This window comes from Acinetobacter sp. Leaf130 (assembly GCF_001423205.1).
GTDB lineage: Bacteria > Pseudomonadota > Gammaproteobacteria > Pseudomonadales > Moraxellaceae > Acinetobacter > Acinetobacter calcoaceticus.
In genome coordinates, this window is sequence record NZ_LMOE01000005.1 from 346030 (window position 1) to 403700 (window position 57671).

Below are 57671 nucleotides of genomic sequence, written 5' to 3' on the forward strand. Positions count from 1 at the left end.
TTAACAAAAGTTCTTTGCTCATTTGAATGAACCATCTCTACCCCAGCATTATTTTTACGACATTGATAGATCAGGTCTGATACCTGTTCATCATTCATTGCCATATCTATAGCGAGGTAGGCGGTAAAACGTACATCATCTACATCATCTGCTTTCCATTGAAGAGGCATAATATTTTCAGGATGTAGATGTTGTTCATGTAGCAAGTTATGGCAGCGTATGCGATGCACAATTAACCCACGACGTGTTAAGTGCCCCTGAATTGGGTCACCTAAAACTGGATTGCAGCAATGCGCATATTTAACGTCGATACCTTCGGTACTCTGAATAAGTCGATCTGAGTTTTCTACTTGAGGGTGTTTGTCATGAGCAAATAGGTGATTAGCCACAAGTTGAGGGAGTAAGTCACCAACCGCAATTTGTTCAAACAATGTATTCTTGTTATCGATGTGACGCCACTGCAGTAAATCTAACCAGTCAGCATCAGAGAGATCACTGATCGAACGATTGAAAAGTTTTAATGCGCGGGAAAGTGCTTGCTCACCGACAAGACGCTGTTCTTCTATTTCTTGATCTTTAAGAACATGTTGTAAAGCACGACGGGCTTTTTGCGTATTAATAAAGCTTAACCAGTCTGGATTTGGTGTTGCTAAAACATCCGTAATAACTTCGATGACCTGACCGCTAATTAACGGCGTGGATAATGGTTTAATCTCACCATCCACTTTTGCACCAACTGCATGGTTACCTAAAAATAAACTTGCTGAATAAGCAAAATCAACTACGGTAGCACCTTGTGGTAACTCGTGGAGTTGACCATGTGGTGTGTAAACCCAAATTTTTTCTTGATGTAAGTAATCTAATAAATCATTGAAGGTTGTTTTTGCACATTCTCCATCGATAAGCGTATTCAGGTTTTGCATAGATGCCTGAATGGCTGAGCGACAAGTTTGTGGTGCATTTTCACCGAGCACTACCCCAAAACGGGCAGCTTTACGCATAAGCTCGGTTTGGATGGTAAGAGATAGTGTGGTTTTTTCGCCTTTAAGTTTAATCAGTAAAGATTGATTGCCACCTGGTAACGGACGACGGATATGGTCCTGATATTGAATGACCTGAAAATTTTCTCTTAAGGCATCAACTAAGCGGTCACAGTCGGCAATTGTTTGTAAAACAATTTCAAAAGCATGGCTATGGGTAAGCTCTTGTAGATCCATCTCATTTTTAACGAAATGGCGTAATAATTCGATATTGTTATTTTTCTTTTTAATGCGGCCTTGGATATGATAGTTGTGGAGAAGTTCAGCGAGGTTTTGTTCCCAGATACTTTGATATTTACATCGCTCTGGTTTGGTTTGACGTAGTGCATTTTGCACGTTATCAAACATATCAAGATCAAGATTCTGATAACAAAGATTTTCTAGATTATCGCCCATTTCATTCATGCCGACTAATCTCGCCATTGGCACAAAGATATCAAGAGTTTCTTGAGCAATACGGGCGCGTTTATCTGGACGTAAAGCACCTAGAGTTGTCATATTATGATAGCGATCGGCTAATTTAATAATAATGACACGTGGGTCCTGTAGCGTCGCTTGCAAGATTTTTCGGAATGAGGCGGCCTTGTTATATTCTTTATCACTTGATTGGCTAAGTTTGGTTACACCGTCAACCAGTTCGGCGACTGTTAGACCGAACTTTTCAGTAATATCTTCTTTTGTATATTGAGTGTCTTCAATAACATCATGCAAAAGTGCTGCCATTAAAGTTTCAGCATCTAAACGCATGTTCGCAAGAATACAGCTGACAGCAATTGGATGCAGGATGTAGGGTTCACCACTTTTACGTGTAATGCCAGTATGCGCTAGATCGGCAAAATCACAGGCAGCAAGCACTTTCTCGACCTCACTTACCGATAAGTAAGGGTCGATAATCAATTTAAGCTGTTGCTTGGCTTGGCTGACCTCTTCGCCTGGCATAAATCACCCTTTTTTCCTAATGCTGAGAAACTAAATCTATCTACTTCTTAATGAAAAGCATATTGCGGAACTTGTCAATTTTTTCATTTGAAAAAGTGTATTTTTTTTTCAATGAAAATAATTGCTTTTTTCAATATCTTTAAATTCAAGACAAAGCCAAATAAAAAACCACCGCAGAAAAACGATGGTTTTTTTATGAAACAGAATTAATTAGAAAGAAAAACCTTCTAAATTCAAGCTGTTTGTAGAAAGAGCAAGATCAAGACTAGAAGTTTGATAATCTTGTTCACGTTGTTTAAGAATTTCTTTCGTAACGTGTCCTGCCGCGATTTCGCGCAAAGAAACTACAGTCGGTTTGTCGTTATCCCATTCTACAGTTGGCTCCATGCCTTGACGTGCCAATTGACGAGCACGTTTACTTGCAACGAGCACAAGCTCAAAACGGTTGTCTACATGATCTAAACAATCTTCAACGGTGACGCGTGCCATAAAAGTTCTCGTTTTGGAATGGTGAATTTGAACAGACTAAACAGTATAAAAGGCTTTCGATCCAGACTCAAGTTATTCCTGTTTTGGTTGAGGAGTAATCAAGTCTTGAATTAATGTTTGATGACGTTTTGCTTGCTGAGATAACACTAAACGGTTTGCTGTAATCACAGCTTCAAGCTCATGTAAGGCTTTATTAAAATCATCATTAATAATGATGTAATCAAAGTTCGTATAATGCTGCATATCTTCAACTGCACAGCTTAAACGATGTTCAATGACGTCAACTGAGTCAGTACCGCGATTAGATAAACGCTGACGTAAGTCAAACTGTGTTGGCGGTAAAATAAATATTTGCTTGGATTCAGGAAAAAGTTTGCGTACTTGCTCTGCACCTTGCCAATCAATTTCAAGTAGAACATCGTGCCCTTGAGCTAACTGTTGTTTTACAGTAGCTTGAGAAGTGCCATAGTAATTACCAAATACTTCAGCGTATTCGATAAAGCCTTCATGGTTTACTTGGTCTAGAAAGTCATCTTTTGTAGTGAAGTGATAGTGAACACCATCTAACTCACCAGGACGTTGACCTCGGGTAGTATGCGAGACTGAAACATGTAAATTGCTTACACGGTCAAGCAGGGCTTTCACCAAAGATGTTTTGCCTGTTCCTGATGCAGCAGAAACGACAAACAATAGACCCGACATGATATTTTTCCTGATATGATAAAATATCTTCGCTATTGTAGTGTACCGTGCGTTTAAACTGAATAGTTTTAATTGCAAATATTCAAGAGAAATTCCCCTGTTTTATTAATTTTGAGGCTGTTATGGAAATTGTGTTAGCTAATCCGCGTGGTTTTTGTGCCGGTGTTGATCGAGCCATAGCAATCGTCAATCGGGCTTTAGAATGTTTTAATCCTCCTATTTATGTACGTCATGAAGTTGTACACAATAAATTTGTGGTAGATGACTTACGTCAAAGAGGGGCAGTTTTTGTTGATGAACTAGATCAGGTTCCGGATGACTCAATTGTAATTTTTAGTGCGCACGGTGTTTCAAAAGCTGTTCAGCAAGAAGCGGAGCGCCGAGGCTTAAAAGTATTTGATGCGACTTGCCCTTTGGTTACCAAAGTTCATATTGAAGTGACTAAATATGCGCGTGAAGGTACTGAAGCAATTTTAATTGGTCATGAAGGACACCCTGAAGTTGAAGGAACAATGGGCCAATATGACAAATTGAAAGGTGGTGACATTTATCTGGTTGAAGATGAAGCTGATGTTGCAGCGCTTGCAGTAAGACATCCTGAAAAACTTGCATTTGTAACTCAAACAACTTTATCTATTGATGATACAGCTAAAGTTATTGATGCTTTACGTGCAAAATTTCCTCATATTCAAGGGCCACGTAAAGACGATATTTGCTACGCAACTCAAAACAGACAAGATGCTGTACGTGACTTGGCCGAACAGTGTGATGTGGTATTGGTCGTGGGTTCACCTAACTCATCAAATTCAAATCGTTTACGCGAGCTTGCAGAGCGTATGGGCAAAGCAGCTTACCTTGTAGATAATGCTGATCAGTTAGAACAGTCATGGTTCAATGATACTTGCAAAATTGGTGTGACAGCGGGTGCGTCAGCGCCGGAAATTCTAATTAAGCAAGTGATTCAACGTTTACAAGACTGGGGCGCGCAAGCACCTAAAGAATTAGATGGACGTGAAGAGAACATAACCTTTAGTCTTCCTAAAGAATTACGCATTCACGTGACTCAAGCATAAAGTGTGACTTATTTAACATACTGATTTTAAAATAGTAAAACAGATAATTGTTGATGTGACGATTATCTGTTTTTTTATACCCTTTATCTGCTTTGTATTTGTTTTGTAAATATAAAAAGTAAAATTTAAATAATAAATAAAAATTTTTAAGTTTATTTGGGGTTTCTGGGGATGAGGGGAATTATTCCGCAAGAAGGGTTCACCTTGGTTGAGCTTATGGTGACGATTACAGTAATGACCATCATTGCGATGATGGCTGCGCCGTCTATGTCAAATTTATTAGAAAGTATAAAGTTTGATACTAATCAAAGAAACTTAATCAACACGTTATCTGATGCGAAAAGTCAGGCTGTAATAAGTCATGCAAATGTTTCTGTAAATTTAAACTCCAATGCTGCTAATACTTTAACAACTTTTAACTGGATTGCAGACGAAGATAATAGTTTTGAGCTAAAACTTTTAGCAGCAGATGGAACTGCAACATCACTATCTACATCAAACATCATATTTATAGCAAATGGAACGGTTTCTAATATTTCACAAGATTTGCTTATTTCTATGTGCAATTCTCAATTACACGTTAAGAAAAGTTTTGTTTTATCAAAATTGGGTTCCATCTTTATGAATCCAAAGGAAACTTGCTAATGCTAAATTATAAAAATCAAAAAGGTATGGGGTTGCTGGAGATATTAGTTGCCTTACTTTTACTCGCTATAGGTGTTTTGGGGTATGTGGCCTTGCAATATCGGGCAATAGAAGCTACTTCGGAGGCTACATATCGTGCACAGGGGATTAATATTGCACGTGATTTAGCGGAAAGAATAAGGGTAAACCGTTCAGCCTTAAATAAATATAAAACAGAAATTAGCACAGCTGAAAATCAAAAAATATCTCAAAAAAATTGTTCAACAAGTAATTGTACTTCAACTGAGTTAGCAGATTTTGATGTTTCTCAGGTTGCAAAAAATGCAGATGCCTTAGGTATGACTATAAATATGATGACGTGCAAAGGTAATAATAATGGGCGTAATTGTATTTATGTTGCCTGGGCGGATACCAGTGCGACAGATGGTGATGGTGTAACAGATTGTACTAATGGCACAAGTTATAACACGGCATCAACTTGTTTAATCATGGAGGTTTATTAATGAAAAACCAATATGGTTTTACTTTAATTGAGTTAATGCTGTCCTTAACCTTAGGCTTGATTATTACTGCCGCAGCAATTTTATTATTTTTTACTGGACAAAAAAGTTTAACGTTACAGCACGGTGCGACGGATTTACAGGATAATGCTAATTTTGGTTTGAACTACATAGTTAAAGATATCAGACTAGCTAATCTAGATGCTGGTCGGGCATTTATGAATGATCAAACAACATATGGTGGAGTTGTACTTACTTCTACAGCGAATGCCTTTGTTGATACATTAAATGCCAATACTAAAATTGCTAATTTACCCAATTCTATTTTAGAAGCAAAAGTTCCTTTAACCTTACTAACTCAAAGCGATGGAGATAGTGTAGGCACTGCCCCTGCATGGGCGGGCGCATCAAATGTTAATGATTTTACCAGTGATCAGTTAGTTATTCAGTATGCTCCTACTGAAATAGGTGGTTTTGATTGTGAAGGGCAGTCAATTAATACAACAAATAATTATATTGTAGAGCGATATTTTTTAAGAGTTGATACAAGAGCATTAACAAGTGAACCTAATAAGGCATTGTCGTTAGCTTGTGACTCTGGTCATTATCCAAAATCAGGTTCGCCTACAGAAATTACGGGTTTTGGAGATGCTGGGCAGATCATTATGAAACGCGTTGATTATTTTAGGGTTCTATTAGGTATTGATGTTGGGAATGGACAGTATCGTTATATTAGTTCTCATGATTATTTAACGAATTATGCCTCACCGAGACCTCGTATTTTATCAGTTCAATTGGGAATACTGACGCGTTCTGTGCAGTCTGTGGGACCAGATGCCGCTATTAAGGATAACCAAACATTTAATGTGCTTGATCGTACAGTAACGGTTAAGACTCCACAGTCCAATAGCCCGAAATATATTAGGCAAGTTATTTCCCAGACAATTGCCTTGAGAAATGGTTTTGGAAGCCGATAAAAATGAAAAAAAATCAAATAGGTGCAACTTTAATCGTTGTGTTGGTTTTATTGCTTGTAATTACGATAATTGGCACATTAGCTATCCGTCAAAGTTTGATGTCATTAAATATTGTCACAAATAGTCAAGCACAGCAGTTGCTTGTTCAAAACTCGGATGCTGCCCTATTTAATGTGGAAGATGGTAGTAATTTACTGCGTAATTTAGCCCGTGATGGAATGTTTGGTTATATCCGTGGTGATGCCAATAAAGATAAAGAATTAGTGTTTTGCTACAGAGGTGATCAAAGCCAGTTTTTTAGTCTAGCAAATGCCAGCATTATGCAATGGATAGCTGGAGCATCTGCTCCAACGGGAAGTGCTTTAGGAACCGATGGCTACTGTAAATCTAATTCTAGTGATAGTACAAAAAATTATTTTACGAGTGGTCGTAGTGTCGTAATGACACAGGTAGCAGTAAAGTTTGCATCTACTGTAAGTGATCCATTTCAGCATAGTTTACGTGGCACAGATACTAAAAATGTCAAAATGGAGGATACGGAAAAAGTTGTTGTTTTTGCTACATCTTTTATTCCATCTTTGTCGACTGCATCCAAGGCAGATATAGATCAATGCCTTTCGAGCAAAATGAATCAAGTTATACAGCCATCTGATGTATTAACACCTGCTACAGGAGCGACGGAAAGTGTTTCAGCTTGTTTACACAGACTAAATGTTCCATATACAACGCAAGTAGCTGAATACACGATTGCACAAGGTTTTACTTAATTGGGGAAAGCATGAAAAATTATAAAAAAGACAGAGATTCTATCTTTCAGAATGGTAGTAAATTGGGAGTAATGACGGGAACATCCCTTTTAACAACACTCATCTGTTCTAGTGTAGTACATGCTAGTGATATTGATATTTATCAACAAGCTAGATCTGGGAAAATTACCTTAATGCTAATGCTGGATATTTCGGGGAGTATGAAAGGTCAAACAGCATGTGATCTACCAAGTGGGGCAAGTTATATTACTTCAGGCACTGAAGCAATAACATCAACAGTACCTTATACACGGGCGTATTGTGAAGCAACTGGAAGTAATAAGGTTTATTTATATAGAAGTTATAGTAAAGGTACAGGTAGGAATAAAGTTTATTATTATGAGGAATGCACTAATAAACCAACTAAATATCAAGATTGTTCCGGAGCTTATTTAGGAAAAACCATGACAGGCCTACCTCCTGCTACCACAGGAACTGAGGGGCCTTATAGTGGATATACGTATAGTTACAGTTCAGATGTCGTGAGATATTATGATCGTATTACCCGTGTGAAAGATGGGGTATTTGATTTATTAAAAGGCAATACCACTAAAGGTATCGATGCTTTATCAGATGATAAAGTAATTGGGTTATCGACTTTAGGGGTTGTATATAATAATGAGTCTTATAATATGGGGCGAGTTCTTGTACCAGCAAGACCATTAGGGGATTTAGTAGGAGGCTCTACTCAACGGGCATTACTACTTTCAGCAGTTTCAGGGCTGCCAGCACAAACTTATACACCTACAGCACGTTCTTATGCAGAGGCTGCTTCTTACTTAATGGGAACATCAACGTATAGTGCAAACTTGCAGGTATATTTCCAGAATAACTATGGCTCTTATGCTGTATGTGATAATTGGGATGCAAATGGTGCATGTATCGGGACTTGGAGTAACTGGAATAGTGGGTCACTGCCATCTGGTTATACAAAGGGAAGCAGTGGGACTTTAGGGGGGTATAGTGGATATTATTATTATGGTCCGCATCCCTATAGTGGTTTTCCATTGTCTGTTGGGGAAAGTAAAAAACCAGATCTTTTATTTTATAAAACACCAGATTCTTTAATTCAAAGCGATAGTATTAAGCAGTGTAGTGGACAGGGTATTTATGTCCTAACAGATGGTGTACCAAACAAGAATTTGGGTTCTCAAAATTTGATGCAAACTGCTTTGTCAGATAAAGGAAGTAGTTTTAGCTGTACAAATACTGATGATGGTTGGGATTGCATTCATAAGTTCGCTTTAAAGTTACTTGATGCAACTGCAAACCCTTTAGGTTTAAAAATAAGAACTGCTGTTGTTGGGTTTGGTTCGGAATTTAATGATGCTCCTTCTTATAATAAAACGCTTACGCAAGCACAGAATATTGCTAATCTCGGTACTATTGATACCAATGTAAAAAAAGCTGCTTACTGGGGAATTGTTGGAGAGGGAGGGTGGTATTCAGGATCAAGTTCTCAGGATATTGTAAATAGCGTAAATGATTTTATTGATAATTTGAGTACAGACATTCCTGCGGTGACTACTGGGACACCTACTATACCCCAAGATGAGTTGAATCCAACTGCTATTCAAAATTATGCCTATTATCCTCAATTTCAACCCACTCCTGATAAGAATTATCAACTGTGGGCTGGAAACCTTAAAAAATATAATGTAAATAATAGTGGCCGTCTGACAGATAAAAATAATACTTTAATCGTTGATAGTCAGGGTAAATTGCTGGCAAATAATGATTTGTGGGCACCTGATGTACAAAATGATGTGAAAGATGCAGATGAGACAACTTATGGAAGCCAGAAGTTTGCATGGATGGGGGGAGTTAAATCACAGTTAGTATTACGTACATCTGCAACAAATACAGATACAGCCAATCGTAAGTTATTAACTAACAGAAGTATAAGTGGAACAGGGACTACATTAATAATAAATGAAAGTTCAGCAACTGCATTAAAGCAAATAAATTTAAGTTACTTAACTGAGGATAGTTACAAGGAAGATCCTCAGCGTGGTTATTTAATGAATTTACTTGGCTATGCAGTTGATGCAACTAAGCCAGAAACTATTAATGCAACATTACTGTCTACAGCATCCGAACTTCGTCAAGTTGGAGCTGTAATGCATTCATCACCTATATTAATTACAAACAAAGGTGAAATTACATATAGCAATAATACCTTAGGTTCAAAAAATAGAGAGGATTATATTGTCTTTGGTACAACACAAGGTTTATTACATGTAGTTGATGCTTCAACTGGTAAAGAAAAGTTTGCTTTTGTTCCAAATGAAATGGTTGATAATCAATATAAAGCTTTTGCAAAATTTGATTCAACGAATGGGGGAATGCAGAATCTGTTCTATGGCGTAGATGGTCCTTGGAGTGCTTATACAGAGTACGTAGCGGATAGCAGTGGTAACTTAACAGTGGGAACTGGTAAAAATAACCTAAACGGAAAACAATACGTATATGGTGGTTTACGTATGGGAGGAAATAGTTATTACGCGCTTGATTTAGCAGATATCAATAATCCAAAACTGAAATTTCATATTGACCCTCTTAATCAAAAAATATATGCCAATGGTAGTTCAAAGACAGTTTCGGCTCTACAGTACATGGGACAAAGTTGGTCTAAGCCAACAATTGCTTGGGTAAAATGGGGTGGAGTACGTAAGCTGGTTATGTTTGTCGGTGGAGGATATGACGTTGGTTATGAAAGTGACAGCTATAGTCAGACAAACAAAACGGGCGCGGGTGTATATATGTTTGATGCTGAAAATGGCGATTTGCTTTGGTGGGCGAGTGATAATGCCACTGCATCAAGTGCAACTACAACAACTTCAGGTTTGGTTGCGACAAAGAATAGTAATCTTCAATATAGCGTTGTTAGTGAAATTAAAGCAATCGATCGTGATGCTGATGGCTTAGTGGATAATCTTTATTTTGGGGACCTAGGTGGGCAAGCTTTTCGCATAGATTTAAATAATAATTCTACTACTATAGGTGGTTTTGCGACACGTGTAGTTCGACTGTTAAATTTACATAATGGACAATATAGTCCCCGCTTTTATGAAGAACCAGCTTTTTCAATTTATGACTATGAGCGTACTCCATTTGCAGTAATTACCTTGGGTAGCGGTAATAGAAGTAAACCTTTGGCAGAGTATACGGTTGGTTCCTTATATGATTACGATGCAATTTATAATATTTATGATAAAGACGTTGCTCGTCGTGATTTATATACAAGTATTACATTAAATACAGAGGCTAAAAATACAACAGCTGCAAATCCCTTAGCCGAAATCACCGATACAAACCGTTTTTCGAATAAGATTTTAGTGGCACCTTATAGTAGCAATGGATGGTTTTATCGGTTTAAGTCAAATAAACAGCAAAGCGAAAAGATAATGAGCGTGCCATTGGTTATTAATAACGATCTGTTCATCAGTACTTTTGATGCAAGTAAGTCGGGATTGGCTGGTGATTGTGGTGCGGGAGTAAAGGGGGAAAGCTTTGTAAATTTATTCTGTATGCCTTATGGCCAGTGTGCAAGTGGCACAACAACTACTAGTCGTTTAAGTCTGGGGGCCGGTATTACATCAGCTTCTATTGGTGCAGCAGATACAGCGGGATCTACTCGTCTTATTGTTGCAAATGTTGATACTTCGAATATACAGGGCAACCTGATTAAGGATAAACGATATGGTACAAAGTTATCTTTAATTCCGCAGCGTTGGTATGAGAAAAACTAGTAGGAAGATGGCATGAAACAAATAAAAACGTCATATTCCAAAGGGTTTACATTAATTGAGCTAATGGTAGTAGTGGCGGGTGTAGCTATTCTGGCAGCAATAGCACTCCCTTCATATCGAGCCTATGTTCTGCGTGCTGATGCTTCGCACGCAGAACAGGAAATCCAGCAAACTTCCATACAGCTCAATCGCCATAAATCTAGAAATTTTAATTATAAAGGTTTTTCTGTAGGCGCTACTGCACCTGTAATTTTACCTGTTGGTGCGACTGGCAGTGCTGTTAAATATACAATAACGGTAAGAGATGGTGATGATACGTCCAAAACCTTAACAGATACCACAGCTTTAGGACAAAACTGGGTTATCCGAGCAGAGGCTTCCGATCCTAATAATTTTACTTTTTTATTTAATAGTAGCGGGGTACGTTGTAAGAATAAAACCACTAGCAATGTTACTTACACAACTTGTGGCACTGGAGGTAAGCCATGGTAAATAAAATCAGAGGTTTTAACTTAATTGAGTTAATGATTGTTGTGGCAATTATTGCGATTTTAGCGGCGATAGCTTATCCCTCATATAAAGAACATGTTCGTCATACCAAGCGTGTGGATATGCAAACTACGTTGCAACAGCTTGTTATGCAGATTCAGCGTTATAAGGTAGCTAATTTAAAAGTTATTGGAGCGACGGCTTCAGATTTGGGTATCGCAACATCTTATCCCATACAAGGCTTACCTCTTTATACAGTCAATTTGACTCCAGTGACGGCAGGAGCTTTAAATGCGGAAACATGGGTATTGACTGCGACACCAATTGTAAATACTTCACAGACTGGCGATGGGGATATCGTTTTAAATTATCGTGGTGAGCGTTGTTGGACAAAGGGAACCGATATTAACAGTGGTACGGCTTGTGTCCCTTCTACAACTTCGAATTGGGATGGTAAATAATTCTAAATTCAAAACTGCGGATAACTCAAAATTTAATCTTTCTTTCAGGGCAAAAATCACGTAGAATGTTGCCCTCTATGAAAGGGGTTTGAAGTGTTGCCGATGGTCGGCGCAGGGATAATCCGTAAGAATTATAAGGCTTTTATCATGGTTGTTATTCGTTTAGCACGTGGCGGCGCAAAAAAACGTCCATTCTATCAAATCGTTGTGACTGATAGCCGCAATGCACGTGATGGTCGTTTCATCGAGCGTATCGGTTTCTTTAACCCGACTGCACAAGGTCAAGCAGAAAAACTTCGTTTAGATGCAGACCGTTTTGCTCACTGGGTTTCTCAAGGTGCTCAACCTTCTGAACGTGTTGCTTCTTTAGCTGCTCAAGCTAAAAAAGCTACTGCATAATTTTTTTGTAGTAGGTAACCCATGACATCAACACAGAATGTTCCCGAAGATCGTATTCAGATTGGACAGTTACGTTCAGCTTATGGATTGAATGGGTGGCTCTGGGTGTATTCAAATACAGAACCCATGAGCAATATGTTTGACTACCTGCCTTGGTACATTGAGACCAAGGCCGGTTGGCAAACAATAGATGTAAAACGTTGGAAACCACATGGCAAAGGTCTAGTTGTTGCTTTGAAAGGTGTGAGTGATCGCACTGGAGCAGAAAACTTGGTTGGCGCTAATATCTGGGTTGCTAAGTCTCAACTGCCAAAAGCAGATGTAGATGAGTACTACTGGTCAGATTTAAAAGGCTTAACAGTGTTAGGTCTGGATGATGAAGAACAGGAAGTAAACTTAGGTAAAATTCATGAGTTGTTTGAAACTGGAGCCAATGATGTGATGGTGGTGCATGCTACCCCAGACAGCATTGATTCAGAAGAACGCATGATTCCTTGGCATAAAGATGTAGTACAACGTGTTGATCTTGAAGCTGGTCGTATTTACGTCAATTGGGGCGTAGATTATTAATCCTTTTAGGATTAATACAGCAGGAAAATAGAGGAGTCTGTGATGTTTTTTGCAGTCATTACGCTTTTTCCTGAAATGTTTGAAGCGATTACAGCCTATGGCATCAGCGGACGTGCGGCAAAACGGGATATTGTACAAGTCACTTGTATTAATCCACGTGATTTTGCTGAGGGAAACTACAGAAGAGTGGATGAACGTCCATTTGGTGGTGGCCCTGGAATGGTGATGATGGCTGAGCCTTTGGCGAAAGCAATTAACCATGCTAAACAGCTTGCCTCACAAGCAGGATATGTTCATGTTCCTGTAGTGTATATGTCTCCACAAGGCAAAACCTTAAATGAACAGGCAGTGCAGCAGTTTGTTGATTACGACGGCTTGATTGTACTGTGTGGACGTTATGAAGGCGTAGATGAACGTTTGATCCAGCAATATGTTGATCAGGAATGGTCAATTGGTGATTATGTTTTATCTGGTGGTGAACTGCCTGCTATGGTGTTACTTGACAGTATTATTCGCCGTTTGCCGAATGTAATGTCAGATGAACAGTCAGCAGTACAAGATTCTTTTGTTGATGGTCTTTTAGATTGTCCACAATATACAAAGCCAGACCATTTTGAGGGGCTGGATGTGCCAGAAGTTTTAAAATCTGGACATCATGGCAATATCGAAAAATGGCGCTTTTTGCAACGGTATCAACGAACTTTAGAACGTCGACCAGAGTTGGCTGAAAAAGTAGAGTTGAATAAGCAGCAGAAAAAATGGCTAAAAGATGCGCAAGGGAGTGGTGGTAATTCTTAACCGCTATTCTCAGGAACGAAAGTTCTGCAAAAATACGAGAAGCAATGCTTCGAGTTAAAGCATGATTCTATTTAATGAATAGTTTTATGTATATTCTAAGGCTCTTTATAGACATATTGTCATAAAGGGAAAGATAAACGGGTTGATATGCGTTTTAGCCTCTATCCCCAGCGGAACCTCAGACCTCTTCTGACTCCGCACATATTGGAGATTCCCACAATGAGTGGTAAACATCCTTTAGTTCAAATTATTGAAAATGCACAGTTAAAAACTGATATCCCTGCTTTTGCTCCAGGTGACACTGTTATTGTCCAAGTTAAAGTAAAAGAAGGTGAGCGTGAGCGTCTTCAGGCATTTGAAGGTGTTGTAATCGCGAAGAAAAACCGTGGTTTAAACTCTGCATTTACAGTTCGTAAAATTTCTAGCGGTGTTGGTGTTGAGCGTGTATTCCAAACTCACTCTCCAATCGTTGCTAAAATCGAAGTGAAACGTCGTGGTGACGTTCGTCGTGCTAAACTTTACTACCTCCGTGACTTGTCTGGTAAAGCTGCACGTATTCGTGAAAAATTACCAGCTCGTAAAGCGTAAGCTTATACCGAGTAAAAAAATGCGCCTTTTGGCGCATTTTTTTTGTTTGAAAATTATAGTCCTTGAAGTTTTAAACGGTTTGCGTGTTGGCGATAAACCGAGACAGGATCTGAAGCAAAAATAGAACGTATCCCAAGCACTTGATTCACTTCATCTAAATGATTCCAGTTGTAATCATCACGAATGGTTTTACCAAATTTGGCGCTGCATCGGGAAACAAGCCCATCATTATCACCAAACGGATCGACTACTAGACTACTGCCTGTAAGGGCAATATCAAATGGATCTAATGGATTTGTTAAGGCTTTATTTCCTGAGAAAGAATACATATAAATGCCTTTGTCTTGATATGCCCCCTCACCGCAAGAAGTAGTTGGCATACCCATAGGAAATTGAGCATTAAACTGAGCTGAACCTTTAGTTGATAAGCTATGAGCACCTGCTAAAGAGTCGTGCGGATAGCTTGTCGGATCTAGACCTCCTGCCCAAGTAATTGCTGCTGAAAACCAGTTTACTAAAGTTGCCACGCCTGCAAGAGGAGTACCCTCAACATTCAGGATGACATCTGCCATTGGTGATCCCTTATGAGGTGCGCCAATCGTTGTGAGTGATGCCACTTTTTCTGGCATGATACCAGCCACATAGCGAATTGTTGGCCCCCCGTGGCTATGACCGATTAAATTGACTTTGGGTTTACCGGTAATGGCAATAATTTCTTCTACTTGCTGTGCAAGTTGTTCTCCACGCACTTCTGTTGAGTTAAATGGTGAGACTCTTGTTGCCCAGACATTTCCTCCATTACGGGCAAGATCAGGAAGAATTTGGTACCAATAATCGAGACCAAGCGTATCTGTTCCAACTCGGCTAAAGCCTGCCATACCGTGATTAAAAACCATTGGGTATTTTGTTTGAGCGTAAGATGAATATACGAACGAGCTTTTAACTTGTTCAGCATTTGTTGCATGGGCCGCTGAAATACTCAGTCCTGAGAGCATTGCAGCGCAGAAAAACATTAACTTCCTTTTCATTTTTTACTCACTATTTTTATTTTGTATGAAAAGCAGCTTCTTACTGCTAGTGAATGTTTAGCCAGTTCCCAAAAAAGGAAAGGCTTAGTAATTAAATGGCAGTTCACCTCCCTGATCATGGACCGTTTCAAAAGTTCGAAGTCTTAGTTGTTCTTGTGATGAATTGAATTGTTGTTGACGTAACTGCTGAATCGCTTGGTTTTTGGCGCTATCACTCATGTTACTTTTAATAATTTCATCTCGACTATCCAGGTAACTGGTGACCCTTTGTTGCCAAGCATTACGCTGTGTATCTAAAGTTTCTAATCTTTGAGTCGCCTCAGCTCCAACAAGTGCTGTACGCATCTGCCGAAGTTCTTCTGTTGAACCATTGCGTGCTTTAATTTGTTTGGTCAGTGTATGTAAATCATCAAGTTTGGAGAGTTCTTGTAGGTTGTGTTGCCAGTCTTCTGGAAGTTCTTCAAAACGCTCTTTAAGCTTTCGTGCTTTTTCAATTTCGCTTAAAGAAGAGTCCTCAAGTATCTGCATTCGATCTAGTGTGTAGTTCTGATAGATATCTTCGCTCGAAAAAAGCCCTTCAATTTCAGAGGCCGAAAAAAAGCGTTTTCTTATATCTTGGATCGAGTTAAAAATCTTTTGAAAATAATTTTTATCTTGTTGTTTTGCTGAAGGTGCTTGGATTTGAGCAAGCTGTTCACGATATTTTAAATAACGCGTCCATAAATCCATAATCTGTGAGCGAGCTGGCTCTAGATATTGTCCTTGAATAAATTTCCCAAAGTGAATTTTGATTTGTTCTAAATCATTTTCCCCATATTGGGTAATAAAATATTCAAAGCAGTCACGGGTTTGACTATTCACGACTAAATGTTGGGAACTATCAATTTTTAATTGGCAGTTAACTTCTGTGTCTTGCTGACTTTTACTATGGTACGCATCTTCGTTTAGCGATGAATGATCTGTATGAGGAGATGATGCTAAGTTTTGAGCTTTACTTTCACTCATCTGAGCTGATGTGTTTTTTGAGTCAGGACTTAACCAATATACACATGCAATGAGGCCCAAAATAAAAAATCCGAGCACACACCACAATACCTTCTTCTGCATCCCTTGCATAAAGATATCTTCCTTAAGTTTTAATTTGTTGTTTTTTTACTCGATTATTAATGTGCCATAAAATAAGTGAAAAGGCACCTAAATATTGTGAAAATATCTTGCCGAATTTGCTAACATGTCGGCACTTTTTTCTAGCTTTGTGTTCCAGTAAAAATGACGACAAAAAATCAAAAAATTTCTCGTCGCCATATCAGTGGTGTATTTCTATTAAATAAACCATTAGGGCTCAGCTCAAATGCGGCTTTGCAAAAAGTGCGTTGGTTATATCGCGCCCAAAAAGCAGGTCATACAGGAGCTTTAGATCCTTTGGCGACAGGGTTGCTTCCTATTTGTTTAGGAGAGGCTACCAAGTTCTCACATTATTTGCTGGACTCAACAAAGCGCTACCAAACCACTGTTCGATTGGGACAAACCACAACGACAGGTGATGTGGAAGGGGAGATTTTACAAGAACGCCCTGTTCCTGTTCTGAGCCGAGAGCTTATTGAACAAACCCTAGAAAAATTTAGAGGTGATATTCAGCAAGTTCCGCCAATGTACTCTGCTTTGAAAAAAGAAGGCAGACCGTTATATGAGCTTGCTAGAAAAGGTATCGAGATTGAGCGTGAAGCACGTCCAATCACGATTTATGCTTTAGAACTCATTGAATTTACCGAAAATAGTATCACTCTGGATGTAACTTGTTCTAAAGGAACATACATTCGTGTATTAGGTGAAGATATTGGCGAAGCACTTGGTTGTGGTGGGCATTTAACGATGCTGAACCGGACTCAAACAGGACATTTTGAGCTTATTCCGAGTTATACCATTGAATATCTGGAAAGTCTGACAGAAGAGCAAAGAGAAGCTTTGTTACTTCCAGTTTATGCTCCAGTTGACCATTTCTTAAAAATTCAGGTTCCAGAAGGGCGTGAAAAATATTTTTGCAACGGTTTAGAAAGCAATATTGAGCATTCTGCAGAAGCAGAAGTTTTAGTTTTTTCGGAAGAGCGCTGTCTAGGTTTAGCCGAGATTACCGATAAAAAACGGTTGGTACCTAAACGTATCTTAAATTTGTAGTAGATGTAGAGTATAGAGCATGGGTATGGAATGGGATGTTATCCTGAGTTTGATCTTTTTTGCGTTTACTGCGGGAGCAATTGATGCTGCTGTTGGGGGCGGTGGACTCATCCAGATTCCCGGGATCATGAGCACTTTTCCTAACATGTCGACTGCTACGGTGATTGGTACCAATAAAGTCTCATCCATTTTTGGTACGGCATCGGCAGCTTATACATTTGCTAAAAAAGTAAAATTGCAATGGAAGCTTTTAGCAGTTATTGCCATTTGTGCTCTGATTAGCTCTTTTGCTGGAGCAGCTTGTCTATCGCTTATTCCTCAATCGGTATTACGTCCTTTCGTGTTCGTGATGTTGATTGTGATTGCCGTTTATACGCTAGTTAAAAAGAACTTCGGACAGGTTCATACTGAGCAAAAAATTACCAATAAAATGCTGATTTTAGCCGCTATAGGTAGTTTAGCGATTGGTTTTTATGACGGTATTTTTGGACCGGGTACAGGTAGTTTCTTTATTTTCTTCTTTATCCGTTTTTTACAAGTTGATTTCTTGCATGCTTCAGCTTTGTCAAAAATCGGTAACTTTATGACGAACTTAGCTGCCTTGAGTTTCCTCATTCCGACAGGTCACGCGATTTTGCATATTGGTTTAATGATGGCTGTTGCAAACGTGCTTGGTTCTGTTGTTGGGGTACGTACCGCGCTTAAATACGGTAGTGGATTTGTTCGTATTATCTTTTTAATTTTGGTGAGTATCCTGATTTGCCGTTTGGGCTATCAAATGTTTGTAACAGGCTAAATATTTCGAAAAGTATGAACTGATCAGGAGGCGAAGTTCATACTTTTTGTGTAGGCATTTAAAATCATAAATATAAAAATAATTACAGAAGTTTACTAGAAAGAAAACTGTGTAAAAAATAGTCTCATTTTAAGCTACTTAAACATTATAAATTTCAACGTATGATAAGCCTTGAAATAAAAAAGATTTTTTAGCTAAAAAATGAGGAAGAAAATGAATATTTTCGAAGCATTAAGAGAAAGCCATGAAAATCAACGAAACCTTTCTGAACAATTAGTTCAGACACATGGTTTAACCGAAGAAAGAAAAGAATTATTTGATGCATTAAAAAACGAACTTTATGCTCATTCTGTTGCCGAAGACCGTTATTTATATATCCCTTTAATGTTTGATGATGTCGGTTTAGATATTACGAGACATGCTTTATCTGAGCACCATGAAATGGATGAATTGGTCGAACAGCTCGAAAAAACGGATATGAGTAGCCCAAGCTGGTTAGCGACCGCCAAACAGTTGAGTGAAAAAGTCCATCATCATTTAAAAGAAGAAGAGCATAAATTTTTTCAACAGGCGGGAAAAATTCTTAAAGACAGTGAAAAAGAAACGCTTGGTAATAAATATTTAAAGGAATATAAAAAGTATAAAAAGCAGCAATAGTATTTAACTATGCTACTTTTTTAGTACTTCTTAAAGTAACCCCAATCGACGCTAGCATTACACAAGCTAAAGCCACCCATTGCAGCATGCTGATTTCTTCATGAAGTAATAAGAAACCCGTTAATGCTGCCAATGCGGGTGCTAAACTCGTGAGGGTACCGTAAGTTAATTTATTAAGTTGTTTGAGTGCCATTAAATCAAGAGCGTATGGAATAGCGGTCGCTAAAATAGCAATAAGTAATGCTTTACCCCAGTACTGCGTCTCAAGTAATGCGGGGGCATTATGCCAGATGCCAAGGGGTAGTAAGGTCAATGCAGATAATCCAATTCCAATGGTTAAAGCATGCATACCGATATTCTGGGTCACAACTTTCTGACCAAAATAAATATAGAAGGCCCAGCAAAATCCAGCACCTAGCGCACATGCAGCACCTATATAGGAAAAGTGGTGTTGCGTTGGGTCTTGCCAAGGTACCATCAGTGCAATACCTAACATGGCAAGTGCGACCCAAATGTAGTCACTCTTTTGTTTAATAGAGAGTAGAGCAAGACCTAATGGTCCAATAAACTCTAAGCCAACTGCGATGCCTTGAGGTAATTTTCCAAGCGACGTATAAAATAAAATATTCATGAGACCTAAAGATGCGCAGTACATCAATAAATCACGCCATTTTAAATAGGGTAAGCGCGACCAGATTTTCCATGAGCGGAACATGATAGCGACAATAACCGTTGCAAAGCTCAGCCTTAAAATTGTAACGGTCAGAGGGTCTAATATTGCAATGAGCTGCTTAGCAAATGAAGCACTGATTTGATATGAGACCATCGACAGAATCATATAGAGCACAGCAATAATGGGAAGATTCTGCATGGAAAATACCCGAGGGCCTCATCTAATATTATTTAAAATAACAATGTTCAATTATAGCGAATACCATGTTCCAACTCGCAGGTTGAGTCGATTTAACTGACTGTTTTTTCACGTTCCTGACGTGCTTTTTGGGTGGTTATGGTACAACCGACGGAAGCTGCAATAATTGTTGCGAGTGCCAGCCATTGATTCCATAACAAATATTCACCTAGAAAGATAAAACCAGAAAGTGCAGCAACTGCGGGTTCTAGGCTCATCAATGTTCCAAAACTTAACGGCGTTAAATTACGTAGTGCTAGCATTTCTAAAGAGAATGGTAAGGCACTGGCTAAAATTGCTAAGCCAATAAAATAAAAAAGATAGGGGAGCTCTATAACTTGGCTCATTGACCCTGAAAAAAAAGTAATCGGTAGTAATACACATGCGCCTACAGTCATTCCTAAACACACAGTGTGGTTACCTGAAATGCCAGAAGGTTTTTGACCTGCAATAATATAAAGCGCCCAACATGCACCCGCACTAACCGCAAATAATACTCCGATCCAATCCAGACTATGAGCCTGATTGAAAGGGAAAAGTAAAATGAGACCAATAATTGCGAAACTGACCCAGACAAAATCATATTTCTGGCGTGCGTGATATAAGGCTACACTTAAGGGGCCAATAAATTCAAAAGCCACTGCAATACCAATGGGTAAGCGTTCAATTGACAGATAAAAAAGCGCATTCATTCCGGCAAGAGCAAATCCATAAGCCAAGATCGCTTTCCAACGAACCTGACTAAAATTAATTCGCCAAATTTGGAAAATAAAGGCAAGAATTATTGCACCTAAACATAGGCGCATTGCGGAGACAGTGAGCACAGGAAAGTTCTGGAACAGAATTTTAGCTAAAGATGCGCTGCTTTGTACGCTTAGCATAGCGAGAATGAGAAAGCCCAAAGCATGTAGCTGAGATTTCTGGTTCGAACTGGACATTTTATTATTTGATCGATTGGTATACTTTTCACATGATAATGTAAATGTCCATAAAAAAGCCACAGACAATGCTGTGGCTTTTAAATTTACAGTTCGTATTAGAACAATACGCGCACGCGAATTGTACCTTCAACTTCATGCAACATATCTAAAGCTTCTTGAGAAGCAGAAGCGTCAACGTCCATTACGAGGTAACCGATGTCACCTTTAGTCATGAGTGATTGACCAGAAATGTTGATGCCTTGCTCAGCAAACAAGTTGTTGATTTTAGACAATACGCCCGGTACGTTTTTGTGGATGTGCAATAAACGGTGTTGGCCAGCAGTAAGTGGTAACGCGATTTCTGGGAAGTTCACCGCAGAAAGCGTCATACCCTTGTCAGAGTAAGCAACAAATTTCTCTGCAACTTCTAAACCGATGTTTGCTTGCGCTTCCATGGTTGAACCGCCAACGTGAGGAGTTAAAATCACATTGTCTAAGCCACGAAGTGGAGAAACAAACTCTTCACCATTTGCTTTTGGCTCTTTAGGGAATACGTCAACCGCTGCACCAGCAATATGGCCAGACTTGATTGCATCTGCTAAATCTTCAATCACTACACATGTACCACGTGCAGCATTTAGGAAGATTGCACCTTCTTTCATTTTTGCAAATTGTGCTTTAGTGAAGAAGTTACGTGTAGATGGAACATCAGGCACATGTAATGTAACTACATCAGCAGTCGCTAAGAGTTCGTCTAACGAACCAACTTGGCGAGCATTACCCATTGGTAATTTAGTCACTGCATCGTAATAAATCACATGCATACCTAAGCTTTCAGCAAGAACAGAAAGCTGAGAACCGATGGAACCGTAACCTACAATACCTAAAGTTTTGCCACGAGTTTCGAAAGAACCGACAGCAGACTTATCCCAACCACCACGATGACAAGCCGCTGACTTTTCAGGAACACGGCGAAGAAGAAGAATCGTTTGAGCAAGTACAAGTTCTGCAACCGAACGCGTATTTGAATACGGTGCGTTAAATACAGGAATACCACGTGCCATTGCTGCTTTAAGATCAACTTGGTTTGTTCCGATACAGAAACAGCCCACTGCGATCAATTTATTTGCAGCTTCGAAAATTTCTTCAGTCAATTGGGTACGCGAACGAATACCAATAAAGTGAGCATCTTTAACAGCTTCTTTTAGCGCTTCGCCTTCAAGAGCAGTTTTACGATAGTCAATATTGGTGTAACCCGCAGCGTTTAAAGTATCGACTGCGTTTTGGTGAACGCCTTCTAACAAAAGGAAACGGATTTTATCTTTAGGTAGTGAAAGATGTTGGCTCATTACGGCTCCGCTACAAAGGCCAAATTTGGTGGCGCTATCATAACATAATGGGCGGTGCTATAGATATTTCGTTTACGCCATCATCTTATGGCAATTTTATCTATATCTAATCACTTCTGTTTATGGCTTGTTGACAGTTTTAAAATGTGCTTGTCATTTGAACTTAAAAATATTGATGCTTTGACAGTTCATAAGTCATTTATGAAGGTTAAACATGTTTTGTAGTGACAGTATCTCTATTCTGAACTTTATCGCTTGTGCGGTTACATGTAGAATATAGCTTATGGCTTTGCTCAGGTGAAAACTCTGAGAAATATTACGCCATAGTCCCACCACAGTTTACTTCTTGCTAGGTCTGCAAACGATGAATGCTCCAGTCGCTTTAACACCTGAGTTACTTACCCAATTAACGGCAATCGTCGGTGAAAACCGTATTAAAACCGATGCTGATAGTCTCGAAAACTGGGGTAAAGATCATACTAAGCATTTTAATCCGAACCCATCGGTCATCGTTTTTCCATCGACCACTGAGCAAGTTCAAGCTGTTGTGAAGCTTGCGAACCAGTTTAATATCGCAATTACACCTTCAGGTGGCCGTACTGGTCTCTCTGCTGGTGCTGTAGCAACGAATGGTGAAATTGTCATTAGCATGGACAAAATGAACCAGATTCTTGAGTTCTTCCCAGCAGATCGTATGGTTCGAGTACAAGCTGGTGTTGTGACTGAACAATTGCAAAATTATGCTGAAGAACAAGGTATGTATTATCCGGTTGACTTTGCGTCAGCGGGTTCTAGCCAGATTGGCGGTAATATCGGAACCAATGCTGGTGGTATTAAAGTCATTAAATACGGCATGACACGTAATTGGGTGCTTGGTTTAACCGTTGTCACTGGTAAAGGTGATATTTTACGTTTAAACAAAGGCATGGTTAAAAATGCGACTGGTTATGCATTACAGCACTTATTTATTGGTGGTGAAGGTACATTAGGTTTAGTGACTGAAGCAGAAATTAAACTTGAGCGTCAACCGCAAAACTTACAAGTTTTAGTTTTAGGTGTTCCTGATTTTGATGCAGTAATGCCTGTCTTACATGCTTTCCAAAAAGATATCGACTTAACTGCATTTGAGTTCTTTGGTGAACTTGCAATGCAAAAAGTTTTAGATCATGGACATGTACAACGCCCATTTGAAACTCAATGCCCGTTCTATGTATTGCTTGAGTTTGAAGCACCATATGAGCCGATTCTCGATAAAGCAATGGAAATTTTCGAGCATTGTATGGAGCAGGGTTGGGTACTTGATGGTGTAATGAGCCAGAGCCTTGACCAAGTAGAAAGCTTGTGGCGTTTACGCGAAGATATTTCTGAATCAATCGCACCGTTCACTCCATATAAAAATGATATTTCAGTATTAATTACTCACGTACCTGCATTTATTCGTGAAATTGATGCAATTGTTCAAGAGAACTATCCTGATTTTGAAATTTGCTGGTTCGGTCATATTGGTGACGGTAACTTGCACTTAAATATTTTAAAACCTGAAAACTTAACCAAAGATGAGTTCTTTGCGAAATGTCAGGTTGTGAATAAATATGTGTTCGATACCGTTAAAAAATACGATGGTTCAATCTCTGCCGAGCATGGCGTAGGCATGACGAAAAAACCGTATTTGGAATATTCTCGTTCAGCTGAAGAAATTGAATATATGAAAGCGTTGAAGAAAGTATTTGACCCGAATGGTTTAATGAATCCGGGTAAATTATTTGATCTTTAATACTTGATTAAATAAAAGAATCTTTGTGAAAAGCGTATCGAAAGATGCGCTTTTTTTTAATCTATCATTTTTTATAAGCTTTCCAACCCGTCAAAATATGATAAATCAGCGGTAAAAGACAAACAGCAAAGAAGCTACAAAGTCCAATGGCCCACACAGGTAAATTACGCGGATTACCTAAAAAGAAATAGGCAAAAATAGAATAAGACAACATTGCAAACATCGCCGTTGTAGCTAACGGAAGCGTCACTCTAAAAATTAAAGTACTAGCAAAGGTTTTATAAGGTTCCATGTTCCGATTGAGGCTATAGGCAATAATCATGAGCAATACATAACCTAAAATAAACAGCATAAATGAGGCGGCTGCAAACAATAGAATTGCTCGCCAGCTCTTTTCTTGCGCGGTGCGATCACCAGTTTCATAAACAACAGTAATATGTTCTCCCACTACCGGCATATCGCCAGAGCGGACTGAATTATCTAAAGTTAGAGTTCTGTTTTGATCATCTTTGAACTGAACCTGAGCGGTGTACATGAGAGTTTGAGTTTTATATTTACGCCCATTGGAATCTGTACGTTCAGTATCGACCCACTCAGAGGTATAGTTCACTACAGTTGCATCGTAACTTGGCTTGGTTGCTAAACCGTATATTGCTTGCGAAACCCAATAAGTAAAAGGGAAAAATAAAGCGCTAATACTAAAAACAACTGCAAATAAATATACAAATTCAAACTTACTACTTTTACGATTTTTTGCTAAACGCTTGACCCAAAACTTGGTAAGCACAAATGACCAAACCATTAAAATTGCAACGACTACCAAGAAAACTTGCCCTGCATAAGTCAGTTGCATGGATGATCCTATTTGTTGGATGGAATAGAAATTAATCTTATCAAATCATAATCGCTAAGGTTGGGTGAACAGGATAAATTATTTGATCTTTAAGTGATTAGGCATCTTTAGAACTACATAGTTTCTACAGAGTAACCGACAAAGGCATAGCATCATAAAGCTATGGCTTCTGTTTTTGGTGATAAAAATGCAACGTTTATTTTTAATTTCAGCTCTCTGTGCTGGACTTTTCACTGGGTGTGCGACAACCAGTAAATTCATACCTTTTGTGGGTTCAGAAACCCCAATGCAACAAGTACTTAAATCTCAACCTGAGATTGTAAAAGAGCACAATAATACCTCAGTTCAGCAAGTGTTTAACCGTGTGGAATCACCAACTGTTTCTCGTATTACTGTCATTCAAACAGGTTTAATGGACGACTCAGTCTCTGCAATCCGAACAGAGTATGCATTTAAATTGGTTGATGAAAAGTGGCAATTGCAAAATAAGCAAAAGAGCTATCAATGTGCGAGAGGGAAAGGCTCTAGGGGTTTCCAGACACAGCTTTGTTCTTAAAAATAAAAAAGACGATAAATATATCGTCTTTTTTTATGGGCTAAATTATACGCCACTTTCTAAAATTTTAATTTTGACATCAATTACATCATCTTTAACTGCTGCATGATGGGCTTGCATATGAGATGTAGCCAAATGTGCTTCAAGATGGGCAACGCTTGCCCATTTTTCTAACATCACAATCGTATCGGGCTCTTTGGTTTGGAAACTGGCATTTGATATGTGGTCAATCAAAGGCTCATAGCCATGGCAACCATCTTCTGCTAAAACAGTTGGAATGATTTTTTGAAAGGCATCCAATACATTTTGGCGATGCTGTCCACCCGATTTAGTATGAATTTCCGCAATAATAGTAAGCATGGATTTTTCCTTATTAAGCTGCTGCAAATACACTATTCAAGTGGGTTTTATATTCTTCAACATAACTATCAACGTCAGGCATTTTAATCACATCATTGACAATAAAAGTCGGAAGTGTGCTCATGCCTAAGAACTGATTCGCTTTATGAAATGGTAAATAAACACCATCAACACCTACCCCATGGAAAAACTGATCTGCATCATCAAATGCTTCCATCGGGGCATTCCAAGTCAATGAAAGCATATATTTTTTGTCATGAATTAAACCACCTGAACCGTATTTTTTTGCGGCATCAGAGCGGCTACGACCATCGTTTGCGTAAAGTGAACCGTGACCCACAGTAAATACGTCATCAATATATTTTTTTACAGTCCATGGAGCACCCATCCACCAACCTGGCATTTGATAGATCACAACGTCAGCCCATAAGAATTTTTCAACTTCATTTTCTGCATCGTAGTTGCTATCGGCACGTGTTACTTGAACTTCATGTCCGAGTTCGGTGAGATGTGAGGTTGCCAGTGTGGTTAATGTATCATTTAATTCACCATTTGAATGTGCAAATTGTTTGGCGCCGTTAATGACTAAAATCTTACTCATGGGAGTTACTCTAATTAAATTCCTAAATTTGAAATCTACTCTACGGAATTTACTCTTATAGAAAAATGCATGAATTGGAAAAATATTCTTGATTAAAAATCAATAATTAAATATGAATTCGAATTGTGAAATAAATTTAGATGAATAATATCAATAACTTTAATCTTATTTTACAAAGTACTACGGAAAAAACTGTTTATGAGCTTTAGCATTAAGTTTGAGTAGGGCTAAGAGATTACATATGAAAAAAATGAGTTTGCTGATTGTTTGTAGCTTAGCAGTGCTAACAGCTTGTGCTCCTGCTAAAAATTCTTCTGCTCAACTTGCCGATAGCCCGATTCAAGCAGTATTACTTGATCAACCAGATCTTCTAAATGATGCAAGTAATTTGGACATTTCACAGCAAATGAATGCTGCCAATGATCCCTCTAATGCTCAAGTCATTATTTTACAGACAGATCCGAGCGAAGATGCGATAACAAAAGTTCGTACGGAATATTTATTAAAGCGAGACCAGCAAGTCTGGAAAATTGTGAATAAAAAGCAAAGTTATCAATGTACGAAAGGGCAGGAAACCCCAGATTTCCAAGTTAATCCTTGTCCTTAATGATTAATTTTTATTATAGTTGTGGATAACTTTAAGGTTATTCACAATAAAAAAAGTGTGACTATTGGTAAAAATAACATTTAAACTTCTTTATAATTGTCCGATTGCTGAACAATTCAAAAAATGCTATTGTTGCGCTCGGTAATTATGCCAACTGGTAAAAATTATCAAATCTCACGCCATATAATTTTTCTATTCTTAGACACCCTGTGAATACGGTGTTTCACATTCTAAACATGCACTCTCACGGCATATAAAAACTTAATTAAAGATTGATTGACCATACTGTCATCATCATGACTACATCCTATTTTATATGTAGTTGTAGAGACATATGGCCGCTATTTTGAAGTGTACAACTCATGAAAAATATTCAAACGACAACGTTGAACCGTACAACGTTGATGTTTCCTTTGGCTTTAGTGCTATTTGAATTTGCGGTTTATATTGGTAATGACCTGATTCAGCCTGCAATGTTGGCAATCACTGAAGATTTTGGTGTAAGTGCAACTTGGGCACCGTCTTCAATGTCATTTTACCTATTAGGCGGTGCCTCGGTTGCATGGTTACTTGGGCCTTTGTCAGATCGTCTTGGGCGTAAAAAAGTACTTTTGACTGGTGTCTTATTTTTCGCCTTATGCTGTTTTTTAATTTTATTAACCCGACAAATGGAACACTTTCTGACGTTACGCTTTTTACAAGGTATTGGTTTAAGTGTAATTTCAGCAGTAGGTTATGCTGCTATTCAAGAAAGTTTTGCTGAACGTGATGCAATTAAAGTCATGGCACTCATGGCAAATATTTCATTGCTTGCACCTTTGTTGGGACCCGTACTCGGTGCTTTCTTAATTGATTATGTGTCTTGGCACTGGGGCTTTGTAGCCATCGCTGTATTGGCATTACTCAGTTGGGTAGGTTTAAAAAAACAAATGCCAAATCAGCAGGTCAGCGTTACTAAGCAACCTTTTAGCTATCTTTTCGATGATTTTAAAAAGGTATTTAGTAATCACCGCTTTTTAGGTTTAAGCCTTGCTTTGCCTTTGGTGGGTATGCCTTTAATGCTCTGGATTGCCTTATCTCCAATTATTTTGGTAGATGAATTGAAGCTAACGAGTGTGCAATATGGTTTAGCTCAATTTCCGGTATTTCTGGGTCTAATTATCGGGAATATTGTTTTAATTAAAATTATTGATCGCCTGTCTTTAGGTAAAACGGTCATGATCGGTTTACCTATCATGCTGATTGGTACACTCATTTTAATATTAGGTGTAGTGTGGCAAACCTATTTAATTCCTTGTTTACTCACAGGCATGACATTAATTTGCTTTGGTGAAGGAATTAGTTTCTCAGTTTTGTACCGCTTTGCACTGATATCATCTGAAGTATCAAAAGGAACTGTTGCGGCAGCAGTTTCGATGCTGCTTATGATGAGTTTCTTTGCCATGATTGAGCTGGTACGCTATCTCTATACTCAATTTCATTTGTGGGCCTTTGCATTATCTGCCTTTACATTTATTGCGCTCTGGTTTACCCAACCACGAAATGTTTTAAAGCAAGAAATGCAAGAAAGAAAGCTCCAAGGAAATGATTAATTTAAAAATACCGGAATTTATATTCCGGTATTTTTTTAACTATTCTTTTAACATTTTTTCCATTTCTTCGCGATCTGTTTCATAGGTACAACCTAATAATGTCATCGGACTTTTTCCGGTCATTTCTGATAAGTTGAGATTATGATAAACAGTAAAGGAATCTGCTGTTGCTGGTTCTGTCTTGACGGTGCGAACACCTCTAAAAAAAGGTAATGTTTTAAAGTCTGGATGTTGAGGTATATCAAATTTTTTCGAAAGTTGATTAACATTTGCATTTCGGAAAACGGCTACTATGCCTTGACCCGCCAAAGCAATTTCATGAGTTTTAATACCAAATAACTGAATGGGCTGAGTTGTTTTATATAAATAGATGAACGGTTGCTCAGGATCATCAACTTTTTTAAAACCAAGTGCTGATAAATTTTCATCATATTCAGAAGCAAAATTGGTATAAGTTTCTTGATCTGATTGACATTCTATAATCTTTTTTAAATCATTTATTTCAAATGCATATGATGTGCTACTCAGCAATAAAAAAGTGGCAGAAAGAAATTTATATATCTTTGGAAAGTACATTTTTATCCTCAATAAAGTGTTATAGCTATTTAATTTCTTGCTCTAAAAGTTTGTCTTTAAGCATCAGCAATTCTGGTAATGTTTCTAATAATAAACTGATTTGTTTCAAGACTAATGTATATTTCTCGGAAAGTTGTTCATGAGTAGTTAGGCCTCGAATTTCTTGCAATATTTGCTCAATATGTATGTTGTCGGGTAGTGACTGCCCAAGTACGCTTTGACTAAGAATTTGCTGGCAACGCAGTAATAATTGTAAAACTTGTTCTTCATCAATTTTTTGTCGTTGACTGCCTAACGCTGCCACATAGCTGAGTTGACTGTGGCTATAAACTAAATAACGGAAAGCATAATGAATGAGCTCGGGATTAGGATTGGGCTCGGCACTTAAGCTTGAGATCATGTTTGATAGCTCAATTTGAGCATTATGGGCCGCACGACGAATTCGACGGTACTCTATATCTTGATTTTTGCCATATTGGTATTGCTCAACGATTACATTGAAATAGTCGAGTGTCGCCTTGCTGCTTTTCTTAATATTGTTAGGAATGTTACGAAAATTCCAATCAGGCCATATAAAACTTACAGCGAGCCATGCAATAAAACAGCCTAATAGCGTATCTATCAGGCGAGGTAAAATAATGCTGTAGCCTGCACCTTTTAAATTAAAAATTAATAGCACCATGAGGGTAGCCATAAGAGTGGCCAACGCATATTTCTTTTGCCGTAAGTAAAAAAAGCATACTCCACAAATAATTGTAATGATGAGCTGGCCTTCAATACTCGGTACAAAATATAAGATTGGTATTCCTAATAAGACACCGATTAATGTCCCAATTGTTCGGAGCTTAAGGCGGCTTTTAGTCGCAAAATAGGTAATCTGACAAACAAATAAACTGGTAAGTAAAATCCAGTAGCCATGCTGAGCAAAGGGTAATAATGAAATGGCATAGCCCGCAGCGAAAACGACTGCAATTCGTATCGCATGTCTGAACAATGCAGATTGAGGGGTAAGCTGTTGCCGAAGTTTCAAGATCAGATCTGAAAACCCTTGAATATCATCATCAAGTAAATTTAAGTGTTCTTGTCTTGTTTGGGTATTATTTTCAGGGAAGGGCTGTGCATATTGCAGTTGTTCAAACTGTTCATGCATTCCTTTTAAATTATCAAAAATGAGTTTTAAATTTTTAACTTCAAAATTTTGTGGATGCTGTTGTATCCAGTCCTTTAAAGAACTTTCTAGGTGATTTAATCCTGTCTGGCTTTCTTGCGAAGGCTGAGATGGTCGATTATATAAAATACATTGGGCTAAGTCCTGACAAGCTTGTGCTTGTAGGCGTAGATTTTTTTGGAAACGGAAAATAAGATCACTACGGCTAAAGTTCTGTTGAATATGTTCGTAATGTAAATAATTAGAGGTGGCTTGCTCGTGAATGTCTCGCGCAAAAAAATACAGGTTTAGCCAATAGATACTTTTATTACTCACCCGTGAAGCCTTTAGCCGAGTGAGTAGGGAACTGCGTATTTGATTCAGACTTTGAGCCACTTGTGTATTTTGTAAGGACAGTTCATATAAGAGTTGTTCTACATTCTCTTTATTGTCTGGATCAAACAAACGTGCTTTGGCTTGCAGTAGAACAGAAATCTCTTTAAAAATTTGTGAGAGTTTATCTTGTAAGGGTAGTGTAGGTTTAATAATAAAAAACAAAATAGAGGTGAAACCGTACCATAAAGCTCCATAAACAAAGTAGGTAGGTTGTTGATACCAATGAGCATATTCTCCTAAACCGAACATGCTATAAATGGAAAGCAAAATAGTGCCAAACGAAATTGTGGCATAACGTTGCCCTAAAGCCCCTAATAAAATGAAAAAAGCGCTAGAAATTGAGAGATAGAGAATAAAGAAAATTTTGTAGGGAGCGAGAAATCCAAGAATGCTACTGACTGTAAAAAATAGCAGGCAGACATAGACTAAGTTGCGTAATCGAATGCTTAAACGGTCATCAAAGTCGGTTAACGCTGCTGCAATTGCTCCTAAAGTCACAGGAACAATCAGCTCGTTATGGCCTAGCGAAAGTAAACCTAAAGTTGTGCCTGTGAGTACAATCAAAATTTGCAGGCAATAAATTAAAATCGAGTTCGTCTTAAAACTATTAAATATTTGGGTCAAATAATTCACGGCTTTTGTTCTAAATTAGAGAATACGTGAGAAAGCAGTATGTAACTTTAAATTTTTATTACTTCAAAAATATTATTCTTTTTATCTACAAAAGTCAGTCACTTTTTAAGATTTTATTAGACTTAAACCAAGTTATAGTGGTCAATAAATTAATAAAATTGTGGATATCTTTTTAGATACCCACAATTTAATAAACAGATAAATTATTTAATTACGCCACATGCAATTCGTGCTCCGCCACCGCCGAGAGGCAAAGGTGAGTCTGAGTAATTGTCGCCACCCGCATGAATCATGATCGCTCGACCTTGAATATCTGCAAATTTCAATCGAGGTGCGATCACAGCCGTGGTTGCGACCCCTGTATTATCGACCACTAAAGCAGGCAGATCACCTAAATGGCCAGTCGTTGGCGTACCATGATGAGGAGCTTGGTTAGGATTGTAGTGACTACCAGCAGCTAAAGCAGCACCAGGTTTTCCATCTTTCTCAGCAGGGGCACAAGAGGCATTTTCGTGAATATGGAAACCACGAGTACCGCTAGGTAAGTCAGCTAAAGCAGGGGTAATAATTAAACCTTTGTCGCTATCTTGAAAGCTAATGGTACCTATTTTTTTACCAATACCATTTGCGGTAACTTCATTTACATCAACCACTTTCTTCGTATGCATTGTGGTTAATGAGTGAGCCGTGTCGGATACAGTTTTTGTGACTGAACTACAGCCGACTGCAAAAAAAGCTGTAAGCGCAAAGACTGCGCCAATTTTATTAAAAGTCTGCATGGTTGGATGCCCTTATAAATATATATGTCTGATTATTAGATTCAAACAAAGGAAGGCTTAGCCTACAAGTTAATTTAAATAGTCACTTTGTATCTTGAAACATTTTTAAATTAAATAAGTATGTCACTCTTTATGATTGGAAGATTCATTATCAGAATCATAAATCATGGTCGTTTTGGGCATAGGTTCAGGTTCAATAGTTTCATGTAACCATTCACGCCAAATCGCCAGTAAAATAGCTAAAATTACAGGTCCAATAAATAATCCCACCAAACCGAAACTCGCAATACCACCTAACACACCAAACATAATTAATAGGAATGGAATTTTAGTGGCACCGGAAATAACAAGCGGGCGAATCACATTATCTGAGCTACTAACAATCACCACACCCCATACAATTACACCAATTGCTTCCATAGTTTGTCCCTGAGAGAACAACCATAAGCCGACGCCTAAATAGGAGATTGGAGTACCAAATGGGATTAGAGCCAATAAGAAAGTAGCAATGGTGAGTACCATTGGGTTTGGTACGCCCGCTACGAAATAACTTAATCCAGCTAAAACGGCTTGAGCAATTGCAGTTAAACCTACACCATAGACTACGGCACGAGTCGTTTCAGAAATCGTATCAAGATAATGGTGAACACGAAGGCCTATCACCATTTCTAAAGCTTTGCTCACCTGAGACAAAATCAGTTGTCCATCACGGTAAAAGAAAAAGAGGCTAAATACGGCAAAGCCAAGTTTGACAATATTTTTACTAATTTCACCGAGCAGCACACGACCATAACTTAAATGGCTTTGTACCCAAGCTGCAATGTTCTGAATAGTACTATTAGGATCGTTATTTAACTCATTGAGTGTGCGAGAAATTTCTTTTCCAACAAAAGGAAGATCGCGAATAAAATCAGGAACGCTTAAATGACCCGAAAAAACCTGACGTTGTAAATCAAAATATAAGTTGCGGCCTTCATGCTGCAAAATAAAAATAGCGCATGTAAAAGGTATGCCAACAACCAAAATGACCAGACTAATCATTAGTGTTGCATTTAAAGTATTACGGGTTTCTCCAAAAAAACGTTGAATTCTTAAATAAATAGGCCAAGTCATATAAGCAATGATGGCAGCCCAAAGAACAGGAACAATAAAGTATTTCAGGATATTAAATCCTAAAAAAATCAAAATAAAAAACAGCCCAAACAATAAAACGCGCTGTAAATTAGGAGCGTATGGATGCACGAACAATATTTCTCTAATTTTCTACGTAGAATAAAGTCATATTAACTGAAAAATAACCTGAGGCAAATTTTAAGGCTGTAATGTAAAGAACCTTATACAACTCTTTTTAGAAGCTAAAATTTACTTAAAACCACTCAGCTTTGTCTTCAACTAACTTGTTTAGAACAGGTTGCCATTGATCTTGAATACTAATAAAGTTTTTTTGTGGTTTATCAAAAACACTTAAACCCTGCATAGCTAAGCTACCATAAGCACTGCGTTCAGAAATCCATGCAACAGGTTCTTGTTCAATTTTTTCAAAAAACTGTTGAATATCTTTTGAGCTTGCACTGTTCGGTTTTACACGATTAGCAAGAAGTAAAATCTGTACTTTGCCTTTACGAATGCGTTTAATATCTTGTAAATGCTTTAAAAAGCGGCGAGTACTGTCTATATCAAAAAATGAAGGCTGAAGTGGAGTAATAATGGCATGAGCTTCGCTGATGAGTTGTTCAGCGTGTTCACCTGAAAGTGCACCAGGCGCGTCAATAATTAAATAGTCCAGATGTTTAGGCGCATCACCAATTGATTTTTCATGACGCCAGTCTAGGCTCTGAATCATTGCGACGGTATCAGGGCGCTGTTTTAACCACTGTAAAGCCGATTTTTGGTTATCGGAATCTGCTAATGCTACTTTATATCCTTTTTGTGCCAATGCTGTTGCCAATGTAATGGCCGTCATGGTTTTTCCGCATCCGCCCTTCTGATTTGCAATAAGTATCGTTTTCATAAATCCAATTATTTTCAGCAGCACATTTTGTTTATGTTTTATACCTTAGCATCTTTTTATGAGAAGTAGATGACCGCATTTGACAAAAGTTTAAGCTGTTTCGTTATTTTAGATATGATTAGATCTGCAATGTTGATTTGTGCTTGTTAAGGAAAGTTTATGTCTGTATGGCTTGCCATGCTAATTGGAGCGGGTATTGGTATTATTATCACTACTATTATTTTATCAAATACTCGCAATGGCCGAATTAAGGCTGAATATGAGCAATATATTGCTGAACTTGAATTGGAGCACCAACAAGCTCTGACTCAAGCACAAAAGCGAAGCGTGAATACAAGTCGTGCGGTGTTGAAAGGGAAAATGGCAGAACAATTCGCTCCCATTTTGCCAGAATTTCAGTATCTACCGAGCGATGCAAAATTCATGGGCGATCCGGTGGATTATATTATTTTTGATGGATACACCGATTTTCGAGATGGGGATGGAACGGCAGAAGACATTAATATTATTTTACTTGATGTAAAAAGCGGTGGGGCAAGGCTAACCAAAGGCCAACAGGCAATTGCGCAAGCTGTGCAACAAGGCAACGTCCGTTTTGAAACTTTAAGAGTGGATTTTGAAGATTAAATTTTTAATTTTGAGTGCACAAAAATAGACGAAATTAATCTGTATTGTTACTAAATTCCGATATTTTTTTCATGGCTTGCGACTACTATAAATTGAAGATCTATTTAATTTGATCTAGCAATATTCGAGGTATAAAGCGATGAAAAAACAACGTTTAATGATGGGCTTGCTGGCTGCTATTGGTATGAGTTCAGCATTTGCATCGACCTCAAGTGAATATAATATTGCCCAAGGTTTGAACCCTGTTGAAAAGGACCAGTCTATTTCAGTATTACAGCCTTTTCAGGGGAATTTCAGAATATTGGGTTCAAAAGTTTATCAAAATGATGAACAAGCTAAGTTTTCACCTATTGACTATGCAGTAAGCTGGGGTTTGTTTGCTCAGCCTGAGATTGCACGTCATATTTCAGTAAAACAATATGACCGTTATCTAAACTGGAAAATTCCTAAATTACCTGTTCCAGCAGAGCAGGCAATGCAAATGGTGTCTAATATGCACATCATTCCTGCGAACCCGCAAATCGCCCAACAGATTAAACAGGTAAAACGTGGAGATCTGGTCTATCTCAAAGGTGATCTTGTCGAAATTAAGGATAAAGATCTAGTATGGAAATCATCGCTTACACCAACTGATACAGGTGATGGTGCTTGTGAACTATTTCGTGTCCAATCTATTCATTGGGTTGAAAAGCAAAATATATAATTTAAAAAAGCCTTCATAAATATGAAGGCTTTTTATTAAGGAATGTTGCACTTATTTCTGTTGCGATGCTTTCCAATATTTTAATTGGTTTTGTGCTTGTAAATAGTCGGCAAGATCATTGATCTGCTCATCTTTATTGGCTTGCTTATCACTCAAGTGTTTTTCTTGGTTTTCCCAATATTGATAAAGTAGACCTTGAATGTAACGGCCTTGTTCAGTTTTTAAATCCAAATCTTTTAGCATGGTCAGAGAAGAGCGCACATTATCAAGAGTACGTTGTTGCTCAAACTCTGTAGTGAGGGTTCCAGCTTCATGCATTTTTGCTAATTCGCTTTCCATCTCGTCACTCATTTCTGTAAAGCGGCGGTCATAATCCTCTAGTAGCGCAATATCGTGTGCATCATCAGCAGTTGCTGAAAAAGTCTTAATAGGTCTTTCATTCAGTTTTTCTAAAACCTGATCGGTAGATGAGGTGGCAGAAGGTTGCTCCGTCTTAGCAGGCTCATCCGCTTTTTTACAAGCAGTAAGAAATAGGCTAGAGCAAAGCAAAGACATTAATATGACCTGAGGTGTTTTCTTCTTCATAACTTTCAACCAAACCTATTCACTAATTATTTAACGGGTAACGTACTTTTCTGAAAGTGATATGCATACGTAACATATGGAAAATCAATCTGATCTTGAGGACCTAATCCCGTAAAATCATAAACAATTTTTTCAAACTGTGCTTTGAGTTGTAATTGATCTTTTTCAGTCATTGCGGCAATAAAACTTGTTGAGAGTAATCGTTTGCTCACCACTTGTTCGACACTACCTCGTTGTGACTGTGTAAACGTTTGTAGGCTATCAAATACAAATAAATCTTGTTGTTCAAATACGATTTTCCACTTTTCACTATGATAACGGGGTGTATCTCCTTCAAGTGGAAGTAGAAAATCAGCTAAAGCTTTGACCCAATCCGTACGCTCATCGCGTTGATTCCAAACCAGTCCTAAATGTCCTTGTGGTTTTAATATCCTATACATTTCTGTTAGGGTATCTATGTTGTCAAACCAATGAAAAGATTGCGCACAAATAATGGCGTCAACTTTATAGTCTGCTACAGGAATAGAATGGCTAAAAGCCTGTAATGTTTTGATATCAGGATAAACGTGTTGAAGCTGCTGTAACATCTCGCCAATTGGCTCAACTGCAATAATATCTGCATGTGTTTGTTTTAAGTAGGGTAAGAATTTGCCAGTACCCGATCCAAGATCGATAACAGTAGAGTTTTCCTGTATTTGGAGGCAATTTTGCAGCCAACTCACTATTTCTGCGGGATAATTAGGCCTAACTTGCTGATACAGTTCAGCAGCTGAGCTGAAGCCTTTTTGAGCGGCAGGATGTAAGGATTGTGTCATATTTTGCGCTTTTTAATCTGACTGGCATCTATAAAATAAGATACTCCGCAATCATAAATTGGCAAAACACCTATTTTGTTTCATTTTTGACGTTGTATGTGGGAGCAAATTTTCTTTCGGTGTGAGCATGGATAAGCAAATTATTTTTGAAGACGAACACATTAGAGCCATTTTTTTACCAGGCGATTCTAATACATTGGTTCTCTCTTTTGGCGATTTGATTACCCGAGCGAGTGGCTTATCTATCAATGCTGAAAAGTCCCTAATTAAATACCAATACAATGTTATTGGGATAATGCCAAAACAAAAATCATGGTTTCCTCAAGCGAGCATGATTGAGCTGGCGAAAACAATTTCGCCTGTTCTTCAGGGTTTTAAAAATATTGTGGGTTATGGCGGTTCGATGGGCGGCTATGCAGCAATCAAATATTCTAATTTATTGAATATGAACCGTGTGATTGCATTTGTACCTCAATATTCAATTGATCCTGACCATGTTGAAGATCGCCGCTATGCTGAGTTTTTTGATGCAGTGGCAAACAAAGACATGCAGATCCAGCTGCAAGATGTGGATGCAGCGCGTGAATACGTCATTGTTTATGACCCTTATTTCTCGATTGACCGTGAACATTACCTAAAAATAAAAGAGCTATTGCCAAACTTACATACGATTCATTTGCCATTTACTGGTCATGAAGCATTGTCAGTATTAGCAAGTTCAAGTTTATTGCATGATTTTATTGAGCATGAGTTGGACGAAATTTATTTCTATCAACAGGTTCGTAAAGTCAAAAAGCAAAGTAAATTTTATTTCCGTAATGTACTTGCGCATGTTCTTTCGCATCATGACGACATGTTGTTAAAAATATTACGCCAAAATGATTTTCAGCTAGATGAACGTTATTTTGATAATCCACTTAAACAGGCTATTACCCGCAGTCTCATAAAAGCAAAGCAGGCAACTGAGCTAGACTTCCAAAAACTGGGTATTAAGGTACAACAAACTCAGCAAGAGGTGAGTTATAAAGAGGGATTACAGAATAGCTTTAATTCAATTTTGGTATTCAACCTCATTAATTCAAAGTTTGAGAGTTATGCTCTAGATGTTCTGTTGGCAAATAAGTCTTATTTGATTCCAATTGTGGCTGAACACACTGGTGTAGTGCACATTGAATTAAATAATGAAACTTATTTGTTAGGGATGAATGATCGTAAAGTCATTAAATTGTTCAAGAGCAAAGAGCCTTTAACATCTGACATGAGTCCGTTTGTAATCAAAAAATATTCCGACTTTTTTGCAATTAGCTATAAACAATTAAATTTATCTTGTGATGAACATGGGATGTGTGAATTTATAGAAGGTTCAATCAAGCCTACTGAACAAATGATCTCAATCACCTATTAAACCTTTCTGGTGGTTAAATAAAGCTCAAGTCTAAAGATTTGGGCTTTATTTTTTGCTTAAAAAATATTTTTTCATTAATTTATTTGTATATTAAATTCAAAGTCATTATTTAAATAAATGATGTGTTTGTTTTGTGGATTTCTGGCGTATTAAATACAAGCATTATAAATTAGGTGAAAAAATATCATGCTTTAAAGTAAATGATATTTGCATATGTATAAAATAAATAAATGATCTAAGGCTAATTAAAATACAACTATAACTTTAAATTTTAATAAGTATTTGTTTTTTATTTATATGTTATTTATGTGGTGATAGGTTGTTTAAAATAAGTTCACTATTCAAAGATAATTGCATATTTATTTTTTTATCCTAAAATGATTTTTTACTAAATTGTCGTTACAGTTTTTTATATGCAATCATTAAATTATCGGAATAATGATGCATCGCAACATGGAAGTTCTGCACCTTTGAAACGAGCAATGAGTACTCGACATTTGGTGATGATCTCCCTTGGCGGTGCCATAGGTACAGGTCTTTTTTTAGGTTCTGGTGATGTAATTTCTCAAGCAGGCCCAATCGGGGCAATTATTTCTTATTTTTTGGGTGGTTTAATCGCCTACACCGTAATGCTTTGCCTTGGTGAGCTTGCAGTTCATGTACCTGAATCGGGTTCTTTTGGAGAATATGCCCGCCGTTATATCGGTCCTGGTACGGGCTATATGATTACTTGGCTATACTGGTTAACTTGGACGGCCACTTTGGGGACTGAGTTTACCGCTGCGGCTTTACTGGTTCAGGAGTGGTTTCCAACTACCTCTGTTTGGGCTTGGACTCTGTGTTTTGGTGCCCTAGTTTTTATTCTGAATGTGAGTTCAACTCGATTGTTTGCCGAGTCTGAATTTTGGTTAGCACTTGTCAAAGTGATTACGATTATCTGTTTTATTGGTTTAGGGCTGTTGGCAATTTTTGGTTTTATCCCTTACCAAGGGCATGAGACAGCACCACTATTTAGTAATTTGACAGCACATGGTTGGTTCCCTCACGGTTTATTTCCAATTTTTGCAACTATGCTGATCGTTAATTTCGCATTTTCGGGTACAGAGTTAATTGGTGTGGCGGCTGGTGAGACTGAAAATCCTGCGAAGACAGTCCCAAAAGCGATTAATGCCGCCATTTGGCGTCTACTAATTTTCTTTGTTGGTACCATTGTTGTGATTACTTCGCTATTGCCATTCGAGTTTGCAGGTTTGAATGCAAATGAAGTAAGTAATAGCCCTTTTGTGACTGTGTTTAATTATATTGGTATTCCTTATGCGGAAGATATTATCCGCTTTGTAATCATTACGGCTTTACTCTCAGCTGCCAATTCTGGTTTATTTGCTGCTTCACGTATGATGTGGTCACTTTCAGTAAAAAACCAATTACCAAAAATATTTTCAAAGCTTACTCCTTCAGGAACACCAATCGTTGCTCTTATTGTGACGATGTTTGGTGCAATACCTGGATTGCTTTCAGAGCAGTTTGCCCCTGAGACGATCTTTAAAAATTTATTAGGTGTTGCAGCATTTACTATGGTGGTTGTGTGGATTGCAATTTGTGTATCTCAATTCAATTTCCGTAGACAGTGGTATAAATCTGGTAAAACAGCAAAAGATTTACGTTTCGCTGCCCCTTTGTTTCCTTTGACTCCAATTGTGGGTGGTCTGTTCTGTGCTATTACGTGTATTAGTATGGTGGCTGATCCTTCGATGCACGTCGGCTTTATCTGTTGTATTATTTTTATTCTTTTATGTTATGCGAGCTACTTCATTTTTTATCACAAGAAAGATGTGGTACAGAGCTAAGCGTTGTATGCTTTTACAAGCGTAGTCTAAAGGTCCCATTTGGGGCCTTTTTTATGGTCTGTAGGAAATTAAAAAGGATTGATTCTATATATTTTTTTTAAAAATGAATTTTTATTTTTAATCATGGAAACAAATGTTGTTTTATAAATTCACCATTTATCGGATTTTTATTAATATTTATTTATTATAAATATTTGATTAAGTCTATGTTTAGTCTTGTTATTTAATAAGGTGGTGTTTTTAGTTTTTTAGAATAGCGGGGTGGAATAGGGTTGATATGGATTTAATGTGGAGAATAGATAATTTTTTGATAGTTTTATAAAAAAGTTAAATTTATTAAGTTACTGTTATATAAGGTGAAAAATATTTACATTTTTTATATTTATGGAAGTTTATTTTCTATAAGTTTTTTTTATTGGAGTTAAGGTTTTTTTAATATTTGTTGTTTTTTTATTATAAAATACAGTGCGATTTGATTATTTTTTCTCTGCTTATTTATTTTAAAATGTTCTAAATGAGCGTGCTCTGTGCTATATTTATTGGAAGATTTTATATCTATGTTTCGGCTTAATTTTAAGCAGTATGTATGGAAATAATTAATCTGTAGCATTATTGAACAAAGTTTATTTTTAAAAAGACTAATGGAGGGATCTATCGATTAGTCAAAAATAATTTTATGGACTCATGATTTTTGTAAATTATAGTTCTTTTTAACTCCCAAACGGTTATGTCACTTCTTTTGTATTCATATTTCAGCCGGCTGGTTTAGTGGGTTGTAGTTAGTTTTTGCTTTTATAAAGCTATCTTTATAAACAGTAATTTAGACAAAAGAAAACTTGTAAAAGATATCGATATATAAAAGTAGATCATACTTTTAATATCAACAAATGGAATTTAAAAAGTCTGATGCTTTAGAAGGGCAGAAGATTTGGTAAATAAACTAAGGCATTGTTATTGCAAAGTTTTAGTTGCTAAATAATAAAGATTGCAGATTTATCAAATCTGAATCTATGAAGGTATATAGGAAAAAAGATGGCAGATCTTTCATACGTAAATGAACACAGCGATGCTTGGCAAACTTACTTGGCACAAATTGACCGTGTTGCTCCATATTTAGGTCACTTGGAAGAGTATATCGATACTTTAAAACGCCCAAAACGTGCGCTTATTGTAGACGTGCCAATTGTAATGGACGACGGTTCTATCCAGCACTTTGAAGGCTACCGTGTACAACACAACTTGTCTCGTGGTCCTGGTAAAGGTGGTGTTCGTTACCATCCAAATGTTGATTTGAACGAAGTGATGGCATTGTCTGCATGGATGACAATTAAAACTGCTGTTTTGAACTTGCCATTTGGCGGTGCAAAAGGTGGTATCCGTGTTGATCCGCGTAAATTATCAAATCGTGAATTAGAGCGTTTGACTCGTCGTTATACGACTGAAATCGGTCACATTATTGGGCCTCAAAAAGATATCCCTGCTCCAGACGTTGGTACAAATGCCAATATTATGGGTTGGATGATGGATACTTATTCTACGAGCCAAGGTTACACGGTAACAGGTGTTGTAACTGGTAAACCAGTTCACTTAGGTGGTTCTTTAGGTCGTGTAAAAGCGACTGGTCGTGGTGTATTTGTTACAGGCCGCGAAGTAGCTGCAAAAATCAATTTACCAATTGAAGGCGCAAAAATCGCTATTCAAGGTTTTGGTAACGTTGGTAGTGAAGCTGCTTTCTTGTTTGTTGAATCAAAAGCGAAAGTTACACACGTTCAAGACCATACAGGCACTATTTTCAATGCTGACGGTATTGATCTTGAAGCGTTACGTGATCACGTAAATGCAAATCAAGGTGTTGGCGGCTTCGCTGGTGCGCAATCAATTGCTGATGAAGATTTCTGGACAGCAGAAGTTGACATTATTGTTCCTGCTGCATTGGAAGGTCAAATCACTGTTGAACGTGCTGAAAAACTTAAAGCTAAGTTGATTTTAGAAGGCGCAAACGGCCCGACTTATCCTAAAGCTGAAGATGTGTTAGTTGAGCGTGGCATTGTTGTAGTACCTGACGTGGTATGTAATGCCGGCGGTGTAACTGTAAGTTACTTCGAATGGGTTCAAGACATGGCGAGCTACTTCTGGACCGAAGAAGAAATCAATGAGCGTTTAGACAAATTGATGGTTCAAGCTATGGATGACGTTTGGAATGCAGCGAACAGCAACGCTTGTACTTTACGTACAGCAGCTTACATCTTGGCGTGTGAGCGTATTTTAAAAGCTCGTAAAGAGCGCGGTATTTTCCCAGGTTAATCTGCGGAAATTACTTTTAGAAAAAGTGGTCTGAGCAAATACAAAGGATGTTATAGGGTTTATTTGTTCAGTCCCTTTTTCTGAATTATTAAAATTTAAGTGATATCGAATATATTAAATAAATACTGAGGTAAGCATGGAACAGCCAATTTCTGTAACTCGAAGCAACTTTAACGACTGGATGGTTCCAGTTTTTGCACCGGCAAATTTCATTCCGGTACGTGGCGAAGGTTCACGTATCTGGGATCAAGAAAATAAAGAATATATTGATTTTGCAGGCGGGATTGCAGTAAACGCATTAGGTCATGCGCATCCAGTGGCAGTAAATGCTTTAACAGAACAAGCGACAAAACTTTGGCATGTAGGCAATGGTTATACAAATGAACCTGTTCTACGCCTTGCAAAACAACTCACTGAAAATACATTTGCAGACAAGGTATTCTTCTGTAACTCAGGTGCAGAAGCTAACGAAGCGGCATTAAAACTAGCTCGTAAAGTGGGTTTAGACAGTGGTGTTGCTGGTAAAAGTGGCATTGTGGCATTTAAAAATGCTTTTCATGGTCGTACTTTATTTACCGTTTCAGCAGGCGGTCAACCTAAATATTCACAAGACTTTGCACCGCTTCCAAATGGAATTAACCACGTTGCTTTTAATGATTTAGACGCAGCAAAAGCAGTGATTAATGAGCAAACTTGTGCAGTCATTGTTGAGCCGATACAAGGTGAAGGCGGCGTTATTCCGGCTGACATTGAATTTTTAAAAGGCTTACGCGCACTATGTGATGAGTTTGGTGCCTTACTTATTTTTGATGAAGTACAAACTGGTGTAGGCCGTACAGGTTCACTTTATGCCTACATGAACACTGGTGTTATTCCAGAATTTGCTCCACATTTTTCAGTCGGTACGCACGGTACGACTTACGGTGGTAACCCATTAGCAAGTGCAGTTGCGGGCGCAGTATTCGAATTTATTAATACACCAGAAGTTCTTGAGGGTGTGAAGCATCGTCATCAGTATTTCCTTGATGCTTTGAATACTTTAAATGCTGAACATCAGATTTTTGAAGAAATTCGTGGTCAAGGTTTGCTCATTGGTTGCGTATTAAAAGCTGAGTATGCAGGAAAAGCAAAAGATATTACGACTTGGGCTGGTGAGGAAGGGTTACTTGCTTTAATTGCAGGTCCGGATGTTGTTCGTTTTACTCCGTCTCTCATTATTCCTGAACAAGATATTGATGAAGGAATTGCTCGTTTAAAAAGAGCATTGGCAAAATTGGCTAAATAAAAAAAAGGAAGCTAGCCATGATGATTGTCCGTCATGCCGAGTTTCGAGACCTTGAAGATATTTATAAATTAGCAGGTAAGTCGGGTGTAGGCCTGACTTCCTTGCCACAAAATATGGATACACTTTCGGCTCGAATTTCACGTACTCGCAATACTTTAAATGGCAATGTCCATAAAAGTGAACAAGGCTATTTATTTGTTCTTGAAGATACAGAAGCTCAACGTGTCATTGGTTTAAGTGCAATTGAAGTTGCTGTAGGGCTCATGGAACCTTGGTACAACTTTCATGTTGGAACACAAGTACACGCTTCAAAAGCACTAAATGTTTATAAGTCATTACCGACCTTGTTTTTAAGTAATGACAGAACAGGTAGTAGTGAGCTTTGTACATTATTTTTAGATCCAGAGCGTCGTGAAAACCAAAACGGTAAATTCTTATCGAAAATCCGTTTTATGTTTATCGCTGCCTTTAAGCAATATTTCGAGAAAAAATTAATTGCCGAAATGCGTGGTTTCTCAGACGAAAATGGATGTTCTCCATTTTGGGATGCAATTGGTCACCATTTCTTTAATATGGATTTCTCAACTGCCGACTACTTAAGCGGAATTGGGCAAAAAGTATTTATTGCAGAGCTTATGCCACGTTTTCCGGTCTATGTAGATCTCTTGCCAAAAGATGCGCAAGAGGTGATTGGAAAAATGCATCCACAAACTTTGCCTGCCTATCATGTGCTTGAGTCGGAAGGTTTACGCTATCAAGGATATGTTGATATTTTTGATGCTGGCCCAACGGTTGAAGCCAATATTGATGAATTACGTGCAGTAAAAGAAAGTCAGTTATTAAACGTCAAAATTACAAGTGAAGCTGTGGTCGGTAAGACCCAATATCTCGTTGCTAATGATAATTATCATGACTATCGCGCAATGCTGATGAAGCTTGATCTTGTTGATAACACTATAAATTTAACACATGAACAAGCTGAAAACCTCGGTGTACAAGAAGGTCATGTTGTTCGTGTGCTATCACTCAATCCAATGGAAGTATCCTGATGTCAAACTCTTTATTTATAAACGGTGTCTGGTTACAAGGCAGCGGCACAACATTTGAAAAAACAAATCCAGTTGATAACCAAACTGTCTGGTCGGGTGCTGAGGCTACTGCTGCTGATGTTGAGCAAGCTTGCCAAGCAGCACGTACTGCATTTCCAGCATGGGCACGTTTACCTTTTGTAGAGCGTGTGGCGATTGTTGAAAAATTTGCAGCTTTGCTTGAAGAAAATAAAAAGCACTTAGCTGAAGTCATTAGCCAAGAAACGAGTAAACCATTTTGGGAAACGTTAACTGAAGTTCAATCAATGATTGGTAAAGTTGCTATTTCAATTCGTGCTTATCACCAGCGTACTGGTGAAAGCTCAACTGAAATGGCTGATGGTGTGGCATTTTTACGCCACCGTCCGCATGGTGTGCTTGCAGTTTTCGGTCCATATAACTTTCCGGGCCATTTACCAAATGGACATATTGTTCCTGCATTACTTGCAGGCAATACCGTGGTATTTAAGCCAAGTGAATTAACGCCTTGGACTGCTGAAGAAACTGTAAAACTTTGGCAGCAAGCTGGTTTGCCAAATGGTGTGATGAACTTAGTGCAAGGTGGTCGTACCACGGGTGAAGCGTTAGCTGCTTCACATGAAATTGACGGTTTATTATTTACTGGAAGTGCGAACACAGGTTATCACCTACATAAACAAATGGCGGGTGCTCCTGAGAAAATTCTTGCGCTTGAAATGGGTGGCAATAATGCATTGATTATTGATGAAATTATCGATATTGATGCTGTGGTTAATCTTACTATTCAATCTGCTTTTGTTTCGGCGGGTCAGCGTTGTACATGTGCACGTCGCATCTTGGTAAAAAATGGCCCAGAAGGCGATGCATTTATTCAACGTTTTGTTGAGGTTGCTAAAAACTTAAAAGTTGGTCGTTGGAACGACGAACAACAACCATTTATGGGTGGCGTTATCTCGTCAGTTGCCGCATCAAACATGATGCTTGCTCAGCAAAAATTGCTTGAGCTTGGCGCAAAAAGTTTATTGCCAATGACGCGTCCGCAAGAAGACAGTTCGCTACTTACACCGGGCATTGTTGATGTAACAGGTGTGACAGATATTCCGGATGAAGAATATTTTGGTCCACTTACGACTATTCAACGTTATGACAACTTTGATGAAGCATTGAAAATTGCAAATGCAACTCGCTTTGGTTTGTCTGTTGGTCTGGTTTCTCCAAAACGTGAATTATTTGATCAAGTACTTATTGAAGCGCGTGCCGGTATTGTGAATTGGAACAAGCCATTAACAGGTGCTTCAAGTGCTGCGCCATTTGGTGGTGTAGGGGCATCGGGTAACCATCGTGCGAGCGCCTTTTATGCAGCTGATTATTGTGCTTGGCCAATGGCTTCACTTGAAAGTGACAGCTTAACCTTACCAGAAAAATTATCTCCAGGGATTGTGTTGCCTTAAACACTAGGGAAAGAAAAATGAAAGGATATGAAGTAAATTTCGATGGTTTAGTGGGACCAACACATCACTACGCGGGCTTGTCGTTTGGTAATGAAGCATCGACAAAAAACCGTAATAATGCCTCTAATCCAAAATTAGCAGCTAAACAAGGCTTGCTAAAAATGAAAGCTTTAGCTGATTTGGGTATGAAGCAGGGTGTACTTGCTCCGCATGAGCGTCCACATGTTCCAATGTTACGCCGTTTGGGTTTTACAGGAGATGACATTAGTGTTGTTGCTCAAGCAATGCGTCATTCACCTGAACTCTTATCATCGTTAAGTTCCGCTTCGCCAATGTGGACTGCAAATGCGGCAACAGTTTCACCTTCGGCAGATAGCCAAGATGAACGTGTACATTTTACCGCAGCGAACTTAAATAATAAGTTTCACCGTTCGATTGAAGCGGAAACAACAAGCCAAGTTTTGCAAGCGATCTTTAAAAATGAACGTCATTTTGTACACCATGAAGCATTGCCGCAAGTAGCTTTGTTTGGTGATGAAGGTGCAGCAAATCACAATCGTTTAGGTGGTGATTATGCTAAGCGTGGGGTTCAAGTTTTTGTTTACGGTCAACAACATTTAAATAATGGGTTGCCGGGACCAAAACGTTATCCTGCACGTCAGACACGTGAAGCAAGTGAAGCAATTGCGCGTTTGCATCGTTTAGATGATGCGCATACCGTTTTTGTTCAACAAAATCCGGATGTAATTGATCAGGGCGTTTTCCATAACGATGTGATCGCGGTAAGTAATCAACAGGTTTTATTCCATCATCAACATGCATTCTTAAATCAAGATCAAGCTTTTGCTGAAATTCGTCAAAAGATGGCAAGCATCGGTGAAGACTTTATCTCGATTGAAGTTCCTGAAAACCGCGTTACTGTTGATGATGCAGTAGCAACATATTTATTTAATAGCCAGATTTTGACTCGTCCAGATGGTGAAATGACCATTGTTGTGCCAGAAGAGTCGCGACAGAATAAGGCAGTGTGGGGTTATTTGAACGATATGGTTCAGATGGGTACACCAATTGATGCTATTCAGGTTTATGACTTACGTGAAAGTATGCGTAATGGTGGTGGACCAGCATGTTTACGTTTACGCGTAGCTTTAAATGAAACCGAGTTAAATGCTGTAAATCCAAAAGTATTAATGAATGATCAATTGTTTGGCACACTCAATCAATGGGTAGATAAACATTATCGTGATCGTTTAGCTCAAGAAGATTTAGCTGATCCGCATTTATTGATGGAAAGCCGTATGGCACTCGATGAGCTGACCAAAATTTTAGGTTTGGGTTCGGTTTATCCTTTCCAAAAATAAGGAGGAGGTGACATGCAAGATTTTCTAGCATTAACCTTACAAGGTGAGCAGCCTACAACACGTGAAGGAAAACAAGATAATTTTTCTTGGCGCTGGTTAGGTGAGGGAATTCTTGAATGTACGCCACATGCACAGTACGACAAAGCCGTCGTACTGTCAGCTGGAGTACATGGTAATGAAACAGCACCTATTGAATTGTTGTCTCATCTTTGCACAGATTTATTTGCCGGACGTTTAAACCTTGCTGTGAGGTTGCTTTTTGTATTTGGTAATCCATATGCAATGCGTCAAGGTAAGCGTTATGTGCATGACGATGTGAACCGAATGTTTTGTGGTGGATATAAAACTCTGCCAGTGACTGAAGAATCAAAGCGAGCTGAGGTTTTAGAGCAAGTTGTCACGACTTTCTTTCATGAAAGTTCAAGCCAAGCAAAACGTTATCACTATGATTTGCACACAGCTATTCGGGCTTCTTTATTGCCTACCTTTGCCTTATTTCCTTATCAAACGCATGCTTATGATGCGAATTTGACAGCGAGTCTTGAAGCGGCCAATTTAGATGCTTTGGTATATCACAATGCGATAGGTAAAACGTTTACGCATTTTACCAGTGAGAATTTTAAAGCAGCCAGTGCAACTTTAGAGTTGGGCAAAGCTTTGCCATTTGGACAAAATGACTTGAGTCAGTTTGCGGCAATTGATGAAGTCATCCGTCATGTCGTTTCTGAGCAAGTTTTACCAGCACGCAATAAAGCGAAAATTCGAGTGTTTAAAGTATCGGACTCTTTAATTAAAAAAGATGAAGATTTTCAGATGAACTTATCAGCTGAAGCTCCGAATTTTTCGACTTTTACAAAAGGTGAAATCATTGCGACACAACCTTCTGGTAATTATGTTGTTGAACAAGATCAGGTCTGGATTTTATTTCCAAATCCAAATGTGAAGCTTGGTTTACGTGCAGGTTTAGTTTTAACTGAAATGGGCTGAATGATTGATTTTAAATAAATAAAAAAGGGCGATTAATCGCCCTTTTTTGTGCATCACGTATTAGTTAGTACCGAAAAGACCTTTAATCCAAGATTTCTTTTCTGCTTTTTGTGTAGACGCTTGCGCATCTGCATTTACACTTGCATTAATTCCGACAGGAGCAACGTTAACACCAACATTTACACCAGTATTAGCATTGATTGCCGCTGGTTGAGCTGCATTTAACTTTGCCTGAGCATCCGCTTTAGTGTCTGCAACAAACTCTTTTTGCTCAGCTTGATTTTGAGCTACGCGAGTTTTTACAGCATCTACATGCGCTTGAGCATCAGCTTGTTTTTCAGCAGTAAATTCTTTTTGGTCAGCTTGTTTTTCTGCAACTTTAGTTTTTACAGCATCAACATGTGCTTTTGTATCGGCTTTAGCTTCAACTGCTAGGTTTTTAGTACCCGTTGCAGCTTTAGTTGCTAAGTTTTTAGTGCCAACTGCAGCTTCAGTTGCTAGGTTTTTAGTACCAGTTGCTGTTTTAGTTGCAAAGTTTTTAGTACCAACTGCAGCTTCAGTAGCCAAGTGTTTAGTACCTGTTGCAGCCTCAGTCGCTAAGTGCTTAGTACCTGTTGCTGCTTTAGAAGAAAGTTCAGTCACTTTACCAGTTGTTTTTTTAGTCGCTTTAACTGTAGTGTCAGCAGCAACATGACCCGCATGTTTTGCTGTGCTACCTACAGTATGTGCAGTATTTTTGACTGTGTTCGCTACGCCACTAACAAGACCACCTGGTTGTACATTTACTTCGGCAGAAGCACCTGCATTAACGCCCGCACTTTGTGCAAAAATAGAGGCAGAAGCAAGAACACTTGCAGTAACGATAGCTGTTTTCATCATTTTCATTGCGATATCCTTCAAAGAATATACCCTTTTAGTGAGGTATTTCATAAACGCTAACGAATCATAGCTAACACACCATGGGCTTGGGAACTGACTTCATCAAAACGTTACAACAGTGTTACGTTGAGTAAACAGACTAGGGATAAATTGTGAAGATTAATAAAAATTAATAATAAAGTGAAAAAGAATGTTTATTTGTTAGTTATTCTAATTAAGCTGGTCTAATTTTATCTTTTTATTTTTTTAAAAAATTAAATTTCAAATTTTCTTGAAGTTACTCTTCTTTTCAACATGTACGTATATCTCTAATTGTGATTTGAGTCTCATTATTTATTAGTGGGAACGGCATAGTTATTGCTTATTATGAGAATAAGATGCTTTTTAGCACTTTTTTGAACCACCTTCTGCCAGAAGTATAAATGTATAGGGCAGAATAATATTTTTGCTTATTTGGGTGTGGATATTTCTACTTCTCTTGTGGGTATATATTTCATTCATTAGATTTTTCACATGAAATATATTTTAAGAAATACCTCTTTATTTCGAATAATCAAAAATAAAAATAGATGTCTATAAACAAAAAAACAGAGATCTTGAATGATGAAAATTATTGCTTCCTTTCTTGTATTGGTCGGCTTGGTCGCCGTTGTTCTCTATTTTAAGCCAACAAGTGGTGCATCTGATGTGTTCAATTCGGTTTTACATGAATCGAATTCGTCACAACCAGATACATCGTCTTTTCTTTCTAAACTTAAGGAGCCTACTCAAGCTAAAAATCTATCTTTAGATTCAACTCATCCTCAATCGGTATCAGGTGATACCGTTCCTTTTTACAACACAAAAAGTGATCTTTCGATTCAACCGATTGATCCAGAAAAAGATCCAGCAAATGAAATAAAAGCGAAATAAGCAAATTGTTAGTTGAAAAAACTACGGAGAAAAATAATGCAAAGTAAAACGTTATTTCTATTAGGTCTATGTACGATATTAAGTACAACAGCATCCGCTCTTCCTTTAGATTCTAAAGGTGCTAAACAGCAGTTAAATCAGGCAGCAAAACAAAAAGTGCTTCAGGGTAAAATTGATTTAGATGCTCTGGTCACTAACGATTCGAATGATTTAATTGTTGAATACAATATTCCTTCGGTGAGCGTGCCTTCTGGTTTAGAGCGGCGGAGTTATATCGCAACCAATAAAAAGAATATACAGGCAAGGTTTAACCGTGCTGGCGGTGTGCAAGTACTGCGGGACTACAATAATTTACCTTTAGCTTTTTATCGGATTAGTAACCGCGAAGCATTAGTCTCTTTATTAAATGACCCGAATGTTAAAGCGGTTTACCCAAATCGGATTAATCAAACCACGACCAATGAAAGCTTACCTTTAATTAATCAACCACAAGCAAACACCAATGGTTTTACGGGTGAGGGTTCTAGTGTGGCAGTGATTGATACAGGTTTGAACTATTTACATTCCGATTTTGGTTGTACAGCAGTCAATACACCATCAAGCACATGTCGGGTGGTCTATTCTTTTGATAGTGCACCAGATGATGGAGCATTGGATGATGACGGACATGGTAGTAATGTTTCAGGTATTGTGTCTAAAGTCGCAACTAAAACTAAAATTATTGGTATTGATGTCTTTAGAAAAGTGAGGTCTCAAGGTAAGTGGGTCAGTACAGCCTATGATAGTGACATTCTTGCAGGGATTAACTGGGCCGTAAACAATGCACAAACCTATAATATTAAAGCGGTTAATTTAAGTCTTGGCGTTCCTGGCGTTAAATATACTTCAGAGTGTAGTGATAGTAGTTATGGAACGGCATTTGCCAATGCACGTGCTGCTGGTGTGGTGCCTGTAGTAGCCTCAGGTAATGATGCATTTGCAGATGGTATTTCATCTCCTGCCTGTGTTGCTGGTGCAGTGAGAGTCGGCGCTGTTTATGACAGTAATATTGGTGGTGTGTCATGGGGGAATCCAGTGAAATGTTCTGACCCAACCACAGCAGCAGATAAGGTAGCATGTTTTAGTAATGGTGGTAGCCTTGTGACTTTATTAGCACCAGGTGCAATGATTACCGCGGGTGGTTACACCATGGGCGGTACATCTCAAGCAACACCGCATGTGGCAGGCGCGATTGCTTTATTACGAGCGAATAGTGTGAGTCCAACTGAAAGTATTGATCAAACGATTAGCCGTTTGAAAACGACAGGTAAGCCAATTACAGATTCGAGAACGGGATTAGTTTTTCCGCGAATTGATTTGCTGGCAGCAACAAATGGCTTGATCGCTAATTAAATAGCTTATTTATAATTTTTTAATCAGGTCCAAGAAATTTTAAATGGCTATAACTCGTTGCAAAAGAAAGCTTCTGCAACGAGTTTTTTATGGAAAAGCCTTAATTACACTTTGCTAAATTAGCTGCATTAAAATTATTTTGGAGTTTTTTGAAGTTATTTTGAATTTCAGGATCTTGAATATTAAAGGTCGTAGAACTCTTAGTCGTAGAGTTGGTTGCTTGATTTAATATGCCTGATTCATCAGGGTATTGTAGGGTCGAAGAAGTTGCTGAAATTAGACCTTTATTATTAAATGTCCAATGTTCGGTCACATGTCCTCCACCTAAATACCCTGTAAATTCAATCATACAAGCTTGATTATCTTGTTTAATGAGCTTGGCCACATTCCCTGTCGTAGACGGATAGGCTTCGATATTGGTGTCTTGCTCTAAAACTTGAGCTTGAGAATAAGAAGAAAGGGGCGTTAATGTTGCACATGCAGTTAATGCTAAGCAGCATAGAGTTGAAAAGAGAAGTTTTTGACTATTCATAAGGCAGATTCCTAGCTCTTTATAGTGAGTGGTATTTATGTCTAGATTGATATTTGTATTTTATATTAAAGCGCGAAGTTATCGCGCTATCCAAAAAATTTAGTTAACCGTAGTGCTAGATTTACTTAACTCACCTTGTTCTATTGGGATGTTTTCACCGTTTCGGCTACTGGTAATATTTTGCTTAGCTTGATCTATTTTTGTTTCAGTAAAAGCTTTTGCTGTATCCGCTTTTTGTTGAACGACTTCTGCCTTTTCAGCAGTAAATTCTTTGGTGTTTTTCCACTTTTCACTAATTTTATTTGAGGTCTTTTCAGAAGCACCTTGAATATTGTCTCCTAAATTTTGTATGCCTTTTCCTGTTTTATATAACAGTACACGCCCTAGGCTTGGATTATCACCATAAGGTTGTGTTTTAGAAGCTATTTCATTCACTTGTTGAGGTTGCGTTGTTTCAGCAAATAAGCTTGATGAAGCCAATATAGAGGTCGCAATACATAGAGTTTTTAGGGTTTTCATTTTGGATAAACCTCCCCAACCAGAATCAAAAGATGAAGTGCTGATCTTACTGATAAAAATACAGCTTGTACTGCAATGAGATAAAACCCATACGATTTGATTACGATAAATCATCATTTCAAATATAATTAAATACCGTATCTAAATTTCTAGAATGATCTGGAGCCTCAAGTGATACAAAACATTGAATTAAAATGGTTATATGACCTGATTGTTCTAGAAAAATACCGAAATTTTACAGTCGCTTCTGATATTAGAAATATTTCTCAGTCTTCGCTGAGTCGTCGCATTCAAGCCTTGGAAAATAGTCTTGGTTTTGAAGTGTTTGATCGAGAAACTTCTCCTTTGCAGTTAACGGAGCAGGGTAAGCTTTTTATATTGCATGCTAGAAATTTACTGGATGATTTTGAGTTTAATATAGATCAAATCAAAGGTGATAATCATGTGCGAAGCAAAGTCACGATTGCTTCTGCGCATTCTTTGGCAGGATATATTTTTCCTAAAATTTTAGGGAATTTAAAAAATTACCAAGAAAAGATTTTTCATGTTGAAGCAATCAATGTGAATGAAACTGTAGATTCTCTTAAAAATGGTCAATGTGACTTTATTGCATCTTTTTATGATGATGACTTAATGAACCCACAATTTTTGTGCCATAAGTTGTTTTCGGCAAAGCTTTATCTAGTCACGGCTCCAAATCATTTAGGTCGACCTAAATTTTCACTCGAAGATACTTCAATTCCGCTCATGAACTATACCGATGACAGTTACATGGGGAAAAAGGTAAATAAATTTCTACAAGATCATCATTCAGACAAGTTTGAGACAAATTTTGTGTCTTCAATGAGTCTATTACTTAAGGACATGATCAAAGGCGGTTATGGCGTAGGGTGGTTACCCGATTACAGCATTCAAGATGAATTAAAACAAAATCAGTTAATGATTATGCCAATGAAAGAGTCGGTACTATCTGTCGATATTTATTTATATCGCAGTAGTGCAAGGCTTAATGCAACTTCTGAAGGATTATGGAATTTTGTGAAGGCAATTGATTGGACCATTGCCTAAACTTAATTATGCATAATTTGCATTAAATTTTATTTAATTATGCGGCTGATGCTGTTAATGAGTTCTGATACCACGCAATCGCATTTTTAATGAGTAAATCGGTCGCATCAACAAACAGTTCAGGATTGTCTTGGATACTGTCTTGTAAGATGAGCGGAATTTCAGTACATGCTAATAAGAATTTTATGCTTTTATTTTGTTTATAAAAATGAATAACCTCACTCATAAGTTGTTTTGATTTTTCGATATTTCCTGCTTTGTATTGATAAATACTTTGCATCACTTTGTGTTGCATCTCAGCAGAAGGGGTAGAGAAACGAATATTGTTTTGGATGAACTGGCTTTGATAAAGCTGAGTGCTTATGGTGGCAGACGTCGCAAGAATACAAACTTCAGCAATTTGGCTGTCTTGGATAAAATGAACCGCAGATTCAATAATACTAATCATTTTGGTTTGGGTGCGTTGCTGTAACTGGTTAAACCAAAAGTGGGCAGTATTGCAGGGAATAATGATACAGCCGACCTGCGCCGCTTCTAAAATTTTAAGATATTCAGCCATTTTTTCGAGTGGTTTATCATCATGATTGATAATCGATAGTGTTCTATCTGGGATGTCTGGAATAGAAACCGTGATGACAGGAATATGCTCCTGATCGCAATGTGCTGGCGTATTTTTAATAATTTTATCCATGGCATCAATCGTGGCTTGTGGACCCATACCACCTAAAATTCCAATTGCTTTATTCATGTTGAATGACTCAAAAAATACGTTATGTACTTAGCATCTGCTTCTTTTGAGTGAGGTCGTTGCAAAAAACGGATGGGTCATGCAGTTTATGTTTTTATAATTTATTCTTAATTTTTATTATGATATTGTTTTATATCAATAAAATTAAAATATTTAAAATGTCGTGATGTGTTTTATGCATCATTATTTTATGTAAAGCATAGGGTTTTACATGGATGCTTACATTCGAATGCACAGCTAAGCTATAAATTCTGACTTAATCAATTCTAAAAACATATCTCTCGCTTTGTGGTTACTCACATTTTTGTGCCAGAAAAACTGGTTCTGCATAAATGCAAGATGTTCAAATTTATAGCCTCGAATATTGGTTAAATTTTTATATTGCTCAAAAAGACTCTTTGGTACTAAAGACACACCAGAGCCTGCACTCACGCAACCAATAATAGTGGCGTAACTGGTAATGCTGGTAATTGGAAGCGAGATATTTTTGAGCTTAAGCCATTCTTCAAGAGCAGCGCGGTAAGGGCAACCTTCAGTCCACATAAAAATTTCTTTACCAATCAAGTCTTCTTGACAGTGGATTTCACCGAAAGATTCTGGGGCAATTAAAATAATTTCTTCTTGATAAATACCGAGCCTATTTAACATGGGAAACTCAATATTACCAGCGACAATCGCACCATCGAGTTTATGCTGAGAAATATCAACTAATAACTGTTTCCATGTGCCTGTAATAATTTGAATGGAAACTTTTGGATAGCGTTGATGATATTTCGCGAGTAAGTTAGGTAAACGGGTTGTGGCAGAAGATTCAATAGCCCCAATTTTTAATGGGCCAGAGGGTGGTGCATCAGGATGAATGCTTCGTTTTGCTTCATCACAGAGCGCTAAAATTTTCTGGCAGTAATTAAGAAAGATTTCTCCGGATGGGGTGAGCTTTAAACTTTTCCCTTCCCTATAAAACAGAGGTGCGCCGAGTTCTTCTTCAAGTTGTTTAATGCGCGCCGTGATGTTAGATGGAACGCAGTGTAACTGCAAAGATGCCTTGGTCATCGTGCCGCATTCAACCACCGTTTGAAACATTTTTAACTGAGCGATATCCATGTTTTATCATTCACTTTTAATGAATATTAGACTCAATATAAGTTAATTTTATTCAACTATCCATGCGCATATGATGAAAGAGTTCCATTTCATTAGCGTAGATTTAACATGGCAATTTCTCTTGCTGCCGAAACTCAGCCTCCGGCAATTAAGCTTTATTTGTGTATTGCTATTACTGTCTTTTGTTGGGGTTATTCACCTATAGGCGTACACAGTGCTCTGAATTCATATACACCGCAGCATATTGCCTTGCTTCGCTTTTTGATTGCATCGGTTTTCTTACTGCTCTTAGTCATGAAAAAAGGAATTCAGGCGTTAAAGTGGAAAGATGTGCCGGCACTTGGTGTGTTAGGATTTTTCTCTGTGACCTTGCATCACTTACTTATAAATACGGGGCAGCAATATGTGAGTGCGGTTGCATCTAGCATTTTAAGTCAATCTATTCCGCTATTTACATTTATTGTTTCAGCTTTCTTTTTTAAAGAGAAAATCCGTTTCAAACAGTGGTTGTGTATTTTATTAGGTCTTTGTGGCGCCTTTTTAGTGGTTAGCGGTGATCATGGTCTTGGTGTACCAAGCCCTTATAGTTTGTTGATTGTTTTGGCAGCAATTGCATGGGCGATTTACTTTAATTTATATAAAAAATTTGCCTTAAATTATGATGCGTTGAGCATGATGTGCTACATCATTTGGTTCGGAACCATTCCTTTACTGTTCTATAGCGCGCAGTTGTCTGCTGAAATTTTACATGCCACTTGGCAGGCCAATATGTCGATTGTGTTGTTGGGTATTTTCCCCAGTGCGATGGCTTATGTGCTTTGGGGATATGTACTTAAAAATATGCCGTTAACGATTGCATCGAATTTTTTGTATTGCTCGCCCATTGTTGCGATGAGTTTGGCAGTTGTTTTTTTAAATGAAAAACCATCAATGATTGTGCTGTTAGGTGGTGTGATTATTGTAGGGAGTTTGGTGTGGATGAATTGGGGGAATCGGCGTACCATCGAATAAACTATAGATAAGCTATCAGTAGTTTAACCCTTCTATGTCATGTGCTACTTCCTTTAAGAGAATGAGATGATTGTTGTTACCTTAACCTATAAAAAACCATTAGCCGAAGTTGATGCTGTACTGAAAGAGCATATTGCATTTTTAGAGCATTACTATGAGCAGAAGAAATTTTTGGCATCGGGGCGTCGAGAAAATAGGGTAGGTGGAGTGATTTTAGTTTTAAGCTCTTCGATTCAAGAGGCCAAAGAGATCATGAAAAATGATCCGTTTTATATTCATGACGTGGCTGATTATGATTTTATGTGGTTTGAGCCATCGAAAAGTTTAGAAGAAGTTAAAGAGTTTGTTTAATTTAAACAACTAAAATAATAAAGGGATCTATAAAAGATCCCTTTATTTAGTAATGAGCTAATTAACCCTGTAATACACTCACATCAGCGATAGCAGTAAACAAGTTACGCAACTGAGCCAATAAACGTAAACGGTTTGTCTTCAGGTCAGCATCATCTGCCATTACCATGACACCATCAAAGAATGCATCAATCGGCGCGCGAAGTGCTGCAAGCTTAGAAAGAGCAGCCGTGTAGTCTTTTGCCGCAAGTAATGGCTCAACAACTGGAGTAACTGCTTGAAGCTCAGCAAATAATGCTTTTTCAGCATCTTCAACTAAGTTAGCTTCGACTACTGAACCTTCTGGCGCTGCTTCTTTTGCAAGAATGTTAGCAACACGTTTGTTTGCAGCAGCAAGTGCAGCAGCTTCCGGCAGAGCACGGAAGTGGTTTACAGCATTTACACGCTTGTCAAAATCAAGTGGAGATTTTGGTGCAAGTGCTTGAACGGCTTGAAGCACATCAACAGCAACGCCTTGGTCTTCATACTTAGCACGGTAACGACCTTCCAAGAATGCAACAGCATCAGCACGCGTTTTGTCGTGGTCTTTCACGATGTCGCCATAACCTTGAAGTGCAAGATTTACCAGTTCTTCAATAGTTACGTCCAATTCATTTTCAATGATTAAACGTAAGATACCAATTGCTGAACGACGAAGAGCAAACGGGTCTTTAGAACCTGTAGGCGCTTGTCCAATACCGAAAATACCAACAAGTGTATCTAAACGGTCA

Annotated in this window: 58 protein-coding genes and 1 pseudogene (2 of these 59 only partly in view); 34 read left to right on the forward strand and 25 right to left on the reverse strand. The window is 38.1% G+C overall.

The window, feature by feature from the left end:
* From ASF86_RS12190 to gmk, 4 genes and pseudogenes are all read right to left on the reverse strand, one after another.
* Window positions 1-1979, reverse strand: the 5' portion of a protein-coding gene (locus tag ASF86_RS12190) for a RelA/SpoT family protein (RefSeq protein ID WP_004639700.1). 127 nt of this gene lie to the left of the window's left edge; the window shows 1979 of its 2106 coding nt (coding positions 1-1979); it begins with the start codon at window positions 1977-1979; its stop codon lies beyond the left edge, outside the window.
* 40 nt (window positions 1980-2019) lie between these two features.
* Window positions 2020-2109, reverse strand: a pseudogene (locus tag ASF86_RS19670) (hypothetical protein); the annotation flags it as partial.
* An 80-nt stretch (window positions 2110-2189) separates the two neighbouring features.
* Complete coding sequence (rpoZ, locus tag ASF86_RS12195) at window positions 2190-2468, reverse strand: DNA-directed RNA polymerase subunit omega (protein ID WP_002116990.1); 279 nt, start codon at window positions 2466-2468, stop codon at window positions 2190-2192.
* Between the two features lie 72 nt (window positions 2469-2540).
* On the reverse strand, window positions 2541-3170 hold the full coding sequence (gene gmk, locus ASF86_RS12200; RefSeq protein WP_003653783.1) for a guanylate kinase: 630 nt from the start codon (window positions 3168-3170) through the stop codon (window positions 2541-2543).
* Between the two features lie 122 nt (window positions 3171-3292).
* On the opposite strand from gmk, the gene ispH reads away from it, so the two are divergent.
* The 12 genes from ispH (at window position 3293) to rplS (ending at window position 14228) form a co-directional block, all read left to right on the forward strand.
* Window positions 3293-4243: a 4-hydroxy-3-methylbut-2-enyl diphosphate reductase gene (ispH, locus tag ASF86_RS12205; RefSeq protein ID WP_003653781.1), complete on the forward strand. Its 951-nt coding sequence runs from the start codon at window positions 3293-3295 to the stop codon at window positions 4241-4243.
* Between the two features lie 171 nt (window positions 4244-4414).
* A complete protein-coding gene (locus ASF86_RS12210) occupies window positions 4415-4888 on the forward strand; it encodes a Tfp pilus assembly protein FimT/FimU (protein WP_056482472.1) in 474 nt (157 codons plus the stop codon).
* Window positions 4888-5391, forward strand: coding sequence for a type IV pilus modification protein PilV (gene pilV / locus ASF86_RS12215; RefSeq protein WP_056482475.1), 504 nt, complete (start codon window positions 4888-4890; stop codon window positions 5389-5391). Before ASF86_RS12210 ends, pilV begins: the two co-directional genes overlap by 1 nt.
* Window positions 5391-6365 (forward strand): PilW family protein, encoded by a 975-nt coding sequence (locus tag ASF86_RS12220; RefSeq protein ID WP_056482478.1) that lies wholly within the window; start codon window positions 5391-5393, stop codon window positions 6363-6365. The genes pilV and ASF86_RS12220 overlap by 1 nt, the downstream gene beginning before the upstream one ends.
* A 2-nt stretch (window positions 6366-6367) precedes the next feature.
* Entirely contained in the window at window positions 6368-7132 is a 765-nt protein-coding gene (locus ASF86_RS12225; RefSeq protein ID WP_056482481.1) for a PilX N-terminal domain-containing pilus assembly protein, read from the forward strand.
* 71 nt (window positions 7133-7203) lie between these two features.
* Window positions 7204-10923: a PilC/PilY family type IV pilus protein gene (locus ASF86_RS12230; RefSeq protein ID WP_227508798.1), complete on the forward strand. Its 3720-nt coding sequence runs from the start codon at window positions 7204-7206 to the stop codon at window positions 10921-10923.
* Window positions 10924-10935: 12 nt separating this feature from the next.
* A complete protein-coding gene (locus ASF86_RS12235; protein WP_056482487.1) occupies window positions 10936-11415 on the forward strand; it encodes a type IV pilin protein in 480 nt (159 codons plus the stop codon).
* On the forward strand, window positions 11409-11873 hold the full coding sequence (locus ASF86_RS12240; RefSeq protein ID WP_056482490.1) for a type IV pilin protein: 465 nt from the start codon (window positions 11409-11411) through the stop codon (window positions 11871-11873). Before ASF86_RS12235 ends, ASF86_RS12240 begins: the two co-directional genes overlap by 7 nt.
* A 147-nt stretch (window positions 11874-12020) precedes the next feature.
* A complete protein-coding gene (rpsP, locus tag ASF86_RS12245; RefSeq protein ID WP_000260334.1) occupies window positions 12021-12272 on the forward strand; it encodes a 30S ribosomal protein S16 in 252 nt (83 codons plus the stop codon).
* A gap of 21 nt (window positions 12273-12293) precedes the next feature.
* Complete coding sequence (rimM, locus tag ASF86_RS12250) at window positions 12294-12842, forward strand: ribosome maturation factor RimM (protein WP_003653772.1); 549 nt, start codon at window positions 12294-12296, stop codon at window positions 12840-12842.
* 42 nt (window positions 12843-12884) lie between these two features.
* Window positions 12885-13640, forward strand: coding sequence for a tRNA (guanosine(37)-N1)-methyltransferase TrmD (gene trmD, locus ASF86_RS12255; protein WP_056482493.1), 756 nt, complete (start codon window positions 12885-12887; stop codon window positions 13638-13640).
* 219 nt (window positions 13641-13859) lie between these two features.
* Complete coding sequence (gene rplS / locus ASF86_RS12260) at window positions 13860-14228, forward strand: 50S ribosomal protein L19 (RefSeq protein WP_003653770.1); 369 nt, start codon at window positions 13860-13862, stop codon at window positions 14226-14228.
* 53 nt (window positions 14229-14281) lie between these two features.
* Here rplS and ASF86_RS12265 read toward each other — a convergent pair whose 3' ends face one another.
* Together ASF86_RS12265 and ASF86_RS12270 are read right to left on the reverse strand one after the other, a co-directional pair.
* Entirely contained in the window at window positions 14282-15223 is a 942-nt protein-coding gene (locus ASF86_RS12265) for a lipase family alpha/beta hydrolase (protein WP_080547739.1), read from the reverse strand.
* A 117-nt stretch (window positions 15224-15340) separates the two neighbouring features.
* Window positions 15341-16372 (reverse strand): lipase secretion chaperone, encoded by a 1032-nt coding sequence (locus tag ASF86_RS12270; protein WP_056482496.1) that lies wholly within the window; start codon window positions 16370-16372, stop codon window positions 15341-15343.
* A 153-nt stretch (window positions 16373-16525) separates the two neighbouring features.
* Between ASF86_RS12270 and truB the strand changes: the two genes are divergently transcribed.
* The 3 genes from truB (at window position 16526) to ASF86_RS12285 (ending at window position 18884) form a co-directional block, all read left to right on the forward strand.
* Complete coding sequence (gene truB, locus ASF86_RS12275; protein ID WP_056482499.1) at window positions 16526-17431, forward strand: tRNA pseudouridine(55) synthase TruB; 906 nt, start codon at window positions 16526-16528, stop codon at window positions 17429-17431.
* 19 nt (window positions 17432-17450) lie between these two features.
* Window positions 17451-18227, forward strand: a complete 777-nt coding sequence (locus tag ASF86_RS12280) for a sulfite exporter TauE/SafE family protein (protein WP_005301047.1) — start codon at window positions 17451-17453, stop codon at window positions 18225-18227.
* A gap of 213 nt (window positions 18228-18440) precedes the next feature.
* Window positions 18441-18884, forward strand: a complete 444-nt coding sequence (locus ASF86_RS12285) for a hemerythrin domain-containing protein (protein ID WP_003653765.1) — start codon at window positions 18441-18443, stop codon at window positions 18882-18884.
* 7 nt (window positions 18885-18891) lie between these two features.
* On the opposite strand, the gene ASF86_RS12290 is transcribed toward ASF86_RS12285, so the two are convergent.
* The 3 genes from ASF86_RS12290 to serA all read right to left on the reverse strand — a co-directional run bounded on the left by ASF86_RS12290 (window position 18892) and on the right by serA (window position 22063).
* On the reverse strand, window positions 18892-19755 hold the full coding sequence (locus tag ASF86_RS12290; protein ID WP_056482502.1) for an EamA family transporter: 864 nt from the start codon (window positions 19753-19755) through the stop codon (window positions 18892-18894).
* Window positions 19756-19847: 92 nt separating this feature from the next.
* Window positions 19848-20732: an EamA family transporter gene (locus tag ASF86_RS12295; RefSeq protein ID WP_056482505.1), complete on the reverse strand. Its 885-nt coding sequence runs from the start codon at window positions 20730-20732 to the stop codon at window positions 19848-19850.
* 98 nt (window positions 20733-20830) lie between these two features.
* Window positions 20831-22063: a phosphoglycerate dehydrogenase gene (gene serA, locus ASF86_RS12300; protein ID WP_056482508.1), complete on the reverse strand. Its 1233-nt coding sequence runs from the start codon at window positions 22061-22063 to the stop codon at window positions 20831-20833.
* Between the two features lie 364 nt (window positions 22064-22427).
* Here serA and ASF86_RS12305 point away from each other — a divergent pair, with 364 nt between their 5' ends.
* A complete protein-coding gene (locus ASF86_RS12305; protein WP_004639662.1) occupies window positions 22428-23837 on the forward strand; it encodes an FAD-binding oxidoreductase in 1410 nt (469 codons plus the stop codon).
* A gap of 64 nt (window positions 23838-23901) precedes the next feature.
* Here the strand turns inward: ASF86_RS12305 and ASF86_RS12310 are convergent, their stop codons facing one another.
* Window positions 23902-24690: a hypothetical protein gene (locus ASF86_RS12310; RefSeq protein ID WP_056482510.1), complete on the reverse strand. Its 789-nt coding sequence runs from the start codon at window positions 24688-24690 to the stop codon at window positions 23902-23904.
* Between the two features lie 187 nt (window positions 24691-24877).
* On the opposite strand from ASF86_RS12310, the gene ASF86_RS12315 reads away from it, so the two are divergent.
* Complete coding sequence (locus ASF86_RS12315; RefSeq protein WP_004639658.1) at window positions 24878-25246, forward strand: hypothetical protein; 369 nt, start codon at window positions 24878-24880, stop codon at window positions 25244-25246.
* A 45-nt stretch (window positions 25247-25291) separates the two neighbouring features.
* On the opposite strand, the gene ASF86_RS12320 is transcribed toward ASF86_RS12315, so the two are convergent.
* Together ASF86_RS12320 and ASF86_RS12325 are read right to left on the reverse strand one after the other, a co-directional pair.
* The gene (locus ASF86_RS12320; protein WP_056482513.1) at window positions 25292-25606 is read right to left on the reverse strand and encodes a putative quinol monooxygenase; all 315 of its coding nucleotides are present in this window, start codon (window positions 25604-25606) and stop codon (window positions 25292-25294) included.
* A 13-nt stretch (window positions 25607-25619) separates the two neighbouring features.
* Complete coding sequence (locus ASF86_RS12325; RefSeq protein ID WP_005038353.1) at window positions 25620-26207, reverse strand: NAD(P)H-dependent oxidoreductase; 588 nt, start codon at window positions 26205-26207, stop codon at window positions 25620-25622.
* A gap of 241 nt (window positions 26208-26448) precedes the next feature.
* On the opposite strand from ASF86_RS12325, the gene ASF86_RS12330 reads away from it, so the two are divergent.
* Together ASF86_RS12330 and ASF86_RS12335 are read left to right on the forward strand one after the other, a co-directional pair.
* Window positions 26449-26814 carry a hypothetical protein gene (locus ASF86_RS12330; RefSeq protein ID WP_056482516.1) on the forward strand — a complete coding sequence of 122 codons (366 nt, stop codon included), beginning with the start codon at window positions 26449-26451 and terminating at the stop codon, window positions 26812-26814.
* Window positions 26815-27176: 362 nt separating this feature from the next.
* Entirely contained in the window at window positions 27177-28406 is a 1230-nt protein-coding gene (locus ASF86_RS12335; protein WP_056482519.1) for an MFS transporter, read from the forward strand.
* Between the two features lie 39 nt (window positions 28407-28445).
* Here the strand turns inward: ASF86_RS12335 and ASF86_RS12340 are convergent, their stop codons facing one another.
* From ASF86_RS12340 to ASF86_RS12360, 5 genes are all read right to left on the reverse strand, one after another.
* Window positions 28446-28982, reverse strand: coding sequence for a hypothetical protein (locus tag ASF86_RS12340; RefSeq protein WP_056482522.1), 537 nt, complete (start codon window positions 28980-28982; stop codon window positions 28446-28448).
* 25 nt (window positions 28983-29007) lie between these two features.
* Window positions 29008-31158, reverse strand: a complete 2151-nt coding sequence (gene yccS, locus ASF86_RS12345) for a YccS family putative transporter (protein WP_056482525.1) — start codon at window positions 31156-31158, stop codon at window positions 29008-29010.
* Between the two features lie 203 nt (window positions 31159-31361).
* On the reverse strand, window positions 31362-31937 hold the full coding sequence (sodC, locus tag ASF86_RS12350) for a superoxide dismutase family protein (RefSeq protein ID WP_045433290.1): 576 nt from the start codon (window positions 31935-31937) through the stop codon (window positions 31362-31364).
* Window positions 31938-32060: 123 nt separating this feature from the next.
* Window positions 32061-33179, reverse strand: a complete 1119-nt coding sequence (locus tag ASF86_RS12355) for an AI-2E family transporter (RefSeq protein WP_005038369.1) — start codon at window positions 33177-33179, stop codon at window positions 32061-32063.
* Between the two features lie 124 nt (window positions 33180-33303).
* The gene (locus ASF86_RS12360) at window positions 33304-33948 is read right to left on the reverse strand and encodes a ParA family protein (RefSeq protein ID WP_056482528.1); all 645 of its coding nucleotides are present in this window, start codon (window positions 33946-33948) and stop codon (window positions 33304-33306) included.
* Between the two features lie 159 nt (window positions 33949-34107).
* Here ASF86_RS12360 and ASF86_RS12365 point away from each other — a divergent pair, with 159 nt between their 5' ends.
* Together ASF86_RS12365 and ASF86_RS12370 are read left to right on the forward strand one after the other, a co-directional pair.
* Window positions 34108-34575, forward strand: a complete 468-nt coding sequence (locus ASF86_RS12365; RefSeq protein ID WP_004639641.1) for a Holliday junction resolvase-like protein — start codon at window positions 34108-34110, stop codon at window positions 34573-34575.
* 139 nt (window positions 34576-34714) lie between these two features.
* Window positions 34715-35278: a hypothetical protein gene (locus ASF86_RS12370; RefSeq protein WP_005043978.1), complete on the forward strand. Its 564-nt coding sequence runs from the start codon at window positions 34715-34717 to the stop codon at window positions 35276-35278.
* A 51-nt stretch (window positions 35279-35329) separates the two neighbouring features.
* Here ASF86_RS12370 and ASF86_RS12375 read toward each other — a convergent pair whose 3' ends face one another.
* Window positions 35330-35863 (reverse strand): hypothetical protein, encoded by a 534-nt coding sequence (locus ASF86_RS12375; protein WP_056482531.1) that lies wholly within the window; start codon window positions 35861-35863, stop codon window positions 35330-35332.
* A gap of 26 nt (window positions 35864-35889) precedes the next feature.
* The gene (locus ASF86_RS12380) at window positions 35890-36678 is read right to left on the reverse strand and encodes a class I SAM-dependent methyltransferase (RefSeq protein ID WP_056482534.1); all 789 of its coding nucleotides are present in this window, start codon (window positions 36676-36678) and stop codon (window positions 35890-35892) included.
* Between the two features lie 127 nt (window positions 36679-36805).
* On the opposite strand from ASF86_RS12380, the gene ASF86_RS12385 reads away from it, so the two are divergent.
* The 8 genes from ASF86_RS12385 to astE all read left to right on the forward strand — a co-directional run bounded on the left by ASF86_RS12385 (window position 36806) and on the right by astE (window position 48385).
* Entirely contained in the window at window positions 36806-38083 is a 1278-nt protein-coding gene (locus ASF86_RS12385) for a hypothetical protein (protein ID WP_056482537.1), read from the forward strand.
* A gap of 413 nt (window positions 38084-38496) precedes the next feature.
* Window positions 38497-39930, forward strand: coding sequence for an amino acid permease (locus tag ASF86_RS12390; protein WP_056482540.1), 1434 nt, complete (start codon window positions 38497-38499; stop codon window positions 39928-39930).
* A gap of 1032 nt (window positions 39931-40962) precedes the next feature.
* The gene (locus ASF86_RS12395) at window positions 40963-42234 is read left to right on the forward strand and encodes a Glu/Leu/Phe/Val family dehydrogenase (RefSeq protein WP_004639628.1); all 1272 of its coding nucleotides are present in this window, start codon (window positions 40963-40965) and stop codon (window positions 42232-42234) included.
* 136 nt (window positions 42235-42370) lie between these two features.
* The gene (locus ASF86_RS12400; protein ID WP_056482542.1) at window positions 42371-43519 is read left to right on the forward strand and encodes an aminotransferase class III-fold pyridoxal phosphate-dependent enzyme; all 1149 of its coding nucleotides are present in this window, start codon (window positions 42371-42373) and stop codon (window positions 43517-43519) included.
* 17 nt (window positions 43520-43536) lie between these two features.
* Window positions 43537-44568, forward strand: a complete 1032-nt coding sequence (gene astA / locus ASF86_RS12405) for an arginine N-succinyltransferase (RefSeq protein WP_005038390.1) — start codon at window positions 43537-43539, stop codon at window positions 44566-44568.
* Window positions 44568-46037 carry a succinylglutamate-semialdehyde dehydrogenase gene (astD, locus tag ASF86_RS12410; RefSeq protein ID WP_056482545.1) on the forward strand — a complete coding sequence of 490 codons (1470 nt, stop codon included), beginning with the start codon at window positions 44568-44570 and terminating at the stop codon, window positions 46035-46037. The genes astA and astD overlap by 1 nt, the downstream gene beginning before the upstream one ends.
* A 17-nt stretch (window positions 46038-46054) precedes the next feature.
* On the forward strand, window positions 46055-47398 hold the full coding sequence (astB, locus tag ASF86_RS12415) for an N-succinylarginine dihydrolase (RefSeq protein WP_056482548.1): 1344 nt from the start codon (window positions 46055-46057) through the stop codon (window positions 47396-47398).
* A 12-nt stretch (window positions 47399-47410) separates the two neighbouring features.
* Window positions 47411-48385 carry a succinylglutamate desuccinylase gene (gene astE, locus ASF86_RS12420; RefSeq protein ID WP_056482551.1) on the forward strand — a complete coding sequence of 325 codons (975 nt, stop codon included), beginning with the start codon at window positions 47411-47413 and terminating at the stop codon, window positions 48383-48385.
* Window positions 48386-48445: 60 nt separating this feature from the next.
* Here astE and ASF86_RS12425 read toward each other — a convergent pair whose 3' ends face one another.
* Window positions 48446-49270 (reverse strand): hypothetical protein, encoded by an 825-nt coding sequence (locus ASF86_RS12425; protein WP_005038398.1) that lies wholly within the window; start codon window positions 49268-49270, stop codon window positions 48446-48448.
* Window positions 49271-49867: 597 nt separating this feature from the next.
* Here ASF86_RS12425 and ASF86_RS12430 point away from each other — a divergent pair.
* Entirely contained in the window at window positions 49868-50176 is a 309-nt protein-coding gene (locus ASF86_RS12430) for a hypothetical protein (protein ID WP_081407699.1), read from the forward strand.
* Window positions 50177-50212: 36 nt separating this feature from the next.
* A complete protein-coding gene (locus ASF86_RS12435; protein ID WP_017390985.1) occupies window positions 50213-51568 on the forward strand; it encodes a S8 family peptidase in 1356 nt (451 codons plus the stop codon).
* 100 nt (window positions 51569-51668) lie between these two features.
* On the opposite strand, the gene ASF86_RS12440 is transcribed toward ASF86_RS12435, so the two are convergent.
* Window positions 51669-52100: a hypothetical protein gene (locus tag ASF86_RS12440; RefSeq protein WP_056482557.1), complete on the reverse strand. Its 432-nt coding sequence runs from the start codon at window positions 52098-52100 to the stop codon at window positions 51669-51671.
* Window positions 52101-52199: 99 nt separating this feature from the next.
* Window positions 52200-52619 carry a hypothetical protein gene (locus ASF86_RS12445; RefSeq protein ID WP_005038406.1) on the reverse strand — a complete coding sequence of 140 codons (420 nt, stop codon included), beginning with the start codon at window positions 52617-52619 and terminating at the stop codon, window positions 52200-52202.
* A gap of 171 nt (window positions 52620-52790) precedes the next feature.
* Here ASF86_RS12445 and ASF86_RS12450 point away from each other — a divergent pair, with 171 nt between their 5' ends.
* Window positions 52791-53687: a LysR substrate-binding domain-containing protein gene (locus ASF86_RS12450; protein WP_045433250.1), complete on the forward strand. Its 897-nt coding sequence runs from the start codon at window positions 52791-52793 to the stop codon at window positions 53685-53687.
* Window positions 53688-53724: 37 nt separating this feature from the next.
* On the opposite strand, the gene ASF86_RS12455 is transcribed toward ASF86_RS12450, so the two are convergent.
* Both ASF86_RS12455 and ASF86_RS12460 read right to left on the reverse strand, forming a co-directional pair.
* Complete coding sequence (locus ASF86_RS12455) at window positions 53725-54435, reverse strand: aspartate/glutamate racemase family protein (protein WP_056482559.1); 711 nt, start codon at window positions 54433-54435, stop codon at window positions 53725-53727.
* Between the two features lie 237 nt (window positions 54436-54672).
* A complete protein-coding gene (locus ASF86_RS12460; protein ID WP_056482561.1) occupies window positions 54673-55539 on the reverse strand; it encodes a LysR family transcriptional regulator in 867 nt (288 codons plus the stop codon).
* A 108-nt stretch (window positions 55540-55647) separates the two neighbouring features.
* On the opposite strand from ASF86_RS12460, the gene ASF86_RS12465 reads away from it, so the two are divergent.
* Both ASF86_RS12465 and ASF86_RS12470 read left to right on the forward strand, forming a co-directional pair.
* Complete coding sequence (locus ASF86_RS12465) at window positions 55648-56550, forward strand: DMT family transporter (RefSeq protein ID WP_056482564.1); 903 nt, start codon at window positions 55648-55650, stop codon at window positions 56548-56550.
* Window positions 56551-56616: 66 nt separating this feature from the next.
* Window positions 56617-56901, forward strand: coding sequence for a YciI family protein (locus ASF86_RS12470; RefSeq protein ID WP_056482567.1), 285 nt, complete (start codon window positions 56617-56619; stop codon window positions 56899-56901).
* Window positions 56902-56962: 61 nt separating this feature from the next.
* Here ASF86_RS12470 and glyS read toward each other — a convergent pair whose 3' ends face one another.
* Window positions 56963-57671 carry the end of a glycine--tRNA ligase subunit beta gene (gene glyS / locus ASF86_RS12475; protein ID WP_056482569.1) on the reverse strand. It continues 1361 nt past the right edge of the window, so 709 of the gene's 2070 nt are visible here — the last part of the coding sequence; its start codon lies beyond the right edge, outside the window — the gene reads right to left on this strand; the stop codon is at window positions 56963-56965.

Coding starts and splice junctions, on each gene's coding strand:
- rpoZ (WP_002116990.1), bottom strand. CDS start 2,468: ATGGCACGCGTCACCGTTGAAGATTGTTTAGATCATGTAGACAACCGT.
- gmk (WP_003653783.1), bottom strand. CDS start 3,170: ATGTCGGGTCTATTGTTTGTCGTTTCTGCTGCATCAGGAACAGGCAAA.
- ispH (WP_003653781.1), top strand. CDS start 3,293: ATGGAAATTGTGTTAGCTAATCCGCGTGGTTTTTGTGCCGGTGTTGAT.
- ASF86_RS12210 (WP_056482472.1), top strand. CDS start 4,415: ATGAGGGGAATTATTCCGCAAGAAGGGTTCACCTTGGTTGAGCTTATG.
- pilV (WP_056482475.1), top strand. CDS start 4,888: ATGCTAAATTATAAAAATCAAAAAGGTATGGGGTTGCTGGAGATATTA.
- ASF86_RS12220 (WP_056482478.1), top strand. CDS start 5,391: ATGAAAAACCAATATGGTTTTACTTTAATTGAGTTAATGCTGTCCTTA.
- ASF86_RS12225 (WP_056482481.1), top strand. CDS start 6,368: ATGAAAAAAAATCAAATAGGTGCAACTTTAATCGTTGTGTTGGTTTTA.
- ASF86_RS12230 (WP_227508798.1), top strand. CDS start 7,204: ATGACGGGAACATCCCTTTTAACAACACTCATCTGTTCTAGTGTAGTA.
- ASF86_RS12235 (WP_056482487.1), top strand. CDS start 10,936: ATGAAACAAATAAAAACGTCATATTCCAAAGGGTTTACATTAATTGAG.
- ASF86_RS12240 (WP_056482490.1), top strand. CDS start 11,409: ATGGTAAATAAAATCAGAGGTTTTAACTTAATTGAGTTAATGATTGTT.
- rpsP (WP_000260334.1), top strand. CDS start 12,021: ATGGTTGTTATTCGTTTAGCACGTGGCGGCGCAAAAAAACGTCCATTC.
- rimM (WP_003653772.1), top strand. CDS start 12,294: ATGACATCAACACAGAATGTTCCCGAAGATCGTATTCAGATTGGACAG.
- trmD (WP_056482493.1), top strand. CDS start 12,885: ATGTTTTTTGCAGTCATTACGCTTTTTCCTGAAATGTTTGAAGCGATT.
- rplS (WP_003653770.1), top strand. CDS start 13,860: ATGAGTGGTAAACATCCTTTAGTTCAAATTATTGAAAATGCACAGTTA.
- ASF86_RS12265 (WP_080547739.1), bottom strand. CDS start 15,223: ATGCTCTCAGGACTGAGTATTTCAGCGGCCCATGCAACAAATGCTGAA.
- ASF86_RS12270 (WP_056482496.1), bottom strand. CDS start 16,372: ATGCAAGGGATGCAGAAGAAGGTATTGTGGTGTGTGCTCGGATTTTTT.
- truB (WP_056482499.1), top strand. CDS start 16,526: ATGACGACAAAAAATCAAAAAATTTCTCGTCGCCATATCAGTGGTGTA.
- ASF86_RS12280 (WP_005301047.1), top strand. CDS start 17,451: ATGGGTATGGAATGGGATGTTATCCTGAGTTTGATCTTTTTTGCGTTT.
- ASF86_RS12285 (WP_003653765.1), top strand. CDS start 18,441: ATGAATATTTTCGAAGCATTAAGAGAAAGCCATGAAAATCAACGAAAC.
- ASF86_RS12290 (WP_056482502.1), bottom strand. CDS start 19,755: ATGCAGAATCTTCCCATTATTGCTGTGCTCTATATGATTCTGTCGATG.
- ASF86_RS12295 (WP_056482505.1), bottom strand. CDS start 20,732: ATGTCCAGTTCGAACCAGAAATCTCAGCTACATGCTTTGGGCTTTCTC.
- serA (WP_056482508.1), bottom strand. CDS start 22,063: ATGAGCCAACATCTTTCACTACCTAAAGATAAAATCCGTTTCCTTTTG.
- ASF86_RS12305 (WP_004639662.1), top strand. CDS start 22,428: ATGAATGCTCCAGTCGCTTTAACACCTGAGTTACTTACCCAATTAACG.
- ASF86_RS12310 (WP_056482510.1), bottom strand. CDS start 24,690: ATGCAACTGACTTATGCAGGGCAAGTTTTCTTGGTAGTCGTTGCAATT.
- ASF86_RS12315 (WP_004639658.1), top strand. CDS start 24,878: ATGCAACGTTTATTTTTAATTTCAGCTCTCTGTGCTGGACTTTTCACT.
- ASF86_RS12320 (WP_056482513.1), bottom strand. CDS start 25,606: ATGCTTACTATTATTGCGGAAATTCATACTAAATCGGGTGGACAGCAT.
- ASF86_RS12325 (WP_005038353.1), bottom strand. CDS start 26,207: ATGAGTAAGATTTTAGTCATTAACGGCGCCAAACAATTTGCACATTCA.
- ASF86_RS12330 (WP_056482516.1), top strand. CDS start 26,449: ATGAAAAAAATGAGTTTGCTGATTGTTTGTAGCTTAGCAGTGCTAACA.
- ASF86_RS12335 (WP_056482519.1), top strand. CDS start 27,177: ATGAAAAATATTCAAACGACAACGTTGAACCGTACAACGTTGATGTTT.
- ASF86_RS12340 (WP_056482522.1), bottom strand. CDS start 28,982: ATGTACTTTCCAAAGATATATAAATTTCTTTCTGCCACTTTTTTATTG.
- sodC (WP_045433290.1), bottom strand. CDS start 31,937: ATGCAGACTTTTAATAAAATTGGCGCAGTCTTTGCGCTTACAGCTTTT.
- ASF86_RS12360 (WP_056482528.1), bottom strand. CDS start 33,948: ATGAAAACGATACTTATTGCAAATCAGAAGGGCGGATGCGGAAAAACC.
- ASF86_RS12365 (WP_004639641.1), top strand. CDS start 34,108: ATGTCTGTATGGCTTGCCATGCTAATTGGAGCGGGTATTGGTATTATT.
- ASF86_RS12370 (WP_005043978.1), top strand. CDS start 34,715: ATGAAAAAACAACGTTTAATGATGGGCTTGCTGGCTGCTATTGGTATG.
- ASF86_RS12375 (WP_056482531.1), bottom strand. CDS start 35,863: ATGAAGAAGAAAACACCTCAGGTCATATTAATGTCTTTGCTTTGCTCT.
- ASF86_RS12380 (WP_056482534.1), bottom strand. CDS start 36,678: ATGACACAATCCTTACATCCTGCCGCTCAAAAAGGCTTCAGCTCAGCT.
- ASF86_RS12385 (WP_056482537.1), top strand. CDS start 36,806: ATGGATAAGCAAATTATTTTTGAAGACGAACACATTAGAGCCATTTTT.
- ASF86_RS12390 (WP_056482540.1), top strand. CDS start 38,497: ATGCAATCATTAAATTATCGGAATAATGATGCATCGCAACATGGAAGT.
- ASF86_RS12395 (WP_004639628.1), top strand. CDS start 40,963: ATGGCAGATCTTTCATACGTAAATGAACACAGCGATGCTTGGCAAACT.
- ASF86_RS12400 (WP_056482542.1), top strand. CDS start 42,371: ATGGAACAGCCAATTTCTGTAACTCGAAGCAACTTTAACGACTGGATG.
- astA (WP_005038390.1), top strand. CDS start 43,537: ATGATGATTGTCCGTCATGCCGAGTTTCGAGACCTTGAAGATATTTAT.
- astD (WP_056482545.1), top strand. CDS start 44,568: ATGTCAAACTCTTTATTTATAAACGGTGTCTGGTTACAAGGCAGCGGC.
- astB (WP_056482548.1), top strand. CDS start 46,055: ATGAAAGGATATGAAGTAAATTTCGATGGTTTAGTGGGACCAACACAT.
- astE (WP_056482551.1), top strand. CDS start 47,411: ATGCAAGATTTTCTAGCATTAACCTTACAAGGTGAGCAGCCTACAACA.
- ASF86_RS12425 (WP_005038398.1), bottom strand. CDS start 49,270: ATGAAAATGATGAAAACAGCTATCGTTACTGCAAGTGTTCTTGCTTCT.
- ASF86_RS12430 (WP_081407699.1), top strand. CDS start 49,868: ATGAAAATTATTGCTTCCTTTCTTGTATTGGTCGGCTTGGTCGCCGTT.
- ASF86_RS12435 (WP_017390985.1), top strand. CDS start 50,213: ATGCAAAGTAAAACGTTATTTCTATTAGGTCTATGTACGATATTAAGT.
- ASF86_RS12440 (WP_056482557.1), bottom strand. CDS start 52,100: ATGAATAGTCAAAAACTTCTCTTTTCAACTCTATGCTGCTTAGCATTA.
- ASF86_RS12445 (WP_005038406.1), bottom strand. CDS start 52,619: ATGAAAACCCTAAAAACTCTATGTATTGCGACCTCTATATTGGCTTCA.
- ASF86_RS12455 (WP_056482559.1), bottom strand. CDS start 54,435: ATGAATAAAGCAATTGGAATTTTAGGTGGTATGGGTCCACAAGCCACG.
- ASF86_RS12460 (WP_056482561.1), bottom strand. CDS start 55,539: ATGGATATCGCTCAGTTAAAAATGTTTCAAACGGTGGTTGAATGCGGC.
- ASF86_RS12465 (WP_056482564.1), top strand. CDS start 55,648: ATGGCAATTTCTCTTGCTGCCGAAACTCAGCCTCCGGCAATTAAGCTT.
- ASF86_RS12470 (WP_056482567.1), top strand. CDS start 56,617: ATGATTGTTGTTACCTTAACCTATAAAAAACCATTAGCCGAAGTTGAT.